This window comes from Shewanella sp. A32, assembly GCF_029167175.1.
Lineage (GTDB): Bacteria > Pseudomonadota > Gammaproteobacteria > Enterobacterales > Shewanellaceae > Shewanella > Shewanella yunxiaonensis.
Map to the genome: position 1 here is coordinate 1 of NZ_JARFTS010000021.1, position 57,671 is coordinate 57,671.

Annotated in this window: 56 protein-coding genes (1 of these 56 running past the window's edge); 17 read left to right on the forward strand and 39 right to left on the reverse strand. The window is 47.0% G+C overall.

Annotated features, from left to right (window positions below; all coding sequences use genetic code 11):
* Positions 1-88: 88 nt before the first annotated feature.
* The 5 genes from cyoE to cyoA are packed head-to-tail and all read right to left on the reverse strand — an operon-like array spanning position 89 to position 4,899.
* Positions 89-973: a heme o synthase gene (gene cyoE, locus PY479_RS13635; RefSeq protein ID WP_275484108.1), complete on the reverse strand. Its 885-nt coding sequence runs from the start codon at positions 971-973 to the stop codon at positions 89-91.
* An 11-nt stretch (positions 974-984) separates the two neighbouring features.
* A complete protein-coding gene (cyoD, locus tag PY479_RS13640) occupies positions 985-1,311 on the reverse strand; it encodes a cytochrome o ubiquinol oxidase subunit IV (RefSeq protein ID WP_228730383.1) in 327 nt (108 codons plus the stop codon).
* An 8-nt stretch (positions 1,312-1,319) separates the two neighbouring features.
* Positions 1,320-1,931 (reverse strand): cytochrome o ubiquinol oxidase subunit III, encoded by a 612-nt coding sequence (gene cyoC / locus PY479_RS13645; protein WP_212594916.1) that lies wholly within the window; start codon positions 1,929-1,931, stop codon positions 1,320-1,322.
* Positions 1,928-3,913, reverse strand: coding sequence for a cytochrome o ubiquinol oxidase subunit I (gene cyoB / locus PY479_RS13650; RefSeq protein ID WP_212594917.1), 1,986 nt, complete (start codon positions 3,911-3,913; stop codon positions 1,928-1,930). Before cyoB ends, cyoC begins: the two co-directional genes overlap by 4 nt.
* 8 nt (positions 3,914-3,921) lie before the next feature.
* The gene (cyoA, locus tag PY479_RS13655; protein ID WP_275484109.1) at positions 3,922-4,899 is read right to left on the reverse strand and encodes a ubiquinol oxidase subunit II; all 978 of its coding nucleotides are present in this window, start codon (positions 4,897-4,899) and stop codon (positions 3,922-3,924) included.
* 58 nt (positions 4,900-4,957) lie between these two features.
* Here cyoA and PY479_RS13660 point away from each other — a divergent pair, with 58 nt between their 5' ends.
* Together PY479_RS13660 and PY479_RS13665 are read left to right on the forward strand one after the other, a co-directional pair.
* Positions 4,958-5,209 (forward strand): hypothetical protein, encoded by a 252-nt coding sequence (locus tag PY479_RS13660; protein ID WP_212594919.1) that lies wholly within the window; start codon positions 4,958-4,960, stop codon positions 5,207-5,209.
* An 845-nt stretch (positions 5,210-6,054) separates the two neighbouring features.
* Positions 6,055-6,390 carry a hypothetical protein gene (locus PY479_RS13665; protein WP_212594920.1) on the forward strand — a complete coding sequence of 112 codons (336 nt, stop codon included), beginning with the start codon at positions 6,055-6,057 and terminating at the stop codon, positions 6,388-6,390.
* A 38-nt stretch (positions 6,391-6,428) separates the two neighbouring features.
* Here PY479_RS13665 and cysM read toward each other — a convergent pair whose 3' ends face one another.
* Positions 6,429-7,310 carry a cysteine synthase CysM gene (gene cysM / locus PY479_RS13670; RefSeq protein ID WP_324033615.1) on the reverse strand — a complete coding sequence of 294 codons (882 nt, stop codon included), beginning with the start codon at positions 7,308-7,310 and terminating at the stop codon, positions 6,429-6,431.
* Between the two features lie 211 nt (positions 7,311-7,521).
* Between cysM and cysP the strand changes: the two genes are divergently transcribed.
* The 4 genes from cysP (at position 7,522) to PY479_RS13690 (ending at position 11,519) form a co-directional block, all read left to right on the forward strand.
* The gene (gene cysP, locus PY479_RS13675; RefSeq protein ID WP_212594922.1) at positions 7,522-8,529 is read left to right on the forward strand and encodes a thiosulfate ABC transporter substrate-binding protein CysP; all 1,008 of its coding nucleotides are present in this window, start codon (positions 7,522-7,524) and stop codon (positions 8,527-8,529) included.
* Between the two features lie 141 nt (positions 8,530-8,670).
* A complete protein-coding gene (cysT, locus tag PY479_RS13680) occupies positions 8,671-9,516 on the forward strand; it encodes a sulfate ABC transporter permease subunit CysT (protein WP_275484110.1) in 846 nt (281 codons plus the stop codon).
* 9 nt (positions 9,517-9,525) lie between these two features.
* Positions 9,526-10,392, forward strand: a complete 867-nt coding sequence (gene cysW / locus PY479_RS13685) for a sulfate ABC transporter permease subunit CysW (RefSeq protein ID WP_275484112.1) — start codon at positions 9,526-9,528, stop codon at positions 10,390-10,392.
* Positions 10,389-11,519: a TOBE-like domain-containing protein gene (locus tag PY479_RS13690; RefSeq protein WP_275484113.1), complete on the forward strand. Its 1,131-nt coding sequence runs from the start codon at positions 10,389-10,391 to the stop codon at positions 11,517-11,519. Before cysW ends, PY479_RS13690 begins: the two co-directional genes overlap by 4 nt.
* 4 nt (positions 11,520-11,523) lie before the next feature.
* Here the strand turns inward: PY479_RS13690 and glmS are convergent, their stop codons facing one another.
* The 17 genes from glmS to mioC form a co-directional block, all read right to left on the reverse strand.
* A complete protein-coding gene (glmS, locus tag PY479_RS13695) occupies positions 11,524-13,353 on the reverse strand; it encodes a glutamine--fructose-6-phosphate transaminase (isomerizing) (protein WP_275484114.1) in 1,830 nt (609 codons plus the stop codon).
* A 20-nt stretch (positions 13,354-13,373) separates the two neighbouring features.
* Positions 13,374-14,147: a DeoR family transcriptional regulator gene (locus PY479_RS13700; RefSeq protein WP_212594927.1), complete on the reverse strand. Its 774-nt coding sequence runs from the start codon at positions 14,145-14,147 to the stop codon at positions 13,374-13,376.
* 173 nt (positions 14,148-14,320) lie between these two features.
* Positions 14,321-15,685, reverse strand: coding sequence for a bifunctional UDP-N-acetylglucosamine diphosphorylase/glucosamine-1-phosphate N-acetyltransferase GlmU (gene glmU, locus PY479_RS13705; RefSeq protein WP_275484115.1), 1,365 nt, complete (start codon positions 15,683-15,685; stop codon positions 14,321-14,323).
* A 121-nt stretch (positions 15,686-15,806) separates the two neighbouring features.
* Positions 15,807-16,235 (reverse strand): F0F1 ATP synthase subunit epsilon, encoded by a 429-nt coding sequence (locus PY479_RS13710; protein ID WP_212594929.1) that lies wholly within the window; start codon positions 16,233-16,235, stop codon positions 15,807-15,809.
* Between the two features lie 36 nt (positions 16,236-16,271).
* Positions 16,272-17,648: a F0F1 ATP synthase subunit beta gene (gene atpD / locus PY479_RS13715; RefSeq protein ID WP_212594930.1), complete on the reverse strand. Its 1,377-nt coding sequence runs from the start codon at positions 17,646-17,648 to the stop codon at positions 16,272-16,274.
* Positions 17,649-17,683: 35 nt separating this feature from the next.
* Positions 17,684-18,544 carry a F0F1 ATP synthase subunit gamma gene (gene atpG, locus PY479_RS13720; protein ID WP_212594931.1) on the reverse strand — a complete coding sequence of 287 codons (861 nt, stop codon included), beginning with the start codon at positions 18,542-18,544 and terminating at the stop codon, positions 17,684-17,686.
* 51 nt (positions 18,545-18,595) lie between these two features.
* Positions 18,596-20,137 carry a F0F1 ATP synthase subunit alpha gene (gene atpA / locus PY479_RS13725; protein ID WP_212594932.1) on the reverse strand — a complete coding sequence of 514 codons (1,542 nt, stop codon included), beginning with the start codon at positions 20,135-20,137 and terminating at the stop codon, positions 18,596-18,598.
* A 14-nt stretch (positions 20,138-20,151) separates the two neighbouring features.
* The gene (gene atpH, locus PY479_RS13730) at positions 20,152-20,685 is read right to left on the reverse strand and encodes a F0F1 ATP synthase subunit delta (RefSeq protein WP_212594933.1); all 534 of its coding nucleotides are present in this window, start codon (positions 20,683-20,685) and stop codon (positions 20,152-20,154) included.
* 15 nt (positions 20,686-20,700) lie between these two features.
* A complete protein-coding gene (gene atpF, locus PY479_RS13735; RefSeq protein WP_212594934.1) occupies positions 20,701-21,171 on the reverse strand; it encodes a F0F1 ATP synthase subunit B in 471 nt (156 codons plus the stop codon).
* 37 nt (positions 21,172-21,208) lie between these two features.
* Positions 21,209-21,460 carry a F0F1 ATP synthase subunit C gene (gene atpE / locus PY479_RS13740; protein WP_025011729.1) on the reverse strand — a complete coding sequence of 84 codons (252 nt, stop codon included), beginning with the start codon at positions 21,458-21,460 and terminating at the stop codon, positions 21,209-21,211.
* Between the two features lie 65 nt (positions 21,461-21,525).
* Complete coding sequence (gene atpB / locus PY479_RS13745; protein ID WP_212594935.1) at positions 21,526-22,332, reverse strand: F0F1 ATP synthase subunit A; 807 nt, start codon at positions 22,330-22,332, stop codon at positions 21,526-21,528.
* Positions 22,333-22,344: 12 nt separating this feature from the next.
* On the reverse strand, positions 22,345-22,728 hold the full coding sequence (locus PY479_RS13750; RefSeq protein ID WP_212594936.1) for an ATP synthase subunit I: 384 nt from the start codon (positions 22,726-22,728) through the stop codon (positions 22,345-22,347).
* Positions 22,729-22,957: 229 nt separating this feature from the next.
* The gene (locus tag PY479_RS13755; RefSeq protein ID WP_275484116.1) at positions 22,958-23,848 is read right to left on the reverse strand and encodes a ParB/RepB/Spo0J family partition protein; all 891 of its coding nucleotides are present in this window, start codon (positions 23,846-23,848) and stop codon (positions 22,958-22,960) included.
* Between the two features lie 10 nt (positions 23,849-23,858).
* A complete protein-coding gene (locus PY479_RS13760) occupies positions 23,859-24,653 on the reverse strand; it encodes a ParA family protein (RefSeq protein WP_275484117.1) in 795 nt (264 codons plus the stop codon).
* A gap of 81 nt (positions 24,654-24,734) precedes the next feature.
* A complete protein-coding gene (gene rsmG, locus PY479_RS13765; RefSeq protein WP_212594939.1) occupies positions 24,735-25,358 on the reverse strand; it encodes a 16S rRNA (guanine(527)-N(7))-methyltransferase RsmG in 624 nt (207 codons plus the stop codon).
* A gap of 96 nt (positions 25,359-25,454) precedes the next feature.
* Positions 25,455-27,344 (reverse strand): tRNA uridine-5-carboxymethylaminomethyl(34) synthesis enzyme MnmG, encoded by a 1,890-nt coding sequence (gene mnmG, locus PY479_RS13770; protein ID WP_275484119.1) that lies wholly within the window; start codon positions 27,342-27,344, stop codon positions 25,455-25,457.
* Positions 27,345-27,782: 438 nt separating this feature from the next.
* Positions 27,783-28,223, reverse strand: coding sequence for an FMN-binding protein MioC (gene mioC, locus PY479_RS13775; RefSeq protein WP_212594941.1), 441 nt, complete (start codon positions 28,221-28,223; stop codon positions 27,783-27,785).
* A gap of 204 nt (positions 28,224-28,427) precedes the next feature.
* Between mioC and arsB the strand changes: the two genes are divergently transcribed.
* On the forward strand, positions 28,428-29,444 hold the full coding sequence (arsB, locus tag PY479_RS13780; protein WP_212594942.1) for an ACR3 family arsenite efflux transporter: 1,017 nt from the start codon (positions 28,428-28,430) through the stop codon (positions 29,442-29,444).
* Positions 29,445-29,590: 146 nt separating this feature from the next.
* Here arsB and mnmE read toward each other — a convergent pair whose 3' ends face one another.
* The 5 genes from mnmE to rpmH all read right to left on the reverse strand — a co-directional run bounded on the left by mnmE (position 29,591) and on the right by rpmH (position 33,404).
* Entirely contained in the window at positions 29,591-30,952 is a 1,362-nt protein-coding gene (gene mnmE, locus PY479_RS13785; protein WP_275484121.1) for a tRNA uridine-5-carboxymethylaminomethyl(34) synthesis GTPase MnmE, read from the reverse strand.
* A gap of 76 nt (positions 30,953-31,028) precedes the next feature.
* Complete coding sequence (gene yidC, locus PY479_RS13790; RefSeq protein WP_275484123.1) at positions 31,029-32,663, reverse strand: membrane protein insertase YidC; 1,635 nt, start codon at positions 32,661-32,663, stop codon at positions 31,029-31,031.
* 3 nt (positions 32,664-32,666) lie between these two features.
* Complete coding sequence (gene yidD / locus PY479_RS13795) at positions 32,667-32,921, reverse strand: membrane protein insertion efficiency factor YidD (RefSeq protein ID WP_212594945.1); 255 nt, start codon at positions 32,919-32,921, stop codon at positions 32,667-32,669.
* Positions 32,888-33,244, reverse strand: coding sequence for a ribonuclease P protein component (gene rnpA, locus PY479_RS13800; protein WP_275484124.1), 357 nt, complete (start codon positions 33,242-33,244; stop codon positions 32,888-32,890). The genes yidD and rnpA overlap by 34 nt, the downstream gene beginning before the upstream one ends.
* Before the next feature lie 22 nt (positions 33,245-33,266).
* Positions 33,267-33,404 carry a 50S ribosomal protein L34 gene (rpmH, locus tag PY479_RS13805; protein ID WP_133038348.1) on the reverse strand — a complete coding sequence of 46 codons (138 nt, stop codon included), beginning with the start codon at positions 33,402-33,404 and terminating at the stop codon, positions 33,267-33,269.
* A gap of 444 nt (positions 33,405-33,848) precedes the next feature.
* Between rpmH and dnaA the strand changes: the two genes are divergently transcribed.
* From dnaA to PY479_RS13830, 5 genes are all read left to right on the forward strand, one after another.
* Entirely contained in the window at positions 33,849-35,246 is a 1,398-nt protein-coding gene (gene dnaA, locus PY479_RS13810) for a chromosomal replication initiator protein DnaA (protein ID WP_212594947.1), read from the forward strand.
* A gap of 15 nt (positions 35,247-35,261) precedes the next feature.
* Positions 35,262-36,362 carry a DNA polymerase III subunit beta gene (dnaN, locus tag PY479_RS13815; protein ID WP_275484126.1) on the forward strand — a complete coding sequence of 367 codons (1,101 nt, stop codon included), beginning with the start codon at positions 35,262-35,264 and terminating at the stop codon, positions 36,360-36,362.
* 12 nt (positions 36,363-36,374) lie between these two features.
* Entirely contained in the window at positions 36,375-37,457 is a 1,083-nt protein-coding gene (gene recF / locus PY479_RS13820) for a DNA replication/repair protein RecF (RefSeq protein ID WP_275484127.1), read from the forward strand.
* 16 nt (positions 37,458-37,473) lie between these two features.
* Positions 37,474-39,891 (forward strand): DNA topoisomerase (ATP-hydrolyzing) subunit B, encoded by a 2,418-nt coding sequence (gyrB, locus tag PY479_RS13825; RefSeq protein ID WP_275484128.1) that lies wholly within the window; start codon positions 37,474-37,476, stop codon positions 39,889-39,891.
* 155 nt (positions 39,892-40,046) lie between these two features.
* Positions 40,047-41,090, forward strand: coding sequence for an HDOD domain-containing protein (locus PY479_RS13830; protein WP_212596460.1), 1,044 nt, complete (start codon positions 40,047-40,049; stop codon positions 41,088-41,090).
* A gap of 41 nt (positions 41,091-41,131) precedes the next feature.
* Here PY479_RS13830 and glyS read toward each other — a convergent pair whose 3' ends face one another.
* Together glyS and glyQ are read right to left on the reverse strand one after the other, a co-directional pair.
* A complete protein-coding gene (gene glyS, locus PY479_RS13835) occupies positions 41,132-43,201 on the reverse strand; it encodes a glycine--tRNA ligase subunit beta (RefSeq protein WP_275484129.1) in 2,070 nt (689 codons plus the stop codon).
* Positions 43,202-43,213: 12 nt separating this feature from the next.
* The gene (gene glyQ, locus PY479_RS13840) at positions 43,214-44,119 is read right to left on the reverse strand and encodes a glycine--tRNA ligase subunit alpha (protein ID WP_275484130.1); all 906 of its coding nucleotides are present in this window, start codon (positions 44,117-44,119) and stop codon (positions 43,214-43,216) included.
* Between the two features lie 109 nt (positions 44,120-44,228).
* Here glyQ and PY479_RS13845 point away from each other — a divergent pair, with 109 nt between their 5' ends.
* A complete protein-coding gene (locus tag PY479_RS13845) occupies positions 44,229-44,801 on the forward strand; it encodes a DNA-3-methyladenine glycosylase I (RefSeq protein WP_275484131.1) in 573 nt (190 codons plus the stop codon).
* A 63-nt stretch (positions 44,802-44,864) separates the two neighbouring features.
* Here the strand turns inward: PY479_RS13845 and PY479_RS13850 are convergent, their stop codons facing one another.
* From PY479_RS13850 to fadB, 4 genes are all read right to left on the reverse strand, one after another.
* On the reverse strand, positions 44,865-45,311 hold the full coding sequence (locus tag PY479_RS13850; protein ID WP_343377253.1) for an MOSC domain-containing protein: 447 nt from the start codon (positions 45,309-45,311) through the stop codon (positions 44,865-44,867).
* Positions 45,312-45,322: 11 nt separating this feature from the next.
* The gene (tusA, locus tag PY479_RS13855; protein WP_212594955.1) at positions 45,323-45,568 is read right to left on the reverse strand and encodes a sulfurtransferase TusA; all 246 of its coding nucleotides are present in this window, start codon (positions 45,566-45,568) and stop codon (positions 45,323-45,325) included.
* 164 nt (positions 45,569-45,732) lie between these two features.
* Positions 45,733-46,896: an acetyl-CoA C-acyltransferase FadA gene (fadA, locus tag PY479_RS13860; protein WP_275484133.1), complete on the reverse strand. Its 1,164-nt coding sequence runs from the start codon at positions 46,894-46,896 to the stop codon at positions 45,733-45,735.
* Between the two features lie 15 nt (positions 46,897-46,911).
* Positions 46,912-49,062 carry a fatty acid oxidation complex subunit alpha FadB gene (gene fadB, locus PY479_RS13865; protein WP_275484134.1) on the reverse strand — a complete coding sequence of 717 codons (2,151 nt, stop codon included), beginning with the start codon at positions 49,060-49,062 and terminating at the stop codon, positions 46,912-46,914.
* A 314-nt stretch (positions 49,063-49,376) separates the two neighbouring features.
* On the opposite strand from fadB, the gene PY479_RS13870 reads away from it, so the two are divergent.
* The 3 genes from PY479_RS13870 to hemG (PY479_RS13880) are packed head-to-tail and all read left to right on the forward strand — an operon-like array spanning position 49,377 to position 52,038.
* Positions 49,377-50,000 carry a YigZ family protein gene (locus PY479_RS13870; RefSeq protein ID WP_275484135.1) on the forward strand — a complete coding sequence of 208 codons (624 nt, stop codon included), beginning with the start codon at positions 49,377-49,379 and terminating at the stop codon, positions 49,998-50,000.
* A 53-nt stretch (positions 50,001-50,053) separates the two neighbouring features.
* Positions 50,054-51,511 carry a TrkH family potassium uptake protein gene (locus tag PY479_RS13875; RefSeq protein ID WP_212594959.1) on the forward strand — a complete coding sequence of 486 codons (1,458 nt, stop codon included), beginning with the start codon at positions 50,054-50,056 and terminating at the stop codon, positions 51,509-51,511.
* Positions 51,511-52,038 carry a menaquinone-dependent protoporphyrinogen IX dehydrogenase gene (gene hemG, locus PY479_RS13880; protein WP_212594960.1) on the forward strand — a complete coding sequence of 176 codons (528 nt, stop codon included), beginning with the start codon at positions 51,511-51,513 and terminating at the stop codon, positions 52,036-52,038. Before PY479_RS13875 ends, hemG (PY479_RS13880) begins: the two co-directional genes overlap by 1 nt.
* A gap of 10 nt (positions 52,039-52,048) precedes the next feature.
* Here the strand turns inward: hemG (PY479_RS13880) and PY479_RS13885 are convergent, their stop codons facing one another.
* Positions 52,049-52,366 carry a metalloregulator ArsR/SmtB family transcription factor gene (locus tag PY479_RS13885; RefSeq protein ID WP_212594961.1) on the reverse strand — a complete coding sequence of 106 codons (318 nt, stop codon included), beginning with the start codon at positions 52,364-52,366 and terminating at the stop codon, positions 52,049-52,051.
* A 207-nt stretch (positions 52,367-52,573) separates the two neighbouring features.
* On the opposite strand from PY479_RS13885, the gene hemG (PY479_RS13890) reads away from it, so the two are divergent.
* Positions 52,574-53,119 carry a menaquinone-dependent protoporphyrinogen IX dehydrogenase gene (gene hemG / locus PY479_RS13890; protein WP_212594962.1) on the forward strand — a complete coding sequence of 182 codons (546 nt, stop codon included), beginning with the start codon at positions 52,574-52,576 and terminating at the stop codon, positions 53,117-53,119.
* On the opposite strand, the gene PY479_RS13895 is transcribed toward hemG (PY479_RS13890), so the two are convergent.
* The 4 genes in view from PY479_RS13895 to fmt are tightly spaced (at most 27 nt apart) and all read right to left on the reverse strand, a layout consistent with a single transcriptional unit that may run on beyond the window.
* Complete coding sequence (locus PY479_RS13895) at positions 53,116-54,558, reverse strand: TrkH family potassium uptake protein (protein WP_275484136.1); 1,443 nt, start codon at positions 54,556-54,558, stop codon at positions 53,116-53,118. The two genes, hemG (PY479_RS13890) and PY479_RS13895, sit on opposite strands and share 4 nt — an antisense overlap.
* Positions 54,559-54,568: 10 nt before the next feature.
* Positions 54,569-55,978, reverse strand: coding sequence for a Trk system potassium transporter TrkA (trkA, locus tag PY479_RS13900; protein ID WP_212594964.1), 1,410 nt, complete (start codon positions 55,976-55,978; stop codon positions 54,569-54,571).
* Between the two features lie 27 nt (positions 55,979-56,005).
* Positions 56,006-57,301: a 16S rRNA (cytosine(967)-C(5))-methyltransferase RsmB gene (gene rsmB, locus PY479_RS13905; protein WP_275484137.1), complete on the reverse strand. Its 1,296-nt coding sequence runs from the start codon at positions 57,299-57,301 to the stop codon at positions 56,006-56,008.
* Positions 57,298-57,671: the 3' portion of a methionyl-tRNA formyltransferase gene (gene fmt, locus PY479_RS13910; protein ID WP_275484138.1), read on the reverse strand. 577 nt of this gene lie beyond the right edge of the window; only the last 374 of its 951 coding nucleotides appear in the window; its start codon lies beyond the right edge, outside the window; it ends in the stop codon at positions 57,298-57,300. Before fmt ends, rsmB begins: the two co-directional genes overlap by 4 nt.

Genomic DNA, 57,671 nt, shown 5'->3' on the forward strand with positions numbered 1-57,671 from the left:
CAATCAGGTGCACAATAGAAAAGGCCAGCTACGGGAGCTGGCCTAAAAACTGTCAACCTATATTAGGACGAGACAAAGTGTGCAGCATTTACAACTGGACGAACAGTTGCGGCGTCACCATTCTGAAATCCAGCGCCATAGTGATACTAAGCGCGGTGATAGTGAAGATGGAAAACGCAAACACCTGACGAGCCCAGCCATTCACATCAACATCACTACGGTAGCCACGCAGGGCCATCGCTAACCACCATAAACTGGTTGAACAAGCGACCACCATAAAGGCTGTACCGGTATAACCTGTTAACGGCAGCAGCGCGGTCACAATACTAAATACCGCGATATACAGCACTATGTGCAACTTGGCTTTAGCAATTCCTTGAGCCACTGGCAATACTGGAATATTGGCAGCTTTGTAGTCATCGTATCGGAATATGGCGATGGCGTATGAGTGGGGCATTTGCCACAAACAAAACATCAGCAACAGAATAGCCGCTCCGGCATCAAACTGTCCTGACACGGCACAATATCCCACCACTGGCGGAACTGCGCCAGAAAGACTCCCAACCACAGTTCCATAAACCGATTTACGCTTCATATATAGGCTATAAATGCCCACATAAACGATGTAACCAATCGCCGCAAACAGGGTTGCCATGGCATTGGTGTAGATTGCTAATACCGCAAACCCCAAACATCCCAACAGCACACCAAACCAGAAAGCTTTCGATGCCGACAGTTCACCAGTAACTGTCACACGGTTCCGTGTTCGTTTCATCTTGGCGTCAATGTCTCGGTCGATGCAGTTATTAATTGCACAACCAGACGCGACGACTAAGGATAATCCGACAATCGCAGCCAACATTAATGACCAGTCAACATGTCCTCTGGAAGCTAGGAAAAATCCACCAGCAACAGAGATTAAGTTGCCGATAATAATGCCCGGCTTGGTGACGTTGAGATAGGGTTTCATCATGACACTATTACTCACATATACATCATCAGCGCATTAGCACTGTAGATAATCCAAATGGATAATCCGACTACCAGCCCGATAATCACTGCAGAGAAGATAAACGCCACAGCATTTTCTTTACCATGCGGAGTGAAATCCAGATGCAGGAAGTATTTCAGATGCACAATGATCTGTATGACAGCCATGAGCACAACCAGCACAACGGTTGCGGGCTTACTCAACTGGTGAGACATTACCGCCGCAAACGGGATAGCCGTCAGGATGACAGATAATACAAATCCAATCAGATAAGATTTGACGCTGCCGTGGCCGTCATCATGAGCCGCTTGATTCGCCATATCACTCATTAGATTACCCCCATCAGGTACACAACAGTAAATACGCAGATCCAGATAACATCCAGGAAGTGCCAGAACATACTCAGGCATCCCAGACGGGTCAGCGTACGGTCACCCAAACCACGTTTGATCACTTCCATCATCATAATGGCCATCCAGATCAAACCAGCAGTTACGTGCAGACCGTGCATACCTACTAATGCAAAAAATGCGGACAGGAAAGCACTGCGATCAGGACCATTTCCTGCAACAATCAGATGATGGAACTCATTGATTTCCATTCCGATGAACACCGCACCAAAGAGGAAGGTGATCACCAGCCAACCGAGTGTGCCTGATACATTCTTCTTATGAGCTGCCAACATCGCAAAACCATAAGTGATACTACTGAGCAACAGTGCTGCGGTTTCCACAGCAACATAATCCAGCTCAAAAATATCGTGACCAGATACCCCGCCAGCAGTATTCATAAACAACACTGCATAGGTAGCAAATACAGACGCAAACAGCAGACAGTCTGTCATCAGGTAAAGCCAGAAGCCAAAGAGCGTGACCTTACCTGTATCGTGATGATGCTCGTCGTGTGCGCCAGCATCCATTGTGTGACTCAGGGTGCTCATGCCGCAACCTCCGCAACATTTTTCAGATGGGCTTCTTCAATACGTTTTACTTCATCAGGCTGTACGTAGTAGTCCACATCGGTGTTATAAGCTCGGGCAATAAAGATGCCGATAGTTCCGACAAAACCTACGATAGCTAACCACCAGATATGCCATATCAAAGCAAACCCCATAACAGTTAGCGCAGCACCCATTAAAACGCCTGCTGAAGTATTTTTCGGCATGTGAATTGGTGCATACTCAGCCTGCTTAGCATAAGCAGTACCGTTTTCCTTCGCTTCCATAAAGGCATCAATGCTGTGCACTTCAGGTGTTTTGGCAAAGTTATAAAACTGTGGTGGTGATGCAGTTGACCACTCCAGTGTACGGGCACCCCATGGGTCACCAGTAGTGTCCAGATTCTGGTTACGATCACGGATGGATACATACAACTGAACGAACTGGAAGATGATACCAAACAGGATAATTACCGCGCCGACACAAGCGATATACAACCAGATATTCCAGTCTGGGTTATCAGTGTGGTTCAGACGACGGGTCATACCCAAGAAGCCCAAAACGTACAGCGGCATAAAGGCAACATAGAAACCAATCTGCCAGCACCAGAAAGCGGCTTTACCATATTTAGCATTCAGCTTGAAGCCGGTAGCTTTCGGGAACCAGTAAGAGAAACCTGCCAGATAACCAAATACCGCGCCACCAAGAATGGTGTTATGGAAGTGAGCGATCAGGAACAAACTATTGTGAAGAACAAAGTCTGCACCGGGTACCGCCAGCAACACCCCTGTCATACCACCAATGGTGAAGGTGGTCATTGCGCCCAAGGTCCACAACATAGGCACAGTGATTCGCACCCGGCCGCGGAACATGGTGAAAATCCAGTTAAACAGCTTCACGCCTGTTGGCACCGCGATAATCATCGTCATAACACCGAAGAAGGCGTTAACGTTAGCGCCAGATCCCATGGTGAAGAAGTGGTGCAACCACACAATAAAACCAAGGATCGAGATAGCGCCGTTGGCCATGATCATGGAGGTATAACCAAATAGCTTTTTAGAGCTAAATGTCGCCACAATTTCAGAGAAAATACCAAACGCTGGCAACACCAGAATATAAACTTCTGGATGACCCCAAGCCCAGAACAGGTTGATATACATCATCGCATTACCACCCGCTTCATTAGTGAAGAAGTGGAAATCCAGATAACGATCCAAGGTCAACAGACCAAGGGTTGCAGTCAGAATGGGGAATGAAGCGACGATCAGAATATTTGCCCAAGTACAGGCCCAGGTAAATACAGGCATCTGCATCAACTTCATGCCTGGCGCGCGCATCTTGAATACTGTCACCAAGAAGTTAACCCCGGTGAGCAGGGTACCCAGACCCGATATCTGCAAGGCCCAAATATAGTAGTCAACACCGACCCCAGGACTGAATGTCAATTCAGACAATGGCGGATATGCTACCCAACCGGTACGGGCGAATTCACCAACCCCTAATGAGATATTGATCAACACCGCACCAGATGCGGTCAACCAGAAGCTCAGATTATTCAGGAAAGGGAAAGCCACATCACGCGCACCAATCTGCAATGGCACCACAATGTTCATCAAACCGATCATAAATGGCATCGCCATAAAGATGATCATGATGACACCGTGAGCACTGAAGATCTGGTCATAGTGTTCGGGTGGAAGGTAGCCTGGGGCACCATTAGTCGCCAGTGCCAACTGAGTACGCATCATAATCGCGTCAGCGAAACCACGGACTAACATGATCATCGCTACAACGATGTACATGATACCCAGACGCTTGTGATCGACAGAGGTGATCCAGTTTTTCCAGAGCATACCCCATGCATTGTACTTGGTTAAAATGGCCAACAGGGCCAAACCGCCTACAGCAACAGCTGCAAGGGTAACCATAATAATGGGTTCGTGGTAAGGAACCGCATCAAGAGAGAGTTTACCTAATAAAGACATGTTGACTCCTACGCCTCCCCATTAGCTTTGGCGTGTTCAACGGCGGGTGACGAATCGTGATGCAGCATCTGCATACCAGACTCACCAGCATCAGAACTCTTATGTTCCTGATGTTCGCCATGTTCGTGACCGCCTTTACCCCAGTCGTTATAGTGCTGCATATACTTCATGACTATCTGATGGAACATGCCATCAGTTATCGCACCATAATACTGCACAGGGTTGTTTTCGCTGGGTTTAGCCAATTCGTCGTAACTCTGCGCATCAAGCACAGCGCTATTAGCTTTAACGGAAGCTACCCACTTCTCAAAGTCAGCATCCGTTGGTGTTGCCGTAGCCTTGAACTTCATTCCGGTAAAACCTGCACCGCTATAGTTGGCAGACATACCATCAAAAGTACCTGCTTCATTCGCAATCAGATGCAATTTAGTTTCCATACCAGCCATGGAATAGATTTGACTACCCAACTGGGGAATAAAGAATGAGTTCATCGTCGAGTCAGACGTGATCTTGAACTGCACCGGCACATCTTTTGGAAATACCAACTCATTGACTGTAGCAATTCCCTGTTCTGGGTAAATGAACAGCCACTTCCAGTTGAGAGATACCACTTCAACCGTTAGATGATCACGTTCGTGATCCAACGGCCGGTACGGATCCAGCTCATGAGTGGTTTTCCAGGTAATAGTACCTAGAATAACAACAATGATAATCGGAACTATCCAAACGACAGTTTCGATCTTGTTTGAATGCGCCCATTTAGGCATATAGAGCTCGTCACGACCTTCACGATACTTCCACGCAAAGTACAGGGTCATAAAGATTACCGGAATAACCACTATCAGCATCAACACTGTAGCGACGATAATCAGATTTTTCTCCTGCAACCCTACATGTCCTTTCGGGTCGAGCACGCCCCCCTCACAGCCGGCCAGGAATAAGGCCATAGCTGCCAAAGCGACTTTACTTAGGCTACGAATAAACACAAAGAACCTTCCTCTAACGACAGAGGTTGATAACATCCACTGCCAGGAGGGCAGTAGCGTGAACAACGCTATTAATACCGAACAAACTTTCAGCGGCGATATAATAGACGCCAGAACCAATCTGTATAAATCAAACCTTTGGATAGTGGCGAAAAAAACAAACTTTAGTATCGGAAAAAATTTTTTATTATTTTCCAGCCAAGCTACCGTTTATTTAACAGAAAACCCAATGAAAACAGGCGCACGCGCCATAATCCATCAAAGTAATCTGACAACGAAGAGTAGTCTGACTCTTGATTTACGCCACTGATACACACAAACAAAGTGTGACTTTTGTCTGCTCAGTTCGATAAACGTGAAGATTATCACAAAAATATTCTGAACACACAATGGTTAAGTGGTTAAACCGCACATTGTTTATTTACCCCACCAAAGCAAGAACAATCATACCCATAGCATGCTATAAATTAATATAAGTTTTTGAAAATTATAAATAATATTAACAAACACTTATTTATTAACTCGCTTATATTGCCGTGATGAAATTTTTCAATGATGACTATGCAAAGTAAATAACGCCAAATACTCACCCTCGTTTATTAGTTCCTAATGCAGCGACCTATTAGCCACTATCCCCCTAAAACGCCCCGTTTACCGAATAACGAGATGGTTTAGGCGTTTTTGGCCGAAACTCCATGAACTGTATGGTCGCGTGCTAATTCAAAAAATGTTGATGTAGGCAACTATTGCAGGGATTGCATGACAAACTTTACGCCATACCCGTTGATAACAATAAGCACGGCATTAACGCGACGCCGCTATGGTGTATTTTGCTTCCAGTGGTATTTTGTCATTTATTGATTGCACTAGGCTTCTCTTATAAAACAACGACACCAAACCGCATCACGATAACGACTAACACAGTTAGGCCAATTCATGCCTTTTTGTATCAGGCACCAACAAAAAACGCACCACTACACCCCATGACAGAAGCAAGCAAGAACAACACAACAGGAAAGTATTCAACACAGAAGCAAGGTATCAGCCAATCGCCTTCGCACCCACGATTCAGCAAAAAATGATAAAAGTTCAGCAGCCACAACTGAGGCAACTGCCAGCAACATATCCTCCATCCAAGACATCACTTCCCACTATTTGCAACAGCAACAGTCCGGCAAGTTAAATCAGGGAGCGACCCAATATGCCAAGAAGCAGTCTGCACGCAAAAGTTTGAGTGTCATAACGCCTGAGCCAGAGAGATTAGTCTTACCGACAATTCCAATAGGAGAACGCAATGGTTCGCTCGACTCACCACTCGATCCCAACCGTATCGTTAAGCAAGGAGATCGTTGTTATCGAGTGGTAAAAATGCCAACACAGCTTAACCCGGAAGCAGAGCATCTAGGTTTTGGCTTTAAATGTGCGCTAACGGATGATGAAAAACGGCTGGATAAATCCTTAACCAACCGCATTAATCAACACCGTCAATAATCATTCAGAATAAGCGTCCCAACATCAGCGATAAAACGTCAGGAAAAAAGCCCAGAAGATAAGTAACGATCACCGCGATCACAGATGATAGCCACCACCGTTGATCCTGGATGCTGTTGGGCAAGCACTAGGGCGGCAAACACCGCACCACCGGAACTGACGCCCGCACAAATACCTTCCTCTTGCGCCAGTTTTCTGGCCATATCCTTCGCGTCCTGTTCGGTAATATCCATGATCAAATCTACACGGGCAGCATCAAAAATACCGGGTAAATATGCTTGTGGCCAACGGCGAATTCCGGGAATTGAACTGCCTGACGCAGGTTGCAACCCGACAACAGTGATAGCTGGATTACGCTCCTTCAGATAGCGCGACACCCCCATAATGGTGCCGGTAGTCCCCATACTGGAGACAAAATGCGTTACCTTGCCATTCGTCTGTTGCCAGATTTCCGGCCCCGTAGTTAGAAAATGAGCGTTAGCGTTATCTTGGTTATTAAACTGATCCAATACTTTGCCTTTACCTTCCGCCTGCATCGTTAACGCCAAATCCCGCGCTTCTTCCATATTACCCACCAGCAGCAATTCCGCGCCGTAAGCTTGCATCGAATCCTTACGTTCCTGAGTGGAATCCTTAGGCATAATCAAAATCATCTTATAGCCTTTAATGGCGGCCACCATCGCCAGCGCAATCCCCGTATTACCACTGGTCGCTTCAATCAGCGTATCCCCAGGGTGGATTTCCTGCCGCAGTTCAGCCTGCACGATCATATTCAGCGCTGCCCGATCCTTTACCGAACCAGCCGGATTATTGCCTTCTAGTTTTAGCAAAACCGTAGAGGAACCACAGTTTAGCCGCTGCAGACGTACCAGCGGTGTTTGCCCGATGCAGGTTTCAATGGTGGGAAAATCAGACACGATATAGGTCCTTTATTCTTGATTAAACGCAATTAAACGATGCCTTATTCTATGAGCCTTACTTCTGGTAAACACAGTGAATAGTGCTTGGCGCATACAATAAATTGCTCATAGTTATTCCAAAAAGCTCTAGATAGGCATCTTATTATAAAAATTAACATCTATTACTCTATCAGCCATCACACTGACACAGTGACCGAATGAGGGAGTAAAAATGCCAGTAAAAATGATAAAAGCCGTGTTGGGAACCCTGTTTCTGGGAACATCGCTCAATGTGGCGGCGGCAGATCAAACGCTGCTGAACTCTTCGTATGACATCGCCCGGGAACTGTTTAGCGCCTACAACCCAATGTTTATCAAACACTGGCAAGAGCAAACCGGTAAAACCGTGGAGATTAAACAGTCTCACGCCGGTTCTTCTGCACAAGCACGTTCCATTCTGCAAGGACTGCCGGCCGATGTGGTGACCTTTAATCAGGTCACGGATGTGCAAATTCTGGCAGATCGCGGCAAGCTGATCCCTGCGAACTGGCAACAACTGCTACCAAACTCAAGCTCGCCTTACTATTCCACCATTGCGTTTCTGGTGAGAAAGGGAAACCCCAAACAGATCCACGATTGGGGCGATTTAACCAAAGATGATGTGAAGCTGGTGTTTCCTAATCCCAAAACCTCAGGTAATGCACGCTATACCTACTTAGCCGCTTTGGGTTATGCGCAGAAAATTTATGGTAAGGAAGATCAGGCAGATCTGGATAAATTCCTGAAAAAATTCCTCGCTAATGTCGCGGTATTTGATACCGGCGGTCGCGGTGCCACAACCTCATTTGTTGAACGTGGTATCGGTGATGTGTTGATCACCTTTGAATCTGAAGTGAATAACATTCGTCAGCAATATGGCAGTGATGATTATCAGGTTGTGGTGCCAAAGACTTCAATTCTGGCTGAATTTCCTGTCGCGGTTGTTGAAAAGAATGCCAAACGCAACGGTACTGAAGCGTTAGCGACCGAATACCTCAATTACCTTTACAGTGAAGAAGCGCAGCGGCTGCTAGCAGGTTTTAACTACCGGGTGCATAACGCCAAGGTGAAGGCAGAATTTGCAGATAAATTTCCAGAAGTGGATTTGCTAACCGTTGAACAAATCATCGGTGGCTGGGATAACGCGATGAAAACCCAATTTGCAAACGGCGCAAAGCTCGATCAACTGTTGAAACGCTAACACCAGACATACAGGCTGTGCTGCAACTAAGACCTGGGCTAATTCCAGGTCTGTTTGCAAATAATAGGTATTCATCTGGCAATACAGCCATAGATCGCTAAATAGGGTTATCCCAGTTAACGTAATGCGGTGGCAAATTCTGTGATTTCAACTAACGGGCGCTTGCGCCATAAACGGGTTCTGCCTGGATTCAGCATCAGCTTGGGCGTGTCGTTGCTGTTTGTCAGTTTGATCCTGTTACTGCCGACTACGGGACTGATCATGCAAACCGGGACCATGAGCTGGTCTGCATATTGGGGCGTGATTACCGATCCGCGGGTAGTCGCCAGTTATCGGGTGACCTTATTGTCAGCACTGGCGGCATCATTGTTTAACTGCTTGTTTGGCCTATTGCTGGCATGGGTGCTAGTCCGGTATGAATTTCCCGGAAAGCGGCTACTGGATGCATTAGTCGACCTGCCGTTTGCGTTACCGACCGCGGTTGCCGGTATCACGCTTGCAACGCTATATGCAGAAAATGGGCAACTTGGCAGTTTGCTGACGCAATTGGGGATTAAAGTGGCTTACTCGCCTTTGGGTATTGTGGTTGCCATGGTCTTTACCAGTATTCCATTTGTGGTGCGCACGGTGCAGCCGGTGCTCGAAGAACTCTCTCACGATGAGGAGGAAGCGGGTATGACGCTTGGAGCCTCAGACTGTGCAGTATTTTGGCGCATTATTCTGCCATCGTTGTGGCCGGCATTGATGGTGGGTACCGCACTGTCATTTACGCGCAGCCTTGGTGAGTTTGGTGCGGTGATCTTTATCGCTGGCAATATGCCTTACATCAGTGAAATCACTTCGTTGATGATCTTTGTGAAGCTACAGGAGTTTGATTTTGCTGGCGCCAGCGCCATTGCCTCAGTGGTGCTCATGACTTCATTACTGCTACTGCTGCTAATAAACCTCTGGCAAGCACGTTATTTGCGACGTATTCGCGGACGTTAAGGAGCACGCATGAACGCATTTAAGCCTTCCAGAGTGGGTGATGCACCTATCATCAAGTGGAGTCTGATCGCGCTAGCGGTATTACTCAGCGGCTTATTATTGGTGGTACCGCTAGCCAGTATTTTTCAGCAGGCCTTCGCTGGTGGTTGGCGGTTGTACATTCAACACTTAAGCCAACCCGATACCCTGCACGCCATCGGCCTCACCTTGATGGTGGCAGCACTGACTGTACCAATAAACTTAGTTTTTGGTGTGCTACTGGCCTGGAGCGTCACCCGTTTCGAATTTCCGGGGCGCAAAATACTGATCACGCTGATTGATATTCCCTTTGCCGTGTCGCCCGTGGTGGCAGGCTTACTCTACCTGTTGCTGTATGGCAACAGTGGCTGGCTGGGGGCCTGGTTGTTTGAACATGATCTGCAGGTGATGTTTGCCTGGCCAGGGATCGTGTTAGTAACCATTTTTGTCACTTGTCCGTTTGTGGCACGCGAACTGATCCCATTGATGCAACAACAGGGTGCCGCGGAAGAGGAAGCGGCGGTAATCCTCGGAGCCTCCTGGTGGCAACTGTTTCGCCGCGTGACCTTACCCAACATCAAATGGGCACTGATTTACGGGGTAATTCTGACCAATGCCAGAGCGGTAGGTGAGTTTGGTGCTGTCGCAGTGGTATCCGGCAACATTCGTGGCGAAACCAATACCCTACCTTTGCACGTACAATTACTTTATGAGGATTACCAAGCCCAAGCCGCGTTCGCCAGCGCTTCACTACTGGCACTAATCGCCCTCTTTACTTTGGTGCTGAAAGCCGCTGTTGAATGGCAGCAACAACGCAGTTTATCCGCCAATAATGATAATGAGCAGAGCCAATTATGAGTATTCGTCTTACCAATATTTCCAAGCAATTTGGCCAGTTTCAGGCGCTTTCACCGCTCAATCTCGATATTGACGATGGCGAGATGATCGGTCTGCTGGGACCATCAGGTTCGGGTAAAACCACGCTACTACGGATTATTGCCGGGCTTGAAGGTGCAGATAGCGGCCAACTGTATTTTGGTGACCGAGAAGTGACAAGGGTGCATGTGCGCGAACGTAGGGTCGGCTTTGTGTTTCAGAACTACGCGCTGTTTCGCCATATGACAGTCGCCGAAAACGTCGCTTTTGGCCTGCAAGTCATGCCGCGCAAACAGCGGCCAGCAGCGGCTGAGATCCACAAAAGAGTCTCACAACTGTTAGAAACCGTGCAGCTCGGTCATCTGGCACAGCGCTATCCCGAGCAACTCTCTGGTGGACAGAAACAGCGTATTGCGCTGGCGCGGGCACTGGCGACGCAGCCAGAGGTGTTGTTGTTGGATGAACCCTTTGGCGCGTTGGATGCCAAAGTGCGAAAAGAACTGCGTCGCTGGTTACGTAGTCTGCATGATGAACTGAAATTCACCAGTGTGTTTGTCACTCATGATCAGGACGAAGCATTGGAGCTGTCAGATCGGGTGGTGGTGATGAGCAACGGCCACATAGAACAGGTTAACACCCCGGCTGAGCTATATGCCCAACCTAATAGCCGTTTTGTGTTTGATTTTCTGGGTAACGTCAACGTGTTTACTGCCGAATGGCAACAACAGTGCTGGCGCAATGGTGAGGCATTTATCGTGCCGCCAGAACAACCGCAATTGCAGCAAAACGGCGCATTGTATGTCCGCAGTCATGAACTTGCCTTGTCTGATAAACCTAACAGCCAGGTGAATTTACCGTTTGAGATTGTCTCCATTACGCCCATTGGTGCGGAAGTTAGAGTGGAATTAGCACCGAGCGGCTGGCATAGCGAACAGTTGTGGGAGGCAAAATTTACCCACCACCAGCTGCAAGAAAAGGGATTACAAAAGGGCGACCGAGTATTTGTAACCCCACAAACAGGCTACTTTTTTGCTGCACAAGGTGACGGTTCAGCCACACGTCTCAATTGGCCGTTCCTGCCACCCGGCAGCCTGGTATTTGATATCTAACCCCTTATTCAACTGTCACTGACTTGGCCAGATTTCGCGGCTGGTCTACGTCAGTGCCTTTTATCAGGGCGACATGATAGGACAGTAATTGCAACGGCAGAGTGTAGATAAGCGGCGCAATAAACTCATCGCAATGGGGCACAGGAATAACCTTCATGGAGTCGTCGGACCGGAAGTTAGCATCCACATCCGCGAATACATACATCAAACCACCACGAGCCCGTACCTCTTCCACATTAGATTTAAGCTTTTCCAACAATTCATTATTCGGTGCTACTACAATTACCGGCATATCGGCATCGATCAATGCTAACGGTCCGTGTTTCAATTCACCAGACGCGTAAGCTTCTGCATGAATATAAGAGATCTCTTTCAGCTTTAGTGCACCTTCCATGGCGATAGGGTATTGATCGCCACGACCTAAAAACAACGCATGACTCTTGTCAGCAAAGTCTTCTGCCAAACCCGCGATGGTTTCATCCAGCCCTAAAGTCTGCTCAACTTTTGCGGGTAAGGATTGCAAGCTGTGCACCATAGCAGCTTCAGTCTCGGCACTCATACCGTTATAGCGACCGATAACCGCAGTCAACATCAGCAATCCAGCTAACTGCACAGTAAAAGCTTTAGTCGATGCCACACCGATTTCCGCACCCGCTTTCATCATGTACGCCATATCTGACTCGCGCACCAGAGATGAACCCGGTACATTACAAATGGTCAGAGAGGCTTTGTACCCCATCTGTTTTGCCAAGCGCAACGCCGCCAGCGTATCAGCGGTTTCTCCAGACTGAGAAATAGTCACAAATAAGCTGTCAGGATATGTGAAGGATTTGCGGTAGCGAAACTCTGAAGCAATTTCCACATTACAGGAAACACCTGCCCATTGTTCCAGCCAGTACCGTGCGGTCATTGCCGCATGATAACTGGTACCACAAGCGATGATCTGTACATGGCGAATACCACTCAATAACGCTTCTGCATTATCACCAAAAGCGGATGCCAACACCTGGCCATAGGCTATACGGCCTTCCATGGTGCGGGTCAACGCCAACGGTTGTTCATGGATCTCTTTCAGCATGTAATGGCGAAACGCACCTTTATCACCCGCATCATGCGTGATTTCAGATTCTTTAATCTCGCGTGCAACCGCTTCGCCTTTACTGTTGAAAATACTCACTTTCCGACGGGTAATTTCAGCAACATCACCTTCTTCCAGATAGGAAAAAGAACGGGTTACGGGTAACAACGCCAGTTGGTCTGATGCCACAAAGTTTTCACCCAAGCCATAACCCACCACCAGCGGACTGCCGCTACGAGCCACCACTAAGCGCTCGCTGTCACGGCGGTCAATAACAACAGTGCCATAAGCACCTTCCAGCTGTTTCACTGTGGCCTGGACCGCTGCCAGCAAGGATTCGTGGGTTTTCAGTTCGTGATGCACCAGATGGCAGATCACTTCGGTATCGGTATCAGACTCAAAGCGGTAACCGAGTTCGGTAAGCTTGTGGCGCAGTTCGGCATGATTCTCAATAATGCCGTTATGCACTACGGCGATATCGCCGCTGGATTGGTGCGGATGCGCGTTACGTTCGTTAGGTTCGCCGTGAGTCGCCCAGCGGGTATGAGCAATACCGGTACCGCCGACCAGAGGCTGCTGCACCAGCGCATCAGCCAACTCCTGCACCTTACCCACTCGGCGCACACGTTGTAGTTGCTGCTCATGGATCACCGCCATACCTGCTGAGTCATAGCCGCGATATTCCAGCCGTTTCAAGCCTTCCAGCAGAATTTCCATCACATCCCTTTGCGCCACGGCGCCAACTATTCCACACATGTTATTTCCTGCGTTACTTCTTAGTTTGAATTTTGATAGGGCACCAGTAATACATCGATGCCGTGCCCACGAATAATATCTGCCGCCGGGGGAGATAAACGATCGTCACTAACGACCGTGGATATCTGCGACCAGGGCAATTCCAGATTGGGAATGCGCCGCTGCAACTTGTCTGATTCCAGCATCACCACTACCTGCTGCGACACTTCAGCCATCACCTTGCTAAGATTAGTGAGCTCGTTAAAGGTTGTTGTGCCCCGGCTGAGATCGATGCCATCTGCGCCAATAAACAGTTGATCGAAGTTATAGGAACGCAAAACCTGCTCAGCCATTTGCCCCTGAAATGACTCCGAATGAGGATCCCAAGTGCCACCAGTCATCAATAATGTTGGTTCGTTTTCCAGTTCATGGACGGCATTGGCGAGTTGCAATGAGTTAGTCATCACCACCAATCCACGTTTGCTATTCAACTCTGGAATAAGCCCGAGAGTAGTAGAGCCGCAATCAATGATGATACGGTTATGATCGCGAATGAGTTCTGCCGCTTTGCGAGCGATAGCTAACTGATTGGCTGACGGACCCCGCTGTGGCACAGTTAACTCTTGCGGTAGTGGCACCGCGCCACCATAGCGGCGTAGTAATAGTCCATCAGTTTCCAGAGCCGCTAAATCTTTGCGGATAGTCACTTCAGAGGTATCAAACGCCTGTGCCAGTTGTTCAACACTGACTTCTCCGGTTTGATTCAACTGTTCAACAATGGCTCGGCGCCGCTGTTGGGTGTTCCGTTTTAGCATTTATCGATAATTCATGTTTCGATTTGAAAGAAATTATATTCAAACGAAATATAACCACAAGTAAATTTTTAACGTCTTTCAGGCTTATTAAGCTGTAATACAGTATGATTAACACTAGAAATGAAAAAAGCACCCGTGAATGAGTGCTTTCGAAACGAAACTTAAAGCAAAGGCTATTTAGCTTTTTTAACGGGTCGCTGCCAACCACTGATATGTTTCTGTTTTACACGAGTAATGACCAGCTCATCTTCGCCCACATCTTTGGTAATAGTAGAACCGGCACCCAATGTGGCGCCACGGGCAATGGATACCGGAGCTACCAGCTGGGTGTCACTACCAACGAACACATCGTCTTCAATCACGGTAAGATGTTTGTTGGCACCATCATAGTTACAGGTGATAGTGCCTGCGCCAATATTGACGCCTTTACCTATCTGCGCATCGCCCAGATATGTCAGGTGCCCAGCTTTAGAACCTTCTCCCAGCACCGCTTTTTTCATCTCTACGAAATTACCCACATGGGCATCCGCTTTCAATTCAGCGCCAGGACGCAAACGGGCAAATGGCCCGGCGTTGGCATTTACCCCGATTTTGGCACCTTCCACCACGGTATAAGGTTTCACCTCGCCACCATCGGCTATTTCACAATCACTCAGAATGGCACCGGCACCGATGGTGACGTTATTACCCAGAACCACCTTGCCTTCAAAGATGACATTGATATCGATCATGACATCCTGACCGACGGTCACCTCTCCGCGAATATCGATACGTGCAGGATCTCGAAGATTGGCGCCATTTAGCATTAACTGCTCGGCCATACGCGCTTGGTAAGCGCGCTCCAACATTGCCAACTGTACCCGATTATTCGCACCTTCGGTTTCAATGGCATCTGTCGGGTGTGCTGTAGTAATCATGACATTATCCTTATGTGCCATCGCCACCACATCGGTCAGGTAAAATTCCCCTTGCGCATTGTTATTGTTCAATTGGCTCAGCCAGTGCTTCAGCTGTTTGCCAGGCAACGCCATAATACCGCTATTGACTTCGGTAATTGCCAGTTGCGCTACGGTTGCATCTTTCTGCTCTACAATGCCAACAACTTTGCCGTTTTCCCGTAAAATTCGACCATAACCGCTGGGGTTTGCCAGATTAACGGTGAGCATTGCCACACCATCCGGCTGACGACTTTGTAACAACGCCACTAATGTTTGCTGGCGGATCAGCGGCACATCACCATAAAGTACCAACACAGTATCTTCATCTTTGATGTATGGGATAGCCTGTGCCACCGCGTGACCAGTACCCAACTGCTGTGACTGTTCAACCCAATTCAACTGCGGATCGCTCACAGCTGCTTTTAGCTTAGCTCCACCATAACCGTACACCAGATTGATCTGTGCAGCATCAAGCGCTTTTGCCACATCAATGACGTGCTGCACCATAGTTTTGTGGGCAACTTTATGCAGAACTTTGGGTAAATCAGAACGCATCCGGGTTCCCTTTCCGGCAGCGAGGATCACAACATTGAGCGACATAACCACTTCCTTTAACAAATGACGCCACATTCTAACCAAATTGCTCGTCTGATGCAGTGTCTATCCCAAATTGCAGGCGATAAAAAAGGCGCCATAAGGCGCCTTTTTCAGCAGAGTTACATTATCTGGCAATGTTCTTCTTGATGGTCTCAACGACACGCAACTGGGCAATGGCTTTTGCCAGCTCAATTGCTGCTGCCGCGTAATCAAAGTCAGCACCGGCCTTGGCCATTTCGGCTTCGGCACGACGCTTGGCTTCTACAGCGGCCTGTTCGTCAATCTCATCGGCACGCATTACGACATCAGCCAATATGGATACAGAAGAAGGCTGTACTTCGAGGATACCCCCGGACAGATAAAACACCTCTTCTGAACCATTTTGTTTGACGATGCGCGCCATGCCAGGTTTGATATTGGTCAGCAGCGGCGTATGCCCTGGCATAACACCCAGTTCACCTTCTGAACCTGTTACCTGCAAACTGGCAACCAGTCCGGAATAGATTCTGCTTTCTGCGCTGACGATATCAAGTTGTACTGTCATGGCTGCCATCCCGTTCTCCTATCAAAACCAGAGGATTTTCTCTGATTACTTCTTGTTGGCTTTTTCTACCGCTTCTTCGATAGAACCAACCATGTAGAACGCCTGTTCTGGCAGATGGTCAAATTCACCATCCAGAATGCCTTTGAAGCCACGGATAGTGTCTTTCAAAGAGACGTACTTACCTGGAGAACCGGTAAACACTTCTGCTACGTGGAATGGCTGTGACAGGAAACGTTCGATTTTACGAGCGCGAGCTACTGTCATCTTGTCTTCATCAGACAATTCATCCATACCCAGAATCGCAATAATGTCTTTCAGCTCTTTATAACGCTGCAGCACGTGCTGAACGCCAGTTGCCACGTTGTAGTGCTCCTGGCCAACAACCTGAGGATCCAACTGACGAGAGGTGGAGTCCAGAGGGTCAACCGCTGGGTAAATACCCAGAGAAGCAATCTGACGAGACAATACTACGGTCGCATCCAAGTGGGCGAAGGTAGTTGCAGGGCTTGGGTCAGTCAAGTCGTCCGCTGGTACGTAAACGGCCTGTACTGAAGTGATAGAACCCACTTTAGTAGAGGTAATACGTTCCTGCAGTACACCCATTTCTTCCGCCAGTGTTGGCTGATAACCTACAGCTGAAGGCATACGACCCAACAGTGCAGATACTTCAGTCCCCGCCAGGGTGTAACGGTAAATGTTGTCGATGAACAACAGTACGTCACGGCCTTCATCACGGAATTTTTCCGCCATTGTCAGACCAGTCAACGCTACACGCAGACGGTTGCCTGGTGGTTCGTTCATCTGACCATACACCATGGCTACTTTGTCCAATACGCCAGATTCTTTCATTTCGTAGTAGAAGTCGTTACCTTCACGGGTACGCTCACCTACACCGGCGAAAACAGACAGACCTGAGTGGGCTTTGGCGATGTTGTTAATCAGTTCCATCATGTTAACTGTCTTACCAACACCCGCACCACCGAACAGACCTACTTTACCACCCTTGGCAAACGGACAAACAAGGTCAATAACCTTGATACCGGTTTCCAGCAATTCAGTGGTATTTGATTGTTCTTCATATGAAGGAGCTGCACGGTGAATAATATAACGTTCATCTTCACCGATAGGACCCACTTCGTCTACTGGCTCACCCAATACGTTCATGATACGGCCAAGTGTTGCATGACCTACCGGAACAGAAATCGGGGCACCTGTATTTTCCACCTCAAGACCACGACGCAAACCGTCAGAAGAACCCATGGCGATGGTACGAACGACACCACCACCAAGCTGCTGCTGAACTTCCAGCACTAGGCCTTTACTCACGATTTTCAGAGCGTCATATACCTGAGGTACGGCATCATGTGGAAACTCTACGTCCACAACCGCGCCAATTACTTGGACAACAGTACCTGTGCTCATGATTAATCCTCTAAAACTTGTCTTGGTTACCCAGCCTAAACCGCAGCTGCACCGGATACAATTTCCGACAGTTCCTGCGTAATCGCAGCCTGACGGGCTTTGTTGTACACCAGTTGCAAATCGTCAATCAGGTTTCCTGCGTTGTCAGTTGCCGCTTTCATCGCCACCATACGGGCAGCCTGTTCGGAAGCAATATTTTCAACAACACCCTGATAAACCTGGGATTCCACATAGCGAACCAATAATTTTTCCAACAGTTCTTTTGGATCAGGTTCGTAAATGTAGTCCCAGTGATGTTTCACATCATCATCTTCGGATTTAGGCAAAGGCAGCAGCTGCTCGATCACGGGAGTCTGTGTCATAGTGTTCACAAATTTGTTGAACACCACATACAGACGATCCAGTTTGCCTTCGTTGTAAGCCTGCAGCATCACGCGCACAGTACCAATCAGATCTGCAAGTTTAGGTGCATCACCTAAACCTGAAGCTGAGGCCTGAGCCTTGCCACCAAAGCTTTTGAAAAACTGTACACTGCGTGCGCCGATTGGACAGAATTCCACTTCAGCACCTTGTTGTTTCCAGCTTTTCACGTCTGCCACAACCTTTTTAAATAGGTTGACGTTCAGACCACCACAAAGACCACGGTCGGTTGCCACAACTATGTATCCAACCCGCTTGGCTTCTCGCACCTCTAAATAGGGGTGTTTATATTCGAGAGAACCCTGCGCCACGTGACCGATCACCTTACGCATACTTTCCGCATAAGGACGACTGGCAGCCATGCGATCCTGCGCTCTGCGCATTTTGCTGGCAGCCACCATCTCCATGGCGGAAGTGATCTTCTGTGTGTTTTTCACACTGGAGATCTTTGACTTAATCTCTTTTGCGCCGGCCATCTCTACTCTCCAATCTGGACCAGAGGTGCCTTAAAGCACCTCAATGTGTATTTACCAGGTTTGGGTTGCCACGAACTTTTCGAGACCAGCTTTCAGTTCACCTTCGATATCGGCGTTATAGTCGCCGGTTTCGTTGATGAGCTTCATCAGCTCGGCATGCTCGCTGTTCATGAAGGAGAGCAGGGCAGCTTCAAAATCACCGATTTTCTTCAGCTCAATGCCTTTCAGGAAGCCTTTTTCTGCAGCGAAAATAGACACAGCCTGATCAGCAACGCTCATCGGTGCATATTGCTTCTGCTTCATCAGCTCAGTTACACGTTCACCGTGTTCCAATTGGGCACGGGTTGCGTCATCCAAATCGGATGCGAACTGAGAGAAGGCAGCCAGCTCTCGGTACTGCGCCAGAGCGGTACGAATACCACCGGACAGTTTCTTGATGATCTTGGTCTGAGCCGCACCACCCACACGAGAAACCGAAATACCAGGGTTAACCGCTGGACGTAAGCCAGAGTTAAACAGGTCGGTTTCCAGGAAGATCTGACCGTCAGTAATAGAAATTACGTTAGTCGGTACGAACGCAGATACGTCACCAGCCTGGGTTTCAATAATTGGCAAGGCGGTCAATGAGCCTGTTTTGCCTTTTACTTCACCGTTAGTGAATTTCTCAACATATTCTTCGTTTACGCGAGAAGCACGTTCCAGCAAACGAGAATGCAGATAGAAAACGTCACCTGGGTAAGCTTCACGTCCTGGTGGACGTTTGAGCAACAGTGAAATCTGACGATATGCGACAGCCTGTTTTGTCAGGTCGTCATATACAATCAGCGCATCTTCACCGCGATCACGGAAGTATTCACCCATTGAACAACCAGAATAAGGTGCCAGATACTGCAGTGCAGCAGCTTCTGAAGCGGTAGCCACAACGACGATAGTGTTAGCTAATGCACCGTGTTCTTCCAGCTTGCGTACGATGTTGGCAATGGTAGAAGCTTTCTGACCAATTGCGACATAGATACACTTAATGCCAGAGTTTTTCTGGTTGATGATGGCATCAATTGCCAATGCAGTTTTACCGATCTGACGGTCACCAATGATCAGCTCACGCTGACCACGACCGATTGGGATCATGGAGTCAACTGCTTTGTAACCTGTCTGTACAGGTTGTGATACTGACTTACGATCGATTACGCCGGGAGCAATCACTTCAACAGGCGCAAATCCATCGTTATCGATAGGACCTTTACCGTCGATTGGCTCACCCAGGGTATTTACTACACGACCCAGCAGACCACGACCTACTGGTACCTGCAAAATGCGACCAGTAGTTTTAACTTTTACGCCTTCTGCCAAATCGGCATAAGGACCCATTACTACGGCACCGACAGAATCACGTTCAAGGTTCAACGCGATTGCAAAACGGCTGCCAGGCAGTTCGATCATTTCACCCTGCATTACATCGGCCAGGCCGTGAATGCGGATAATACCGTCACTTACCGAAACGATAGTTCCTTCGTTACGGGCTTCGCTGACAACGTCGAACTGCTCGATCCGCTGCTTAATCAGATCGCTGATTTCAGTGGAATTCAGTTGCATGCTCAAACTCCCAATTACGATTGCAGCTTATCAGACAAACGGTCGAGTTTGCCGCGAACAGACCCGTCAATCACGAGGTCTCCCGCTCTGATAATGACCCCAGCAATAAGCTTGGCGTCGGTACTGCAATTCAGCTTAACTTTGCGTGCGAGACGTTTCTCTAAAGAAGCACTGATCTGTGCGATCTGTGAATCAGTCAAAGGCGTGGCAGATATCACACTAGCTTCCACTTCTTTTGACCATTCCAGACGCAGCTCGGCAAATTGCTGAGCAACAGCTGGCAGCACTTCTAAGCGATCGTTTTCGGCCATTACCTTGATCAGATTTTGACCATTGGTATCCATCTGATCGCCACATACTTTGATAAACAAGTCTGCTAGACGATCACTGGCCATCACTCCGGCCAGCAGGGGCTTCATGGTCTCGTTTTCACTGACCAAAGCGGCAAAGTCGAGCATTTCCGCCCACTTTTCCACTGCCTGATGTTCAACCGCAAAATCAAAAGCTGCCTTTGCATAAGGACGAGCAATGGTGGTTAACTCAGCCATAACTCCACTCCCTTATCAAATTTCAGCGACAAGTTTATCAACTATGTCGCTCTGGGCGGCTTCATCAATCGAACGCTCGAGGATTTTCTCTGCGCCAATAATGGCAAGAGTCGCTAGCTGCTTGCGCAGATCCTCTTTCACGCGATTACGTTCAGCTTCAATTTCTGCTTGACCCTGAGCGATAATTTTTGAACGCTCAGCGTCTGCTTCGGCTTTGGCTTCGTCAATGATCTGAGCCTTGCGTTTGTTAGCAGACTCGATAATTTCGTTGGCAGTAGCCTTGGCTTCTTTGAGTTGATCAGAGGCTTTCACCTGAGCCAACTCCAGGTCTTTAGCTGCACGGTCAGCGTCAGCAAGACCATCAGCAATCCTTTTCTGGCGCTCTTCGATGGCACTCATCAAAGGCGGCCAAACAAACTTCATGCAGAACCACACGAAGATAAAAAAGGCGACCGTCTGACCGATTAGGGTAGCGTTGATATTCACAACAGCCTCCTATTTAGATTAAAGACAGAAGCGTTTTTTACAGCATTGCACCCAGAGGGTTAGTGAACAGCATATACAGCGCAATACCTACACCGATCATGGTTACGGCGTCCAACAGACCCGCTACGATGAACATTTTAACCTGCAGCATCGGGGCCATTTCTGGCTGACGAGCAGCGCCTTCAAGGAATTTACCGCCGAGCAAACCAAAGCCAATAGCGGTACCCAAAGCACCCAGACCAATGAGCAAAGCAACAGCAATTGCAGTAAAGCCCAGAATCGTTTCCATCTGTATCTCCAGTTTCTAAATCTATGTTAGTTAATGATTTAGTTTAAAATTTTCTTCCGCAATCCTTAATGATCTTCATGCGCCATGCTTAAATAAACAATTGTCAGCATCATGAAGATAAACGCCTGCAGTGTGATAACCAGAATGTGGAAAATCAACCAGCCCAGGTGCAAAGTCACACCCAAAGCGGCAATCGCCACATTGGCACCATACATCAGCGCGATAAGGATGAAGATCAACTCACCAGCGTAAAGGTTACCGAAAAGACGCAAAGCCAATGAAATCGGCTTGGCAATCAAGGTAACAGACTCAAGCACGAAGTTGACCGGTATCATTGCCTTTACATTAAAGGGCTGTAATGTCAGTTCTTTCACAAACCCTGATATGCCCTTGATCTTAATGCTGTAATAAATAATCAGCACAAATACCCCCAGTGCCAGACTGAAAGTCACATTAAGATCTGCGGTCGGAACCACCCTCAAATGCTGGTTGTGATCGCCGGCAATTAAAGCTGCCAACTGAGGCAACCAATCAACCGGGATCATATCCATGAAGTTCATCATGAATACCCAAACGAAAATGGTCAGAGCGAGCGGCGCAATCAGCTTGTTGCGACCGTGGAAGGTTTCCTTCACGCTGGTATCCACGAACTCGACGAGCATCTCGATAAAGCACTGAAGCTTACCGGGAACGCCGGTTGTGGCTTTTTTGCCAACGCTGCGGAACAACCACAGGAACAGAACACCAAGCCCTACAGAAAAGAGCAATGAATCAATATGCCATGTCCAGAAACCACCGTCATGTCCTGAAGTCCAGAACGTCAGGTGATGCTGAATATATTCCTGCGATGACACTTCACCAGTTGCAGACATGATTCATCCCACTTAACTTTGCTTGAAGTATAAAGGAGCTGTCCAATGCACTATTAACCCCAACACATAACAAACAAAAAGCGGCATAAATGCAGCTTTAAGATATATAAATGCTATAGAAAACAATACAATAGTTAACAGCAACTTTACCGCTTCCCCCCAGTAAAAGCTCTTTAACACTTTTGCTGTAGCGCTAGCTCCCATATGAGAGAACGCCAGGGTCGCGAACACGAAATTGGGGATCACAGCAATTACGGCACCAGCTAACGCTGACAAACCACTGTTGACCCCCTGCATAACGAAAAAGACCGTCGATGCCAATCCGGTAACCGCGGCTTGCAGCATAATCAGTTTGTAAGCTGATCGGCGGCCACGACGAGCCAAATTGTCAATCAATCGATCTTCTCCGTAATTTTCTTTTTGTTTCGGTGACCGTGTATGAAAATTCCGAGCCACCCGCGCAAAAAGCTTGCGAAAGTATACCTTTTCGAAGTTTTCGCGCAACGTTGAGGATATCAAAAAAAAAGCGCCTAAACGTGATTTAGCGCTAAGTTATAAAAGCATTTACTGATTTTATGTAATTTAATTACAAATTCTTTTTTTTATTGCTATTTTTTCGCTAGAATCAACTGAATTTGGCGATAATTCCATCAAGTTCAGATAAACTCTGATAATTAATTACAATTTTACCTGTCCCCTTTACAGTGTGCGTAATATTAACTTTTGTTCCTAATCTTTGAACTAGCTCGCTTTCCAAGCGGGTTAAATCTGCATTTTTAATATTATTTTCAGGTTTGTTCGGAGGATTCTGCACTTTGTTAATAAGTCGTTCGGTTTCACGAACGGTAAGTTCTTTCGCCGCTACGACTCTGGCGACGCTAGTTTGTTGATCGCCTTCAAGTGCTAACAACGCTCTGGCGTGACCCATATCAATATCGCCACGCTCCAACATCACTTTCACCGCCGGATTTAACGCATTAAGACGCAATAGGTTAGAAACGGTCGCACGCGACTTCCCGACGGCATCAGCTACCTGCTGGTGTGTCAGTTCAAATTCTTCAATCAGACGATTAAGTGCAATGGCTTCTTCCATCGCGTTCAAGTCTTCACGTTGGATGTTTTCAATCAACGCAATCGCCACGGCGGCTTCATCGGCAACTTGTTTAACAATACAAGGCACTTTATCCAACTGAGCCAGTTGCGCGGCTCGCCAGCGACGTTCGCCCGCGATAATTTCATACTGACCAGCAGTGACTTGGCGCACGACTATCGGCTGAATGACCCCCTGCGCCCGGATAGATTCTGCCAGTTCTTCCAAAGCTTCCGGAGACATATCCTTACGAGGCTGATATTTGCCTGGCTTCAGCAAATCCAGATCCAGATTGAGCAGCGTTTCACCACTTCCGACATCCGCCATTTCCGCTGTTTCAGCAGTTTCCCGCTTTTGATTGGCAGCGTGACTGGTGCTGAGTAATGCATCCAACCCCTTACCTAAACCGCGTTTTTTCAATGTCATGGTGATCCCTTTAAACCTTTTCCGCTTGTTTCTTTTTTTGTTGCTCAGAACGGCGAATAATTTCACCCGCTAATGCTAAATAAGCCTTGGCACCAGCACTGCCTTTATCGTAATACATTGCTGGCGCACCAAAACTAGGCGCTTCTGCTAAACGCACGTTCCTCGGAATCACCGTGCGATAAACCTTATCACCAAAATGCTGTTTCAATTGATCAGAGACATCATTGGCCAGGCGATTTCGTGGGTCGTACATAGTACGCAAAATTCCCTCAATGCCAAGTCCTGGATTCACCATTGCCGCCAATTTGGACACAGTATCCATGAGCGCAGTCAGCCCCTCCAATGCATAGTACTCACATTGCATCGGTACCAGTACCGAATCCGCCGCAGACATCGCATTAACGGTAAGTAAATTGAGCGAGGGAGGGCAATCGATAAAAATAAATTCGTAACGATCTCTTACCGCCGTCAGCGCGTTGCGTAAGCGAACTTCTCTAGCAAAAAACTCGATCAATTTGATTTCTGCGGCGGTCACATCACCGTTTGCGGCGATCAGATCGTATTTACCAATGGTATTTTTTACCACAACTTCATCAAATGGCTTTTCATCCACCAGCAATTCGTATGTGGTATTTTCGACTTCATATTTGTCAACACCACTGCCCATTGTGGCATTGCCCTGCGGATCCAGGTCAATCAGCAATACTCGGCGTTTGGTTGCCGCTAATGACGCAGCCAGATTCACGCTCGTTGTTGTTTTCCCTACGCCACCTTTCTGGTTAGCTACGGCAATGATTTTCGCCACAATGTCACCTTGTCCATCAAGTCTGTATTTGAAACCCGTGCTGTACCAAGTTGCTTTATACGCCAGCGAATTGCAAGACACTCAGTCCCGAGAAGTGATAATCAGCAGATGTCGCTGTTCATCCAGATGCGGAACGGTCAGTTGGATCTGCTGCTGTACCGTATATCGACTTGGAATTTCCGCAAGTTCTGCGGCATCCAATTGACCTTTTAACGCATAAAAAGCCCCATTTTTTTGGGGCAGGTGTGCACACCAGTTAAGCATATCGCTGACGGACGCAAATGCCCGGCTAAGTACACCATCAAACAATTCTTGCGGCTGATAATCCTCGACGCGGCTTTCGACCGAAAAGATATTACCCAGTTTTAATTCTATCTGAACCTGGCGCTGAAAACGGATACGTTTTCCCAAACTGTCCAGCAACACAAATTGCTTATCAGGATGCATAATGGCCAAAGGTATCCCTGGTAATCCGGGCCCGGTCCCGACATCGATAAATCGCTTACCTTGCAGATACGGTGACACCGCCAAACTGTCCATAATATGTCGGATCAGCATCTGCTGGGGATCTCGCACCGATGTCAGATTGTAGGCTTTATTCCATTTGTCCAAAAGCGCGACAAAAGCCAATAACTGCTGTTGTTGTGCTTCAGTGGCAGCAATGCCAGCTTCGGCGAGATAGTGTTTTAGCTGCGTAGCAAGCACAAAATAACTCCTGATAGTTATGCGGTGGCTATTATGAAGCCCATAAAAGACTAAGGGAAGCCCGAAGCTTCCCTTAGCTACAGCGAAGTCCCGATATCAGGCACTACGGCGCAGCAAACCACGCTTTTTAAGATGCACTAACAAAATGGAAATTGCCGCCGGAGTCACCCCCGAAATTCTCGAGGCTTGACCGATAGTTTCCGGTTTATGGCTATTAAGTTTGGCGACCACCTCATTGGACAAACCTGGCACCTCTTTGTAATCCAGATCCAAAGGTAAACCAGTGTTTTCATTACGTAATGCCTTATTGATTTCATCCTGCTGACGCTGGATATAACCGGCATATTTCACCTGGATCTGGATCTGTTCAGCGACATGCGGATCGGCGACGGCGGGGCCGAAACCTTCCACTGCCATCAGTTTTTCATAATCCATTTCTGGGCGCCGCAACAACTCTTCAAACGAAGCTTCACGTGAAATCGGCGTATTTAGATGAGGATTGAGTGCAGCCACCAACGGTGAATTCGCATGGATCCAGTTACTCCGAAGACGCTGCATTTCAGTTTCGATGGCTTCTACTTTCTCAGAGAACAGTGCCCAACGATGATCATCGACCAAGCCCAGTTCGCGGCCTTTTTCAGTCAACCGTAGATCGGCGTTGTCTTCTCTGAGCAACAAGCGATATTCAGCACGACTGGTAAACATACGATACGGTTCTTTGGTGCCAAGCGTCGATAAATCGTCAACCAATACACCGATATACGCCTGATCGCGTCTTGGGCACCAACTGTCTTTGCCTTGCACTTGTAATGCGGCGTTAGTGCCAGCCAGCAAGCCTTGAGCGGCAGCTTCTTCATAGCCGGTAGTACCATTGATCTGACCCGCGAAAAACAAGCCATCAATCGCCTTGGTTTCCAGCGAGTTTTTCAGATTTCGTGGATCGAAATAGTCATATTCAATGGCATAACCAGGACGCAAGATCTCCGCATGTTCCATGCCCTTGATAGAACGGACCAAATTGATCTGAACGTCAAACGGCAAACTGGTAGATATTCCATTTGGATAGAGCTCATGAGTGTTCAGCCCTTCTGGCTCCATGAATACCTGGTGTGAGTTTTTATCGGCAAACCGATGAATTTTATCTTCGATTGATGGACAGTAACGTGGACCGATCCCTTCAATCACCCCAGAATACATGGGACTGCGATCTAAACCACCACGGATAATCTTGTGTGTACGTTCGTTGGTATGCGTGATGTAGCAGGAAACTTGTTGCGGATGATGTGCCACATTACCGATAAACGACATCACAGGGAGTGGCGAATCACCTTTTTGTTCAGTCATTTGTGAAAAATCGACGGTACGAGCATCAATACGCGGTGGCGTACCGGTTTTTAACCGTCCGACAGGCAGTTGCAGTTCTCGTAAGCGTTGTGCCAACGCAATAGCAGGTTGATCACCGGCACGACCGCCACTGTAATTTTGCAGACCAATATGGATTTTCCCGGCAAGAAAAGTTCCGGTAGTTAGCACAACGGCTGCGGCTTCAAAGGCCAAGCCCATCTGAGTCACTACACCGGTAACTCGGCCGTTTTCAACCACTAAATCATCTACGGCTTGCTGGAATAAACGTAAATTGGGTTGATTTTGTAAAATGCGTTGAACTGCTTGACGATATAGTGCTCTGTCTGCTTGTGCTCTTGTCGCTCTGACGGCTGGTCCTTTACTGGAGTTGAGGATCCGAAACTGGATACCCGCATGATCGGTAGCGGTCGCCATAGCGCCACCTAAGGCATCAATCTCTTTAACTAAATGGCCTTTTCCGATGCCGCCGATCGCTGGATTACAGGACATCTGTCCCAAAGTGTCGAGGTTATGGGTCAGCAATAGAGTCTTACACCCCATTCTGGCTGCCGCTAATGCTGCTTCGGTTCCGGCATGACCGCCACCTACAACAACTACATCAAACCGTTCATGAAAACGCATTGTTAAACCTTCTTAGACACCTAGTTAATCAAGAGCAATGAGCCGCGTATTTTAGCATTTCAAAAGGATCAGGTGAATGATCTCTTTAGATTGTTAGATCGTAAACCGATCGCACTATTAGATCTTAAGATCTTTATATAGATCTGTTTATTGTTTTTACTATTAGGATCGACGATCGCAGTGGATAACGGTTATTTTTCTTTAAAATCAAAAAAATACACTTAAATTATCCTGTGATCTATTAACGATCATGTTGCGTAAAGACTGGGGATAGATCGCCTAGTTATCCACATCATGGATCTATAGGGAAGCAGGACGATCATTAATACAATGATTGATCAGATCTATATGACAATTTATCCACATATTTATCATTTTAAATTTATATATGTGGATAAATTTGTTCTTATTTGTGTATATAAAGGTATGAAATCATGCTTACAGATCACCAATCCAGCTCCGTAGCCATGCCACAGCGGCATCTTCCGGTACTGGATCTCTTTGTACATCAATCTGGATCTTATCCACAAAAGCGGTCGCGCCTTTTTGTTCGAGTAAATCAGCTAATTTCTGCGGACCTTCACAAAAGGTGTCATAGCTGGAGTCTCCAATGGCACATAGCACATACTCTAGCTGGCTAAAGTGACTCTCTTCATCAATCAATTGTTGATAGAGCGGTTGCAGGTTATCCGGCAGATCGCCTGCTCCATGGGTTGAAGACACGATTAGCCAGAGTTTGTCAGGATCTAATTGAGCGAGATCTGCAGCTAAATGAATTGTGGTTGTGTGGCCCTGTTGTTGCAGTTCCGCCGCTAATTCATCAGCAACATACTCTGCACCGCCAAGTGTGGTACCTACCAGAATTTCAATGCTTGCCATTTCTTGTCCTTGTTAACGTCTCCGAAAAATATAGCGGCATGGTAATCCATGATGATACACGGCTGAAAGTCCGGGTTTGATTGTCGTCGTTTTTTCTTCGGATACGATTTAAAAAATGCGTATGTTCGCGTATTTGGGCTGCAATAGTGTCAGTATAATGCTGATAATGGTGGGGATTGATGATCGCTATGAGCGAGTTTTCTTATGGGATTTTTTGAAAGATATCTGTCGGTTTGGGTAGCGTTGGCTATTGTGGCAGGGGTAGGCATAGGTAATCTGTTCCCAGATTTATTCAGCGGCATTGCTGCTTTTGAATATGCACATGTAAATCTGGTCATTGCGGTGCTTATCTGGTTGATGATTTATCCGATGATGGTCCAGATTGATTTTTCGGCAGTTAAAGATGTTGGTAAGAAGCCCAAAGGGTTACTGCTAACCCTGGTGATTAACTGGTTGATCAAACCCTTTACTATGGCATTACTCGGATGGTTATTTTTTAAAGGTGTATTTGCGTCTTGGGTCTCACCACAATCGGCTACCGAATATATTGGTGGGATGATCCTATTGGGCGTAGCACCTTGCACTGCGATGGTGTTTGTGTGGAGCCAGTTAACCAAAGGCGATCCTAACTACACACTGGTTCAAGTATCAGTAAATGACATTATTATGGTGTTTGCTTTCGCACCAATTGCCGCATTTTTGCTGGGGATCAGCGAGATCCAAGTGCCCTGGCAGACATTGCTGCTATCGGTTGTACTCTATGTGGTGTTGCCTCTCTTGGCGGGAATTGTTGCTCGTTATCGATTACAGCGCAATGCAGACGCTGATGCGTTAGCGCATTTTGTGGCTAAGCTTAAACCTTGGTCTGTAGTGGGATTGCTGGCGACAGTAGTGTTGCTGTTTGGTTTTCAAGCTCAAACGATTATTGCGCAGCCCTTGGTAATTTTGATGATTGCCATACCATTACTCATCCAAAGTTATGGCATTTTTGCGATTGCTTATTTAGCCGCAAAACAACTGCGCTTACCTCATAATGTGGCTGCGCCTGCCTGTATGATTGGCACTTCCAATTTTTTCGAATTGGCGGTAGCGGTAGCGATTTCCTTGTTTGGTCTGCATTCTGGTGCCGCACTGGCAACCGTCGTTGGCGTTTTGGTTGAAGTGCCAGTGATGCTATCGTTAGTCGCATTTGCTAATAGAACGCGGCACTGGTTCTCTTGAATGGGGATGTGTAAATGCTGACAGCCAGCGCAAATTGATGAGACGAAACTGCTGGTTTGTTCATCCGTTCATATGAGTCAGTAAATTTTAATTTAATATATCTAATATATTGTATTTAAACTTTAATATTTTTGGTAAGTAAACACTTACTTACCAATACAAAATGAGCTGAATATTTTTCCGAGCAGATCATCAGAGGTAAATTCGCCGGTGATCTCGGATAATGCTTGTTGCGTCATACGCAACTCTTCCGCGAGTAGTTCTCCAGCCTGAAATATTTCCAGTTGTTCTTTACCCTGCTGTAAATGCTGGCTTGCTTTATCCAGTGCCTCAAGGTGACGGCGACGGGCAATGAAGCTGCCCTCGAGGTTACTTTGATAACCCATCAATTGCTTCAGGTGTTGTGTTAATTCTGCCATTCCCAGACCAGTTTTAGCAGAAATCCGGTAGACGCTATAACCTTGCTCTTCAGTTGGTGCGAGAGACTCTCCCGTTAAATCCGCCTTATTGCGGACAACGGTAATACCGAGTTTTGCGGGTAATCGGTCGATAAAGTCAGGCCATATTTCTTTGGGATCTACCGCGTCGGTATCGGTGCCATCAACCATGAATAACACTCTGTCTGCGGTATCGATTTCTGCCCAGGCACGCTCGATACCTATTTTTTCAACAGTATCATCGGTGTCTCTGAGTCCCGCGGTATCAATCACATGTAACGGCATACCATCAAGATGAATGTGTTCGCGTAGTACATCGCGAGTGGTACCGGCTATTTCGGTAACAATCGCCGATTCTTTTCCTGCCAGCGCATTAAGTAAGCTGGATTTGCCAGCATTAGGGCGCCCGGCAATGACTACTTTCATCCCTTCACGGATGAGCGCACCTTGCTGAGCACTGTGTTGAACTTGCGCCAGCTTATCTATGATGCGGTAAAGGGCATTGGCAATTTTGCCGTCTGACAGGAAATCTACCTCTTCGTCAGGAAAGTCGATTGCGGCTTCAACGTACAAGCGCAGATTTGTGACTTGTTCTACCAATTGATGGACTTCTTTGGAGAACTCACCCTGTAATGACGCCATTGCGCTTTTGGCTGCCTGTTCGCTGGTAGCTTCAATTAAGTCAGCAATCGCCTCAGCCTGAGCTAGGTCTAGTTTGTCGTTGAGGAAGGCCTGCTCACTGAATTCGCCTGGTCTTGCCATACGTACGTCGGCTACAGTCAAGATGCTTTTTATCAGCATATCCATGACGATTTGCCCGCCGTGACCCTGCAATTCCAGTACATCTTCACCGGTAAAAGAGTGGGGGCCTTTAAAGAATAGTGCTATTCCCTGATCCAGTGTTTGTCCCTGATTATCTTTAAACGGACAGTAATCCGCATAGCGAACTTTTGGCAGATGACCAAGCACTTTTAAGGCGACATCTGCCGCCTTATCTCCGGATACTCTGACAATGCCTACGCCACCTTTACCGGGAGCGGTAGCTTGCGCCACAATGGTATCTGCTGCCACACTGTTTTCCTTTTTATCAAAAGCGTCATAATCAAAAGGCGGCTAATAGCCGCCTTTTGGTGAAGGGATTAAAAGGTTATTTTAATCCTTTTTTCTCCAATCCGGCGTAGATGATCTTCTGTTGGATAATAGCCACAATGTTACCCATCAACCAGTAAAGCACCAAACCAGATGGGAACCACAGGAAGAATACGGTAAATACTACAGGCATATACTGCATCATCTTGGCCTGCATCGGATCCATAGTTGGCGACATTGGCTGCAGTTTCTGCATGATAAACATCGACAAACCATTAAGAATTGGCAGCACGTAGTATGGGTCTTGTACTGACAAGTCATGGATCCACAGCATAAATGGTGCGTGACGGAGTTCCACACTTTCCAGCAGAACCCAATACAAAGCCAGGAAAATAGGCATCTGCAGCATAATTGGCAGACAGCCACCCATAGGGTTGACCTTCTCCTTTTTATACATCTCCATCATGGCTTGACCCATCTTTTGGCGATCATCACCAAAACGGTCTTTTAGCTCTTGGATTTTAGGCTGCAGATTACGCATCTTAGCCATAGAGGTGTATTGCGCACGAGTAAGCGGGAACAAAATGCCGCGTACAGTAAAGGTGATCAGAATAATTGCCAGACCCCAGTTACCCACAAACGAATGGAAGAACATCATCAGTTTGTAAATTGGAACGGCCAACCACCATAACACTCCATAGTCTACAACCAGGTTTAAGGTGTCTGACACTTCTGATAGCGCGGCTTGATCTTTTGGACCAACATAGAAATCCGCGCCAATCGTTGCCGTTGCTCCTGGTGCTACAGTATCAGCTTGGCCACGGAAACCAATGTTAGCCATAGTGCCGTTGCTGATGCTGGAATAGATAAGATTACTTTGATCTGCTGGTGGTACCCAAGCGGAAACAAAGTAGTGTTGCAGCATGGCTACCCAGCCACCCTGAGTTTCTTTATGCAGATCTTTTTCTTTAATTTCGTCAAATTTATACTTTTCATAACGAGTGTCTGCTGTTGAGTATGCAGCACCACGATATGTTGGCATCATCATATGACTATCAGAGGGCTTGATGGTCTGCTTAATCTGACCATACATCTGCACCTGCAATGGCGCCGCAGTGGTGTTATCAATTTGATAATCTACCCGAATATCAAACTTGCCTTTATGGAAGGTAAATATTTTGGTGTATTTCACGCCGTTTGCCGCGGTGTAAGTCATCGGCACCTTCAGCGTGTTTTCACCATCTTTCATCTGGAATTCGGTGCCGGTAACGGCATAAGTTGGGCGTCCAGCGCTGCTATCAACGCCACCACTACCGATCAGACCGCTCTGTGCTATGTAGGTAAATCCAGGCTGTTGTTCCAATAACACAAAAGGATCATCTTTCCCTTGTTCCAGTTTATGTGCAACCAATGCGGCATGAACAATGTCACCACCCACTGGATTAATCAGTACATCTAACTGATCGGTTTTAACTCGCACTAAATCTTTAGAGGCAACAACCGTGTGTTCTTCCGGTACTCCAGCCTTACCATCGGCATTGGGCACGTCGTTTTGAAGGGTGTCCTGAGTTGAGGATGTCACTGCTGTTTCAGTAACGGCTGGTTTTGGCGCTTTATCTGTCTGCCATTGTTGCCAGATCATAAAACTGACAGCTAACAGCGCGATAAGCAGAATATTGCGTTGAGATTCCATAGCCTATTTATTACACCTGTTCTTTTTAGGAGGTACGGGGTCGTTGCCGCCCGGATGCAAAGGGTGACATTTTAATATGCGTTTTATCGCAAACCAACTCCCTTTGACAGTTCCGTGCACTTGCACAGCTTCTATCGCGTAATGGGAGCAGGAAGGGTTAAATCGGCAGCGTTGTCCTAGCATAGGGCTGATAAATATCTGATAGCCCCGGATAGCTTTAATGATCAACCATTGAAACGGCGACTGAGCTTGCGCCATAACTTTTCCACCAATTTTCTGAGTTGCTCGTTATCCAACTCTAAAACACCACCACGGACCAATACCACAATGTCCACCGGTGGCAAATTATACTGATTAAGTCTGAAACTTTCGCGAACAATACGTTTAACACGATTGCGCTGGTTAGCCCTTTTTACATGACGCTTGGCAACAGTCAAGCCTAATCTGGGGTGTTCCAGAGTATTCGGCATCGCCAACAGGGTTATTTCAGCAGAGGAGGCTTTTTGCGGGTCGGTAAATACATAATTGAATTCTGCGGGAGTTAACAAGCGTAACTCCCGCGGAAAGGTGTAACTAGTCACCTAATTGTCTACTCGCGCGTAATTAAGCAGACAGGCGAGCGCGACCTTTAGCACGGCGACGAGCCAGTACCTTGCGGCCGTTTGCTGTAGCCATACGTGCGCGGAAGCCGTGAGTACGCTTGCGCTTCAGGTTGCTAGGTTGAAAAGTACGTTTACTCATGATGGCAATCCGTCTTTGTTGGTTAATTTTCCTCAACCGGCATACAAATGCGGCGAGGGTATAAAAAAGAGGCCGAATTGTAATCACAATTACTCAAGGCGTCAATAAGCATAATGTCCTGGGTGGTGAATACATACGTCCGTTTGGTGAGCAGTTGATGTGGTTAACTACAATATGTGGATAACTGTGTGCATTTACTACTACATGTAGTAGCAAAAGAGACAATCAACTGATCGCCGGAGCGCGATTATAGATCAACTCAGATCCCTTAATAAAGTAGCAAATATCATGGATTATCACCCACAAGATCCTGTAGGATCTCTCAGGATCAGATGAATACAAAGATCGCGATCGCTTTGGGGATAATTGTGCGTTCATCATAGCGATTATCCAGATCTCACTATAGAATAACCTCCCTCGGGGAGCTGGTTTGGGGATAAGTTTGTGACTGTTTCACTATGGCAGCAATGTATCGGCAGATTGCAGGATGAGCTTTCAGCTCAACAGTTCAGTATGTGGATCCGACCATTGCAGGCTGAAATGGATGGTGAGACGTTGGTGTTATACGCGCCTAATCGCTTTGTCTTGGACTGGGTTCGCGATAAATACCTCAATATCATCAATCAGTTTTTCGGTGAACAATTAGGCAGCGAAGCACCTAAATTGCGTTTTGACATTGGTAGTCGACCCGTAGTCAAAGCGGAAGTACCCACGGTGAACAGTGGAGTAAATGGTAAAAGTAATGCCAGGCCACTGACTAAACCCAGTGTTGCCGCTGCATTTAATAATGATGATGATGAACCTGTAAGTAATCATCCCTACCGCAGTAATATTAATCCAACCTATCAATTTGATAATTTCGTTGAAGGTAAATCCAACCAACTGGGTAAAGCTGCGGCACAGCAAGTTTCTGAAAATCCTGGTGGTGCCTATAACCCCCTGTTTCTTTATGGAGGCACTGGTTTAGGTAAAACTCACCTTTTGCATGCAGTCGGCAATGGGATTTTAAAAAATAATCCCAACGCCAAGGTTGTGTACATGCACTCCGAGCGGTTTGTGCAAGATATGGTGAAGGCGCTGCAGAATAACGCGATTGAAGACTTTAAACGTTATTATCGTAGTGTTGATGCGTTATTCATTGACGATATTCAGTTTTTTGCCAATAAAGACCGATCGCAAGAAGAGTTTTTCCATACCTTTAACGCGTTATTGGAAGGTAATCACCAGATCATTTTGACCTCTGATCGTTACCCTAAAGAGATCGATGGGGTTGAAGATCGCCTTAAGTCGCGTTTTGGATGGGGATTAACGGTAGCGATTGAACCGCCAGAGTTGGAAACTCGGGTTGCTATTTTGATGCGTAAGGCGCTGGAAAATGGCATTAGCTTACCAGACGAAGTGGCATTTTTTATTGCCAAACGTCTACGTTCAAACGTGCGTGAACTGGAAGGGGCACTGAACCGAGTTATTGCGAATGCGAACTTTACCGGGCGTCCGATAACTATCGATTTTGTGCGCGAAGCATTACGTGACCTATTGGCTCTGCAGGAAAAATTAGTCACTATAGACAATATTCAGAAAACAGTAGCTGAATACTACAAGATCAAGATGGCGGACATGTTGTCCAAGCGACGTTCTCGTAGTGTTGCCCGTCCAAGACAAATGGCGATGGCGCTCTCTAAAGAGTTGACCAACCAGAGTTTGCCAGAAATTGGTGATGCTTTTGGTGGCCGTGATCATACGACTGTACTGCATGCTTGTCGTAAAATCGCTCAGCTTCGAGAAGAGAGTCACGACATTAAAGAAGATTACGCCAACTTGATTCGAACCTTATCTTCTTAATCAGGGAACAGAATAATGAAATTTTCTATTGATAGGGATGACCTATTAAAGCCGTTACAACTGGTCAGTGGTGCGGTTGAAAGAAGGCATAATTTGCCTATTCTGGCAAACCTCCTTGTGGAAGTAAGTAATCACTCACTAAAGTTTACCGGCACTGATTTAGAAGTTGAACTCGTTGGCAGTGCAGTGCTTAGCGGCGACGTTCAGGAAGGGCGCACTACTGTGCCAGCGAAAAAGTTGCTGGATATTGTGAAGTCTTTGCCGGAACAGACGGAAGTTAAAATTGAACAGCAGGAAAACAAATGGTTACTTCGTTGTGGCCGTAGTCGTTTTTCTCTGGCAACTTTGCCCGCTGAAGAATACCCCAATGTTGAAAGCTTTCAGCCCAATATATCGTTCACAATCAAGCAAGGCACACTGAAGTCTATTATTGAAGCCACACAGTTTTCGATGGCTAACCAGGATGTTCGTTACTATTTAAACGGACTGTTATTTGAGACCGAAGGTAATGTTTTACGAGCGGTTGCGACTGACGGCCATCGATTGGCGTTGAGTCACCGTATGCTTGAGGCCTCTTTGCCTGAAAATCAGGTAATTGTACCTCGTAAAGGGGTGATGGAATTAGCGCGGCTACTTGATGCAGAGGATCAAGATATCGAGATAGCTATCGGGGATAACGCTATTCGTGCCACAACTGCTGCTGCAGTACTCACCAGTAAGTTGGTGGATGGTCGTTTCCCTGATTATCGTCGCGTATTACCTAAGGGGGGCGACAAGATTGTATTGGCGAGTCGTAATGCTTTGCGTCAGGCGTTACTGCGTGCGTCCATTCTGTCTAATGAGAAGTTCCGTGGGGTGCGGGTTCAGTTGGAGAATGCCTTACTGAAAATCACCGCTAATAACCCCGAGCAAGAAGAAGCAGAAGAAATTATCGATGTTGAATATTCAGGAGAGTCTCTTGAAATCGGCTTTAACGTTTCTTACCTGCTGGACGTCCTTAACAGTCTTAAATCTGACGATGTGCGTATTACCCTCAGTGACGGAAATTCCAGTGCGCTGATTGAAAACCATCAGGAAGAAGACTCAATGTATGTTGTAATGCCAATGCGGCTCTAAGCCGGGCGTTGAATGAGCCTTAGCCTTTTCAATATTCAACACTTTCGCAATCTTGTTTCAGCCCAATTGCAACCAGGCAATGGGCTGAATCTTATTTATGGGCAAAATGGTAGCGGCAAGACCAGTATTTTAGAGGCAATTTATTTCCTTGGGATGGGCCGCTCCTTTAGAAGTCATTTAGCGCAGCGTGTAATAGGCAATGAGCAAGAACAGTTAACCCTGTTTGCGCGACTACGATCAGCAGATGCCGAACATAAGGTTGGGGTTCGCCGCTATCGGAATGGTGACACAGAAGTACGTATTGATGGCGAGAAAATAAGACGTTTATCCGTACTTGCTGAGACGTTACCAATACAACTCATCACCCCAGAAAGCTTTTCCTTGCTGTTTGAAGGTCCCAAGGCGCGTCGGCAGTTTATCGATTGGGGAGCCTTTCATGCTGACCCTAATTTTTATCCTCAATGGATGAATGTCCGGCGAGTTTTGAAACAACGAAACCAGTTATTGCGGGATGGTGCCAGCTATCAGCAGATTGCCTATTGGGACCGTGAATTTGTGCGTTATTCAGAAGCGGTTACCGACATACGAAACCATTATGTGGACTCGTTAAATAACCTGTTAAAGGGTATAATCGGAGAGTTTTTACCACAGGCAGACATCAGGGTTTCATTCACGCGTGGCTGGGACAGTAAAACCACATTGGTCGAGCTGTTAGAAGCTCAATACAGCCGCGATGTGGCGATGGGATTTACGGTGAGCGGACCCCATAAAGCGGATTTGCGCTTAAGGGTGGCTAATTTGCCAGCGCAGGACGCATTATCCCGTGGTCAGCTTAAGTTATTGGTGTGTGCGTTGCGGATTGCACAGGGAAAGTTGCTTAAACAACAGCTGGATAAAGATAGTATCTATCTGGTCGACGATTTGCCGTCAGAACTGGATGCCAAACATAGAAAGTTATTGCTACAGCAATTGGCTGAGACTGGTGCGCAGGTATTTGTTACCGCCATCGATCCAGCAGCAATAGCTGATTCATTAAGCACTCCACCGGAACGGATTTTCCGGGTAGAACAGGGGAGTGTGACGGTCATTGAATAACCGATGAGAGATTAGTATGTCAGAGAATAGTTATGATTCTTCGAGTATCAAGGTTCTGAAAGGCCTTGATGCGGTTCGTAAAAGACCCGGAATGTATATTGGTGATACCGATGATGGCACGGGTTTGCATCATATGGTATTCGAAGTGGTTGATAACTCCATCGACGAGGCTCTGGCGGGTTACTGTAAGGACATCGTGATTACCATTCACATGGATGGTTCGGTATCAGTCAAAGATGATGGTCGTGGTATTCCCGTGGCTATCCACCCAGAAGAAGGGGTTTCTGCCGCACAGGTGATTATGACTGTGCTGCACGCCGGCGGTAAATTTGATGATAACTCTTACAAAGTGTCAGGCGGTTTGCACGGCGTTGGGGTTTCTGTCGTTAACGCACTGTCAGAAAAATTAAAGCTGACAATTCGCCGTGATGGCAAAACTTACGAACAGTACTACAGCCACGGAAACCCAGTTGATCCGATTAAAGAGATTGGTACCTCTGAGCACACTGGCACTGAAATTCGTTTCTGGCCAAGTAAACTGACCTTTACCGACGTTGAGTTTCATTACGAAATTCTGGCAAAGCGTGTACGGGAATTATCATTTCTTAACTCAGGTGTTGGCATCCGCCTAATTGACGAACGCGACCATAAAGACGACTTCTTCCATTACGAAGGGGGGATTCGCGCCTTTGTTGAATACCTGAACCGCAATAAGACCCCGGTTAACAAAGATATTTTCCATTTTTCTCAAGAACGAGATGACGGCATCACGGTTGAAGTTGCGATGCAATGGAATGACGGTTTTCAGGAAAATATTCTGTGTTTTACCAATAACATTCCACAACGGGATGGGGGTACACACTTAGCGGGCTTCCGTGCCGCGTTAACCCGTAACCTTAATAACTATATGGAAGCCGAAGGTTACAATAAGAAAAATAAAACCAATGCTACCGGTGACGATGCGCGCGAAGGTCTGACCGCGGTTATCTCGGTTAAAGTACCAGATCCTAAATTCAGCTCCCAGACCAAAGATAAACTGGTGTCTAGTGAGGTTAAGACAGCGGTAGAGCAGACCATGGCTGAAAAGCTCAACGATTACCTGCTGGAAAATCCTAACGAAGCACGTTTGGTTGTCAGTAAGATTATTGATGCTGCCCGTGCCCGTGAAGCCGCTCGTAAAGCTCGTGAAATGACCCGCCGTAAGGGCGTGCTGGACCTGGGAGGCTTGCCTGGTAAATTGGCGGATTGTCAGGAAAAAGACCCTGGTTTGTCAGAAATCTACATTGTGGAAGGGGACTCGGCTGGTGGCAGTGCCAAACAGGGCCGAAATCGTAAAAATCAGGCTATTTTGCCGTTGAAAGGTAAGATCCTCAACGTAGAAAAAGCGCGTTTTGACAAGATGTTATCTTCTCAAGAAGTGGCCTCACTGATCACCGCCCTTGGATGTGGTATTGGTCGTGATGAATATAACCCGGATAAGACTCGTTACCACTACATTATCATCATGACCGATGCTGACGTGGATGGCTCACATATCCGTACGCTGTTGCTGACATTCTTTTTCCGGCAGATGCCTGAGTTGCTGGAACGTGGTTATGTGTATATCGCCCAACCACCACTGTTTAAGGTTAAGAAAGGTAAGCAAGAACAGTATCTTAAGGATGAATCTGCGTTAACTGAGTATCTGACTTCGCAAGCGCTGGACGGTGGTTGTATCTATCCATCTAAAGATGCGCCAGCGATGTCTGGGGCAGCATTAGAGCGCCTGGTTCTGCAATATCGCGAAGTCGAGCATACCATTGAAAAACTGGAAAAACGTTTTCCGGCAAATGTGACAGATCGCATGATCTATCATCCTCGAGTCACTGCGGACATGCTTGCTGATGAGACACAGATGGTTGCTTGGTGTAAGGCCTTACTGGAAGATCTGCAAAATCGCGAAACACATGGTGTGCTTTATAAGCTTGAGCCCATATTAGAGCCTGAACGTAAGGTCTATCTGCCGCAATTAACAGTTCGCAAGCATGGTATCGATAGTCACTACCTGTTTAGTTTTGACTTTTTCCATGGCGCTGATTACAAGCGTATTGCTGATCTGGGTGAGCAGCTCGACGGTTTGATTGAAACCTCGGGTTATGTACAGCGTGGTGAGCGTAAGAAAGATGTTAGTACCTTTGCTGAAGCGCTTGAATGGCTGGTGGCAGAGTCTAAACGGGGCATTTATATTCAACGCTATAAAGGGTTGGGGGAAATGAATCCAGAACAGCTGTGGGAAACCACGATGGACCCTGAGACTCGTCGGATGCTGCAGGTGACTATTGAGGATGCATTAGCTGCGGATCAACTGTTTAACACACTGATGGGGGATGCGGTTGAGCCTCGTCGTGAGTTCATTGAGTCCAATGCGTTGCACGTATCTAACTTGGACGTATAGCGATTTAATAATCGGTAGAAAGGGAAGACTTCGGTCTTCCTTTTTTATGCCTATTAAATACCACTTAGCTCAAATCTTGATCGTATAGTATTGGGATGCGATTGTGGCGGACGCTATAATCAGCAAATATCAACGAAGGTGGTGAGATAGCAGTGTTGGGGATATTTAAAAAGCTGTTTAATATCAGAGACGATATCAACATTGAGCGACCACAAAGTTTTTCGGGGGCACCAACGCCTATTGCGCAAGAGCTGCACAAGGTTAGTCAGCATGTCGCTATGGTGAGTGCAGACGAGCGTCTGGAGGCATCTGTCGATGCTACAGCGCTGTTTTATAGCTTGTTATTTTCTGTCGGCAAAGATAGTGGTGGAGTGGCAAATGCTTTAGAGCGGCGAGTATTGGCTGCGGTGGAACAGGCGTTAATGTCCCCACAGCAGGTTGCAGCTAACGTCTTAAAACTCCCAGGCAGAATTATGGAACTGGATCGTAAGCTTAGTGATCCAGAATTTTGTAGCCAGGATATTGTTAAGATCATCCAACAAGATCCAGTGTTAAGTGCTGACGTCATTCAAGCGTGTAATGCACCTGTATTCCGACGCTCCGAACGTAGTATTACCAATTTGCCTCAGGCGCTGGTCGTACTGGGGAGTGAGCGGCTACGACGTATTGTCACAACTTGTATGATGAAGGAGATGATAGCGATTAAACCTATCTATTTCCGACGTTTTGGTGCTCAGTTATGGCGGCATTCACTGCAAGTCGCTTTTCTGGCTGGTGAACTTGATAAGCAACACTCCGACACAGCTTTTATGGTGGGCTTACTACATGATGTCGGCAAGATTGCCATATTCAAGTTGTTGCTCGACGTTTTTAATCAGACAGATCCATCTGAACAGCCTAAATCCTGGCTATTTCGTCAGGTCATGACCGCCAGATCATTGGAGTTAAGCAGTTTATTAGTCAGTTGTTGGCAACTTCCCGCAACGTTTGCTGAGACATTATCTCCATTAGCAAGTTCGTTAGCTCCTGCCGCTGGTTTGTCTCGAGTTGTTTGGCAGGCAAATGTGATCAGTGAGTGTTCGATGTTGTACGAAGAAGGACGTTTGGCAGAACCGTTACTGGATAATCTATTGAGTGAAATAGCTTTATCACCGCAACAGTTTCTTTTTTATCACAATAAAATCAAAGAGATAAAATAAAGGCGCCCGTTGGCGCCTTTATTTCAACCAGTCACACAGTGTTATTGCAATAGTGAAATGTCTGCTACTCGCAGGAACTGGTCACGTAATTGATTTAGCAGAGCCAAACGGTTATCACGTAGTGCCGCGTCATCAGCCATGACCATAACCTGATCAAAAAATTGATCAACGTCCTCGCGCAACTCAGCCAACTTGGTGAGTGCCTGTTGATAGTTTCCTGAGTCAAATAATGGTGTTAATTCTGGTATCAGATCGTTTAATGCTGTTGCCAGCGTCACTTCTGCCGGCTCTGTCAATAGCTCTTTAGCTATCGTATTTGGCAACTCACCTTCAACCTTGGACAAGATGTTTGATACACGCTTGTTGGCTGCTGCGAGTGCTGCGGCCTGCTCCATTTCTCGGAAGTGGGCAACGGCTAGAATACGGTCATCAAAATCAGCTGGTTTTGTTGGGTAACGAGCTAACACCGATAGGATTACATCAGTACTGATACCTTTGTCCTGGTACCAAGCGCGGAAACGTCCCATCAGGAACTCAAGCACTTCAGCAGCAGTATTGCCGTTAGTTAAGTTGCCGCCATGAGCTTTGACCGCGCCAGCAATTATATCGACTAAGTCCAGTGGCAGTTTGTTTTCAACAATAATACGCAAAACTCCAATGGCGGCGCGGCGCAGTGCAAATGGATCTGCTGCACCCTTTGGCGCTTGTCCGATGCCAAAAATCCCTGTCAGGGTGTCCAACTTTTCCGCCAGTGCAACAGCACAACTTACGGGAGTTGTTGGCACGGAATCGCCGGAGAAACGGGGTTTGTATTGTTCATCCAATGCCAGTGCTACTGCTTCAGTTTCACCATCCAGACGCGCATAGTGCATACCCATGGTGCCTTGAGTATCGGTAAACTCCATCACCATGTTGGTCATGAGGTCAGTCTTAGATAACAAGCCTGCTCTTTTCGCATCAATAACATTTGCATTGATGCTCGCTGCGATACTACCTGCCACTTCTGAGATGCGCTTAACGCGGTCTTTAAGAGTGCCTAATTGTTTCTGGAATACCACAGTGTCTAGGCTGTCAATTCGAGAGGCGAGGGTGTGCTTCTTGTCGGTATTGAAGAAGAACTCTGCATCTGCAAGACGTGGTCGCACGACCTTTTCATTACCCGCAATGATTTGTGATGGATCTTTTGATTCAATGTTGGCGACAAAAATGAAGTGTGGCATCAGTTTGCCTGCAGCATCAAAAACCGGGAAGTACTTCTGGTCGCCCTTCATGGTATAAACCAGTGCTTCCGCTGGGACTGCCAGGAATTTTTCTTCGAAAGCTGCCGTCAGTACGACAGGCCATTCCACTAAAGAGGTCACTTCTTCCAGGAGACTGTCGCTGATATCCGCTTTACCACCGATTTTTATTGCAGCGGCTTCGGCATCTGCTTTTATGATGGCTTTGCGCTTATCGTAGTCCGCTATCACTTTGCCACGTTCATATAAGGTGCTGAGATAGTTGTCGGCATGATCTAATTCAAAGCTGGCTTCGCCCATGAAACGATGGCCGCGAATGGTGCGTGCAGAATTGATACCCAGTACAGTGCCTGGAACCACCTTATCGGCCAGTAACATAGTGACGGTGTGAACCGGACGAATAAACTGGGTCTTGTTATTGCCCCAGCGCATAGGTTTAGGAATAGGGAGTTTATCCAGCGCTTGTTGGGCCATTGTTGGAATCAACTGTTCGGTACTGACACCATTAACTTTGGCGTGATAGACCAACCATTCGCCTTTGTCGGTGGCTAGTCGTTCTGCCTGAGCAACGGTAATGCCATTGCCACGCGCCCAGCCCTGTGCCGCTTTGGTTGGGTTACCCTCAGTGTCAAACGCAGCGGCAACAGAGGGTCCACGCTTTTCAATAACTTTATCTTCTTGCGCCAGTGCTAGCTGCTCAATATAAAGCGCTAATCTTCTGGGCGCGGCATACCAGCATGCCTTAGAAAAAGGTATTTCTGCTTTATTTAATTCGTCTGTGAAATTGCCAAGGAAAGATTCCGCCAGACTGCGCAAGGCTTTGGGTGGGAGCTCTTCCGTACCGATTTCGATGAGTAAGTTTTCAAAATTCATTAACGTCTAACCTCACTTACACATTGGGAAACCCAGAGCCTCCCGGGCCTGGTAATAAGCTTCAGCTACCGCTTTCGCCATGGTTCGTACGCGCAGGATGTAGCGCTGCCGTTCAGTAACTGATATCGCATGGCGTGCATCTAGCAGGTTGAATGCGTGTGATGCTTTCATGACTTGTTCGTAGGCGGGCAATGGTAAAGGCTTTTCTAAAGCTAATAGATTTTGACAGCTCTTTTCGCATTGATTGAACATACCAAAAAGGAAATCTACGTCGGCGTATTCGAAGTTGTAAGCTGACTGTTCAACTTCATTTTGATGGAATACATCGCCATAGGTGATTTTACCTAGCGGACCATCGGTCCAGACCAAATCGTAGACACTATTTACGCCCTGGATATACATAGCTAAACGCTCCAGACCGTAAGTTATTTCTCCCGTTACCGGGCTACACTCCAGTCCACCAACTTGTTGGAAGTAAGTGAATTGGGTTACTTCCATACCATTCAACCAGACTTCCCAGCCCAGACCCCAAGCACCCAGTGTTGGTGATTCCCAGTTATCTTCAACAAAGCGGATATCATGGACTGTAGGGTCTATCCCCAGTGCTTTTAATGAGCCTAGATATAGTTCCTGGATATTATCCGGAGATGGCTTCAGAACCACCTGAAACTGATAATAGTGTTGTAAGCGGTTTGGGTTCTCACCATAACGGCCATCTGTTGGTCGGCGAGAGGGTTGTACGTAAGCGCTGCTCATAGGCTCAGGCCCTAATGAGCGCAGGAATGTTTGTGGGTGAAATGTCCCAGCCCCAACTTCCATATCCAGAGGTTGCACGATTGCACAGCCTTGCTGTGCCCAATAATCCTGCAGGGTCAAAATGAAGCCCTGGAATGTTTTCACATCATATTTGGTCGTCATGTCTACTGCTGTCAGCCGTCTATAGAAAATGGTTCCAATTATACCTTGTAGACCATGGCTTATGTAGGTTATTTTTTATCGAGTATCAGTTTTTAAAGGAATTCTTTAGATGGAAAAGCATCGGTGTGGCTGGGTTTCGGCTGATCCTTTATATCAGCAGTATCATGACGAAGTGTGGGGCAGGCCGGTTTATGATAGCCAACAACTGTTTGCTAAATTGTGCTTGGATGGACAGCAGGCTGGATTGTCCTGGATTACCATTTTACGTAAACAAGCTAACTACGAAGTGCTATTTTCGAATTTTGACCCCAAAATTGTCGCCTTGTATGACGAGAGTAAGGTCACGGAATTGTTGCAAAATCCCGGAATTATCCGTAATCGAGCGAAGGTTAATTCAATTATTCAAAATGCTCGGGCCTATTTAAAATTTATCGAGCAGGGTAATGACTTTTCAAGATTTTTATGGGAATTCGTCGGTGGTAAGCCTTTGATTAATTGCCACACCAGTTTGTCTGACGTTCCTGCCCAAACTCCGGTGTCAGAAGCGATGTCTAAGGCGCTTAAAAAGCTTGGATTTAATTTTTGTGGTCCGACTATCTGTTATGCTTTTATGCAGGCTGTAGGAATGGTAAATGATCATCTAGTAGATTGTTTCTGTTATTCGGAAACTAATTACTCTTAATCTAAAGTAGGGTTTTACTGGTGGATGTTCCACGTGGAACATCCACCAGTAAAATTACAAGTGCTATTCTGGCTGGTCTGAAATAATAACTGCAGTCCCTTTTGTCACGTTACCTTCTCTAATCACTCTACAGGTAACTCCACCTCTCCAATCGGTAACTAATGCCGCTTCAAGTCCAGGGTATTCTTGCTCCATATTTTTGCATGGATTGGTTTCGCCAGTTATCTCAAGAATGACGTTGCCAATTTTAAGGAATTGTCCGACAGAATCAGCACCAAAACGGACACCGTCAATAAGTAAATTAGCTCTTCTCGCTAGCCAAGAAATAGAAGTCCCTAACTCATTACAGGTATCAAGCCATTGCTGCCGAGATAGTACAGTCACTTGTCGAGGACCAGGCTTACCAAAAATATCATGTTCCACACCTGACTGTGTTGAAATGAAAGCCTTGTCAATTTCCAACATGGGCCTTTTTCGCCCATCCTTAAAAGCGATAGCCTGTAATTCCATGGACATCTCTGTTATAGACCCTTTCGAATGAGGTAACGATAGGGGGTTACGGTTGTATCGCTTGCAACCAGGGTATGATCCATAAACTGGCAAAAGCTTGGAATATCCCGAGTGGTCGCCGGGTCATCGGCAATGATCAATAATGTTTCTCCATCAGCCATATGACGGACCTTTTTTCGCAGCATCATGACAGGCTCAGGACACCGTAACCCCAATGCATCAAGTTGATGTTGAGCACTACCAAAATCTTCGTTCATTTTTTACCTCTTGAGAACGTATGGCTGGAAAATCTATTCGATATGTTACTGCAAGCAGCAGCAAAGAACCAAGGGCAGTGCAAATATTTGGATATGTTCCACGTGGAACAAAAAAGCCAGCGTTAAAAGCTGGCTAGAGGAGAGGAGTACCGAAGATGGAAAATTTAAACACGCTCGAAGATTGTGGCAATTCCTTGTCCTAGTCCTATACACATAGTCGCCAGGCCAATAGATACGTTTTTAGATTCCATTAAGTTAATCAGTGTGGTCGATATTCTGGCACCGGAACATCCCAATGGATGACCTAAAGCGATAGCTCCGCCATTAAGATTTACCTTCTCATCGATTTGTTCCAATAAACCCAGATCCTTAACACAAGGGAGCGATTGTGCTGCAAACGCTTCGTTTAGCTCTACCAACTCAATATCTGCCATGTTCATCCCTGCACGTGCCAGCGCTTTCTTAGTCGCAGGAACTGGGCCATACCCCATAATGGCGGGATCACAACCAGCCGTCGCCATTGAGCGAATTCTCGCGCGAATAGGTAAGCCTAAATCCTTCGCTTTTTGCTCTTCCATCACGAGCATTGCTGCTGCACCGTCTGAGAGCGCAGAAGAGGTTCCCGCTGTTACTGTACCATTTGCTGGATCAAATACCGGCTTTAAGGCGGCAAGAGATTCAAGTGTTGTTTCAGGACGAATAACTTCGTCATAATCAACAGATATTAAAGCCCCGTTGCTATCATGGCCGTTAATCACCTGGATTTCATTGGCAAATCGCCCCTCAACTGTTGCAGCATAAGCCCGCTGATGTGATCTTAGGGCAAAGGTATCTTGCATTTCGCGACTAATCCCATGCAGCTTGCCCAGTAACTCGGCCGTCAACCCCATCATTCCCGAAGCCTTGGCAACGTTAATGGAAAGGCCTGGATGAAAATCAACACCGTGGGTCATCGGCACATGACCCATATGTTCAACTCCACCGATGATAAAGGTATCGCCCATACCCACCATGATAGATTTTGCTGCTTGATGGATTGCTTCCATTGATGAGCCACAAAGACGATTAACCGTCACCGCGCCCACCTCTTTAGGTAGTCCTGCCAGTAATGTGGCATTGCGGCCGATATTAAATCCTTGTTCTAAAGTTTGTTGTACACAACCCCAAATAACATCTTCAATATCTGTTGGCAGTAACTGAGGATTTCTACGCAACAAAGATTTCATAAGCTCGGCAGATAAGGTTTCTGCACGAACATTTCGAAAAACACCACCTTTGGAACGTCCCATGGGGGTACGAATACAATCAACGATAACTGCATTTTTCATGGCAGATTCCTTAAATTAGTTCTGATAATAGTGGCCGTTTTCCGCGGCTAGTTGTCGCATGGTGTCAGTGACCTGATACAAAGCTCCGAGATAGGCATATTTATCTGCCCAAGCGACATAATTGGCAATTCCCATCGTTTCTATATAGCGGAATACACCACCTCTAAACGGTGGAAAGCCCAGGCCATATACCAGTCCCATATCTGCTTCAGCCGGAGAGGCTACAATGCCTTCTTCGAGACAGCGTACCGTTTCGTTAATCATGGGGATCATCGTCCTGGCAATAATATCGTCAGCAGTAAACTCCTTGAGTGGGCCAAATGCTGCGGATAACAACGCATATGTGGTGGCATCTACGTCCTTTTTGGGCTTTCCCTTTTTATCTGGGGTATAACGATAGAAGCCTTGGCCATTTTTTTGTCCTAGGCGATTTTGCGCGAACATCAATTGCAAAGCATCGTGTTCACTGGGGGTCATTCGCTCGGGAAATCCCTGTGCCATAACAGCTTGGGCGTGATGGCCAGTATCCATCCCAACAACATCAAGTAAATACGCCGGCCCCATTGGCCAACCAAATTGCTTTTCCATGACTTTATCAATCGTCGCAAAGTCTGCTCCATCCGCGATCAATCCATTAAATCCAGCGAAGTATGGAAACAGCACACGATTGACGAAAAAGCCAGGACAGTCGTTCACGACGATAGGGGTTTTCCCCATCTTGCTTGCGTAGGCAACTACCGTGGCGATAGTAGAATCTGAAGTGTCCCTACCACGAATAATCTCAACCAGCGGCATTTTGTGAACCGGGTTGAAGAAATGCATACCGCAGAAGCGCTCAGGCTTCTTAAGGCTGTTGGCGAGCAAATTGATGGATATTGTTGAGGTGTTGGACGCGATAACTGCATTATCAGTCACCACTTGCTCTACTTCTGCTAACACCATACTTTTTACTTTGGGATTTTCAACTACAGCCTCTACCACAATATCTACTGGTTTAACGGCGGAATAATCCAATGCAGGCGTAATCGCATTTAGTACCTGTGCCATTTTTTGTGGCGAAGAGCGACCTCGTTCAACTTGTGCTGTCAGCAGTTTGGCAGCTTCAGATAGTCCTAATGCCAGTGCGCTTTCATTAATATCTTTCATTACTATCGGGGTGCCTTTGCTGGCACTCTGATAAGCAATACCCCCGCCCATGATACCGGCACCTAACACCGCTGCATATGAGACTGGATGCGCTGATTTTATCGACTTTTTGGCTTTGCTCTTTACTAACTGATCATTGAGAAATATACCAACTAATGCTTTGGCAACGTCCGTTTTTGCCAGTTTTGCAAATGCGTGATGCTCTACCTGTAGCGCCTGTTGCCGTGGCATTTTAGCTGCTTGCTCAATTACGTTTACTGCAGCCATTGGTGCCGGGTAATGCTTACCTGCAACAGCGAACACCATCCCTTTAGCGGTGCTGAAACACATCATAGCTTCCATTTTATCTAGCTGAAGCGGTTGTTGCTTTTGTCGACGTTTTAATTGCCACTCCAATTTTCCGGCAATGGCATCGTCAAGCATTTGTAAGGCAGCCGCTTGTAGATTTTCAGGCGTAGTAACGGCATCAAAGAACCCCACTTTTAATGCATCATCGGGTCGTTGATCTTTGCCAGTGGTAATCCATTCAAGCGCGTTGTCAGCACCAATAAGTCGAGGCAGTCGCACTGTGCCGCCAAAACCAGGAATGATCCCTAACTTGGTCTCGGGTAATCCGACTTTTGCGGTGCTGTCGCCAACACGGAAATCGGTAGATAAAATGGCTTCACAACCGCCACCCAGAGCATAGCCATTAACAGCAGACACTGTGGGATATGGCAAATCTTCCAACTTATTGAAAATACTATTCGCTAGCTGTAGCCAGGATAAAAGCACTTCATCTGCTTCGGCAAACAATGTCAGAAATTCGGTTATATCAGCGCCTACGATAAAACTATCTTTTGCTGAGGTGAGGACTAATCCCCGAACATCAGGTGTGGCTATTAATGCGTTTAATGCGGCATCGAGTGATGTTAGGGTTTCTTGGTCAAACTTGTTTACTGAACCATCTGAATTAAAGCGAATATTCGCAATTTGGGTGTCAAGAAGTTCAACCTGGATACTGTTACTTTGATAGATCATTCTGCATTCCTTATGCACAGGGCTGCGAGTTTGCCATCTTGGGATTGTGGCCATTTGTTGATCAGTGTGCGGTGAAATATCACAAATTACAACAGTCAATTTAAACGGTTGTTTGATTTTGGGTTGATAAAGCGCGGTTGTAATCTAAGTGAGATTTATAATGTATTGTTATTTATACAGTTAAATGGCATTTTGCGATCATTGATAGAGTATCATCCTTAAGTCGTAGATGATGATATTGAGGGGCTCTGTTGCAGTCGAATGAGTGACACGGGCAAAATAAGTAAGCAAGTTAATATCCATCAGAGCGTATTGTGTTGAATAGCTATCCCATACCCGCAGCGGACGTTACGTTTGAGGAAGAAATAAAACACAGTCGTTTTATTACCGTGCTTTTTCCCTGTGCGTCACCAGAAGATTTCAAACAAAAAGTTGAACAGCTAAAAGCGGCTTATCCTGCTGCCAATCACTACTGTCAGGCGGTCATCTGGAATGAGCCGCAAAATGCTGCTGCGATGGGATGTAGTGATGATGGCGAACCCTCCGGTAGTGCTGGTCGACCGATGCTTAATGTTTTGCAAGGTGCGGGTATTGGTGAGATCGGCGCGGTTGTGATTCGTTATTTCGGTGGCGTAAAACTTGGTGTTGGCGGACTGGTACGTGCATATAGTTCCGGTGTTAAGAATGCGTTAGTACGTCTGTCAAAGGTGACCAAGATTAAAAGAGTTCGGGCAGTGCTTGATTGTCAGTACCCTCACCTAGCTGACGTTGAGCACTATCTAACGTTGTTTGAAGTCTGTATCACTGAGCGGGTGTTTACTCAGCATGTCACTTTGCAGTTAGAAATTCCCGTATCAAGCCAAGAAGAATTGCAGGCGGTGCTACAGCAAATAAGCCAAGGGCAACTGCAGCTCAGCTTTTCCAATGAACCGTTGTAAAAACTGTGTAACAATAACTGAGTTACCGACTACGCGACTTGGCAAAGGGCTACATGCACTACCGCACGATTACCCGTATCACCGGATTACTGGTGGGCTTATTTTCCATAACCATGGTTCCGCCAGCGTTGGTGGCGCTATTTTATGAAGATGGCGGTGGTGCTGCTTTCTTCCAGTCCTTTGCAATCAGCTTAGTTCTGGGGTTCATATTGTGGTATCCCAATCGCCAATACAAAGCAGATTTAAGAACCAGAGAAGGCTTTCTAATCGTCGTCTTGTTTTGGACTGTTTTAGGCGGGATTGGAACCTTACCTTTTTTGTTGGTTCAGCATCCAGATCTATCGATTGCAGATAGTATCTTTGAGTCTTTTTCGGCGCTGACAACTACAGGAGCCACAGTTATTGTTGGCCTTGATGAATTGCCCAAAGCGGTTTTATTCTATCGACACCAACTACAATGGCTGGGCGGCATGGGAATCATCGTGCTGGCAGTGGCCATTTTACCGGTGTTGGGGATCGGAGGTATGCAGTTATACCGTGCAGAAATACCTGGGCCGGTTAAAGACAGTAAGATGACCCCAAGGATTGCAGAAACAGCTAAAACGTTGTGGTATATCTATCTGTTATTGACCGTCGCCTGTGCCTTAGCGTTCTGGTATGCCGGTATGCCCATTTTTGATGCTGTTTGTCATTCCTTCTCGACCATTGCTATTGGCGGATTCTCTACGCATGACGCCAGTATTGGCTATTATCAAAGTCCGTTAATTAATACCATCTGTATGGTGTTTTTGCTGATTGCTGCGGTTAATTTCAGTCTGCATTTTGCAGCATTTTCCCGGCGAGGGATTAATTTCCGAATCTATTTTCAGGATGCTGAATTTAAGGCGTTAATTGTTATTCAATTGGCGTTGGGTGCCATTTGTTTTGTCACATTATTGCATAGCGGAATTTACGACTCTCCGGAACAGACGTTGGATTACGCACTATTTCAGGCCGTTTCGATTTCGACGACCGCCGGCTTTAGTACGGAAAGCTTTCATTCCTGGCCATTGTTTTTACCGATTTTACTGATTTTTTCCAGCTTTATTGGCGGCTGTGGTGGTTCTACCGCAGGTGGCATCAAGGTGATTCGCGCCGTATTGCTGTTCTTACAGGGGGCGCGGGAACTTAAACGGTTAATTCATCCCAAGGCGATGTTTGCCATCCGTTTGGGCAACCGTTCGTTACCAGACCGAGTCGTTGATGCTGTGTGGGGATTTTTTTCTGCTTACACTTTAGTATTTATTATCTCTATGCTGATCTTAATGGCGTTAGGCATGGACGCCATTACCTCATTTAGTGCCACTGCAGCGTGCCTGAACAATTTGGGACCGGGTCTTGGTGATGTAGCGTCAAATTACGCTACAGTATCCGATGGTGCCAAATATGTACTGGTGGTGGCTATGTTATTTGGGCGCCTGGAAATTTTTACACTACTGGTTCTTTTTACTCCTACCTTTTGGAAAGATTGATGCACAATACCCTGATTATCTATTCGACCGTCGACGGTCACACCCATCGTATTTGTGAGGTAATTGCTGAGGAATTACGGCATAACGGCGAACAAGTCAGTTTGGTTGAATTATCAAAGGTATCGGAAACACAGTTAACACAATGCGATAAAGTATTGATTGGTGCCAGTATTCGCTATGGCAAGCACCGGCCAGCGCTCTATCAGTTTATTAATCGCCATAAAGCGTTGTTGGATGCCAGGATTAACGGCTTCTTTACGGTGAATGTGGTTGCGCGTAAACCAGAGAAAAACACACCAGAAACCAATCCTTACATGCAGAAGTTTTTGCAATTATCACTTTGGCAGCCACAACAGTTAGGGGTATTTGCTGGGAAAATTGTTTATGCCGATTACAGTTGGTTAGACCGCACCATGATCCGCTTTATTATGTGGATGACGAAAGGCCCTACCGACACCTCCCAAGCCTATGAATTTACAGACTGGGAGAACGTGCGGCGGTTTGCGAGGGAGTTTGCGGCTCGCTAACGATGTGTGCTTAACATTGTGCAGAGCAGAACTTGCGATGCAGAATGGAGATGACTTCGGTCACTTGTTGGTTTTTGAGGCTGTAATAAACGATTTGGGAACTCTTGCGAGTATCAACTAAGTCTTCTGAACGAAGTACGGCTAAGTGCTGAGACAACGCCGACTGACTCAACGGAACCGCCTCGTTAATTTCGGTGACGCTTAACTCTTTGTCGAGCAACAGGCAAAGGATCATCAAGCGGTAAGGGTTGGCAACCGCTTTGAGCCATTTTGCTGCAATTTCAGCGTTCGACAACATGGCGTCAATATTAATATCTTCAGGTGACATGCTATAAAGTACCTCTACTTCTTGATTAGATGATTCTAATTGAATGTTACGTGGTCGACAACTCATCAGTCTTTAAGCTGGATCTCACTTTTATCATCAAAATGCAGTAACTGCTTGTCCTATTTGGTCATTATCACTGTATTTTACTTTCATATTGTTCATTATCATCTTTTATTGTCGTTTTTTATAAGTAGAGCAGGTATTGCTATGAAATCCATTCTGGTTCTCTATTATTCCCGAGGTGGTCACACCGCTAGAATTTCCCGGTGTATCGTGCGTCGCATTCAACAGCAGGGATACAGATGTGAAATGATGGGTTTGCTTGAAGCGGAAAAGGAGGGTATTGATTGGCAAGAGTGGGATGCCGTCGTCCTCGGCGCTTGTGTACTTTACGGCACTTACGATAAAAGTGTCTTTGCGTTTTGTAGTAAATACCAGCAACAGCTGGATCAAAAAGCGATTAGCTTCTTTTCGGTGAATGTCGTTGCCCGCAAACCGGAAAAACGCATACCTGAAAATAACCGCTATCTGCAAAAATTCATTGAGTTATCGGCTTGGAAACCCAACGATGTGAAAATTATCGCCGGGAAAGTTGATTATCCATCGTGGCGTTGGCTTGATAAGCAGATGATCCGTCTGATCATGAAAATTACCGACGGGCCAACTGACACGAAGGCTGTGATCGATTACACCGATTATCAAGAGGTCGATGGCTATGCTGATCACCTGGCGACGTTAGTTCCGGCGAATTAATAACGCCAAAAACTGGGGTGAAACAGTACTGCGACGGTGAGAATTTCCAAGCGTCCCAGTAGCATGCCAATGGATAATGCCCATTTAGCCACATCTGGCAAGGTTTCAAAGTTACCCGCGGGGCCAATGACGGGGCCAAGCCCAGGCCCCACGTTGGTGACGGCGGTAATGGCACCAGAAAGACTGGTCATTGGGTCCAGCCCACACATTACCAATATCAGTGTTACCAACACAATTACCAGCATAAACAGCATCATAAACGTGACCAGAGAGCGTACAATTTCTTCGTTAATGGGGCGATTATTGTAGCGTTCACGGAAGATACCGTTAGGGTGGAATTGCTGCTTGAGCTGCTCACGCATGATGGCGACGGCAATCTGAAAGCGGAAAATTTTAATCCCCCCCGCAGTGGAACCGGAACAGCCGCCCACCAGCATCAGAAACAGGAAGCTAATCACCGCAACCGCACCCCACTGGCTATAATCAGTCAAACCGTATCCGGTGGTGGTCACTACTGACACAACGTTGAATGCCGCTAGTCTTAAGGCATCGATAAAACCTAAGTGTTTGGTATCGCTCAGCCATAACGCCAGTCCTAAGGAGACGACTAACAAAAACAGCAGGTAGCCTTTAATTTGTGCGTCGTTCCACACCCGCAAACTACGAACTTGGATGGTCTGTGCAAAGGTCAGTAAAGGCAATCCACCCGCTGCCATAAAGACAATACCGACCCAGTGGCAACGTTCCGGAAATGCCGCCATGGAATTATCTGATGTGGAATAGCCGCCGGTCGACAAAGTCGTCATCGCATGATTGATGGCTTGAAACCAGTTCATCCCCGCCCAGTGATACGCCATGCCACAAGCGACGGTGAGACCGACATAAACCAGAAACAGATATTTGGCGAGGCTTTGGGTGCGAGGAATCGTTTTATCTGACCAGTCTGAAGACTCAGTGCGGAACAGTCTCATACCACCCACGTTAAGGAATGGCAGAATGGCCACCGCCATCACGATAAAACCAATCCCGCCTAACCACTGTAATAGCGAACGCCAGATCAGGATACTGTGGTCCATATTATCCAGGCCGGATAACACCGTTGAGCCGGTTGTGGTAACGCCAGACATTGTTTCAAAAAAAGCGTCGGTGTAACCAATGCCGTGATACAGCGTAAAGGGCATCGCCGCAAATAAACTCACAATTACCCAGGTGAGGCTGGTTAACAGGAACATATCGCGGATATTCAGATGCAATTTGCCGCTTTGGCCGCGGTGTACACAGATACTGGCAAACACCCCGGTAAAAATTGCAGACACCAGAAAAGCCATCACGGTTTCTTCGCCATAAACCAGCGCAAAAGCCAACGGGATAAACATAAATCCAGTCAACATCGACAGGAATAATCCCAAAATAAACAGCAGTGGCTTGAAGTTCAGCATGTGGGGTGACCTAGAAGAAGAAGGCGCTGGGCTGGAACAGCTTTTCAACGTCACTGACAAACTTCTTGTTCACCAGAAACAAGATGACGTGATCGCCCTGAGCGATGACCGTGCGGTCATGTGCCATTAGCACCTCTTCGTCGCGCACAATGGCACCAATGGTCGTTCCCGGCGGTAACTTGATCTCACCAACCTGCTTGCCGACGACTTTACTGGTGCTGGCATCACCGTGGGCGATCGCCTCAATCGCTTCCGCCGCACCGCGTCGCAAAGAATAAACGTTACAAATATCACCCTGACGGATATGGGTTAATAACGAGGATATGGTTGCTTGTTGTGGCGAGATGGCGATGTCGATATTTGCTTCCTGCACAATATCCACATAGGCTTCGCGTTGGATCAAAACCATTACTTTTTTGGCACCCATACGCTTGGCCAATAGCGCCGACATTATGTTCGCTTCGTCATCGTTAGTTACCGCAATGAACACATCGGTCTGATCAATGTGTTCTTCCATCAGCAACTCTTGATCGGAAGCGTCACCACAGAAAACCGTCGTGTTCTGCAGTTTTTCTGATAACAGTTCGGCACGTTCCTGTTTCTGTTCGATGAGCTTAATGGCGTGATTCTTTTCCAGCTTTTTGGCCAATCCCAGACCAATGTTACCGCCACCTGCAATCATAATGTTGCGGTAGGAGCTGTCGAGCTTTTGCATTTCACTCATGACGGCGCGGATATGGCGACTATCAGCAACAAAAAAAACTTCATCATCGGCTTCGATAATCGTGGTTCCGCGCGGCATGATGGCTCGGCCCTGGCGGAAAATTGCGGCAACCCGGGTATCAATATTGGGCATATGTTCGCGCAGCGCCGCAAGGGCGTTTCCCACCAGCGGGCCGCCGTAATAGGCTTTGACAGCCACCAGACTCACGCGTCCGTCAGCAAAGTCGAGAACCTGTAAAGCTCCCGGATACTCTACCAATCGGTGAATGTAAGTAATTACTAACTGCTCTGGCGCGATCAGTTCATCAATCACAAAACCACCGCGCAATTTACTTTCAGTGTTCTTGGTTTCACTGTCGATAAACAGTTTGTCGCGCATGGCAAGGTATTGCTCAGAACGAATGCGTGCAATTTTGGTGGGGGTACCAAAAAGGGTATACGCAATCTGACAGGCGGTCATATTGCATTCATCACTGTTCGTCACAGCGACCAGCATATCGGCATCTTCTGCACCAGCCTCCAGCAGTACTCCTGGATTAGCGGCGTGACCAGCCACCACCCGCAGATCATATTTATCCTGCAAAGCCCTGAGTCGGTTCCTATCACTATCGACAATAGTGATATCGTTATTCTCACCTACCAGGTTTTCTGCCAGTGTGCCGCCGACCTGGCCCGCGCCGAGGATAATGATCTTCATGGCTTATTCTTTTCCCGGGGTTGTGCCTTAAGCTGTACTGCGTTTAAGCAGCTTTGCGTAGTAAAACCCGTCCATATTGTCCTGTCCCGGCAGTATTTGCCAGTCTGACGAGCAATTTTCTTGTGAAGCTGTGATAACTTGCAGCTCTGCATCAGCGGTTCGCGCTAAAAAAGCGACAATCTGCTGGTGGTTTTCCTCCGGCAGAATCGAGCAGGTGGCATAGAGTAACACACCACCGGGCTTGAGCCACTGCCAGCAGTGATCAAGGATTTGCGCTTGTACTTTAGTGAGTTCTGCAATATCAGCTTCTTTGCGCAACCATTTGATATCGGGATGCCGCCGAATGACGCCAGTCGCTGAACAGGGGGCATCGAGTAAGATGCGATCAAACTTATCACCGTGCCACCATTCATGGATGGCGGCAGCATTGCCTTGAATAACCCTAGCATCGAGCTGCAACCGCGCAAGATTTTGGTTAACCCGCATCAAGCGCTTACTGTCATTATCGACAGCGACCAAGTTGATACCCGGGGTGCGCTCCAGAATATGACAAGTTTTACCCCCTGGAGCCGCACAGGCATCCAATACCAATTCCCCGGCTTGTGCATCAAGGAGTTGCGCCGCCCATTGCGCTGCACCGTCTTGTACTGAGACCGCACCACTTTCAAATCCCGGCAGTTGCGTCACATCACATGGATGTTCTAACAGCATTGCATCATCGCTGGGGCCTGGTGACGCAGTGATTGATTGTTCACTTAACTGTAAGAGGTAGTCACTGCGGCGCTGCTGCTGACAATTATTTCGCAGCCACATCGGCGGACGCTGCTGACTATTCTCTACAACTTGTTGCCACTGGTTTGGATAGGCGGCCTGCAGCTTTTTGAGTATCCATGCAGGGAAATTATATTTCAGTGTCGGACTTTCTCCTGACAACGGCTGTTGTTGGCGTTGGATGTTCCGTAATACGCCGTTAACCACTTTCACCAGATTTTCCTGTCCCAGTTGTCGACATGCTTCAGCCGTTTCAGAAATGGCGGCATGAGGGGGAATGCGGGTGAAATACAGTTGATAACATCCCACCAGGAGTAACTGCTGAATAATGCGTTGCTTGCCTTTAAATGGCTTGGACAGACACGCCGAGACACACTGATCAAGTTGCGGTAATACCCGCATAACACCATAACAAAGCTCAGCAATCAGCGCTTTATCTTTAGGACTGCGGACATTTTGCTGTACATCGGGCAGTGCCAACGACAGTGATTGCCCTTGTTCAAGAACAGCAAAGACTGCTTTAGCTGCTAATGCTCTGAGGTTGAGTCTCATGCGTTCACCAGTGATGTGCCGGGACTGAACCATTCCGCGCGCGCATTAAGAATGTCGGCGGCAGTGGTCGCCTTTTTCCCAGGAAGCTGCAATGTTTGCAGTATCAACAGTCCATCACCGGTTGCGACCGTAATCCCGTGTTTATCTGCGGCTACGATAGTCCCGGGTTCTGCACGAGCGTTTGATGGGGCAATACTGGCTTGCCAAACTTTAACGTTTTGTTGCTGACACTCAAAGTAACTGACGGGCCAGGGATTAAAGGCGCGGATCTCCTGCCACAGCTGTTTGGCCGGTTTCTGCCAGTCGATGGCCGCTTCTTCTTTGCTCAACTTGTCGGCATAACAAGCCAGACTGTCATCCTGAGCTTCTG

Excerpts from the sequence above, each read along its gene's own strand:
- cyoE (WP_275484108.1), bottom strand. The coding sequence starts at position 973 with ATGATGAAACCCTATCTCAACGTCACCAAGCCGGGCATTATTATCGGC.
- cyoD (WP_228730383.1), bottom strand. The coding sequence starts at position 1,311 with ATGGCGAATCAAGCGGCTCATGATGACGGCCACGGCAGCGTCAAATCT.
- cyoC (WP_212594916.1), bottom strand. The coding sequence starts at position 1,931 with ATGAGCACCCTGAGTCACACAATGGATGCTGGCGCACACGACGAGCAT.
- cyoB (WP_212594917.1), bottom strand. The coding sequence starts at position 3,913 with ATGTCTTTATTAGGTAAACTCTCTCTTGATGCGGTTCCTTACCACGAA.
- cysP (WP_212594922.1), top strand. The coding sequence starts at position 7,522 with ATGCCAGTAAAAATGATAAAAGCCGTGTTGGGAACCCTGTTTCTGGGA.
- cysW (WP_275484112.1), top strand. The coding sequence starts at position 9,526 with ATGAACGCATTTAAGCCTTCCAGAGTGGGTGATGCACCTATCATCAAG.
- PY479_RS13690 (WP_275484113.1), top strand. The coding sequence starts at position 10,389 with ATGAGTATTCGTCTTACCAATATTTCCAAGCAATTTGGCCAGTTTCAG.
- glmS (WP_275484114.1), bottom strand. The coding sequence starts at position 13,353 with ATGTGTGGAATAGTTGGCGCCGTGGCGCAAAGGGATGTGATGGAAATT.
- PY479_RS13700 (WP_212594927.1), bottom strand. The coding sequence starts at position 14,147 with ATGCTAAAACGGAACACCCAACAGCGGCGCCGAGCCATTGTTGAACAG.
- glmU (WP_275484115.1), bottom strand. The coding sequence starts at position 15,685 with ATGTCGCTCAATGTTGTGATCCTCGCTGCCGGAAAGGGAACCCGGATG.
- PY479_RS13710 (WP_212594929.1), bottom strand. The coding sequence starts at position 16,235 with ATGGCAGCCATGACAGTACAACTTGATATCGTCAGCGCAGAAAGCAGA.
- atpD (WP_212594930.1), bottom strand. The coding sequence starts at position 17,648 with ATGAGCACAGGTACTGTTGTCCAAGTAATTGGCGCGGTTGTGGACGTA.
- atpG (WP_212594931.1), bottom strand. The coding sequence starts at position 18,544 with ATGGCCGGCGCAAAAGAGATTAAGTCAAAGATCTCCAGTGTGAAAAAC.
- atpA (WP_212594932.1), bottom strand. The coding sequence starts at position 20,137 with ATGCAACTGAATTCCACTGAAATCAGCGATCTGATTAAGCAGCGGATC.
- atpH (WP_212594933.1), bottom strand. The coding sequence starts at position 20,685 with ATGGCTGAGTTAACCACCATTGCTCGTCCTTATGCAAAGGCAGCTTTT.
- atpE (WP_025011729.1), bottom strand. The coding sequence starts at position 21,460 with ATGGAAACGATTCTGGGCTTTACTGCAATTGCTGTTGCTTTGCTCATT.
- atpB (WP_212594935.1), bottom strand. The coding sequence starts at position 22,332 with ATGTCTGCAACTGGTGAAGTGTCATCGCAGGAATATATTCAGCATCAC.
- PY479_RS13755 (WP_275484116.1), bottom strand. The coding sequence starts at position 23,848 with ATGACATTGAAAAAACGCGGTTTAGGTAAGGGGTTGGATGCATTACTC.
- mnmG (WP_275484119.1), bottom strand. The coding sequence starts at position 27,344 with ATGCGTTTTCATGAACGGTTTGATGTAGTTGTTGTAGGTGGCGGTCAT.
- mioC (WP_212594941.1), bottom strand. The coding sequence starts at position 28,223 with ATGGCAAGCATTGAAATTCTGGTAGGTACCACACTTGGCGGTGCAGAG.
- arsB (WP_212594942.1), top strand. The coding sequence starts at position 28,428 with ATGGGATTTTTTGAAAGATATCTGTCGGTTTGGGTAGCGTTGGCTATT.
- yidC (WP_275484123.1), bottom strand. The coding sequence starts at position 32,663 with ATGGAATCTCAACGCAATATTCTGCTTATCGCGCTGTTAGCTGTCAGT.
- yidD (WP_212594945.1), bottom strand. The coding sequence starts at position 32,921 with ATGGCGCAAGCTCAGTCGCCGTTTCAATGGTTGATCATTAAAGCTATC.
- rpmH (WP_133038348.1), bottom strand. The coding sequence starts at position 33,404 with ATGAGTAAACGTACTTTTCAACCTAGCAACCTGAAGCGCAAGCGTACT.
- dnaN (WP_275484126.1), top strand. The coding sequence starts at position 35,262 with ATGAAATTTTCTATTGATAGGGATGACCTATTAAAGCCGTTACAACTG.
- recF (WP_275484127.1), top strand. The coding sequence starts at position 36,375 with ATGAGCCTTAGCCTTTTCAATATTCAACACTTTCGCAATCTTGTTTCA.
- gyrB (WP_275484128.1), top strand. The coding sequence starts at position 37,474 with ATGTCAGAGAATAGTTATGATTCTTCGAGTATCAAGGTTCTGAAAGGC.
- glyS (WP_275484129.1), bottom strand. The coding sequence starts at position 43,201 with ATGAATTTTGAAAACTTACTCATCGAAATCGGTACGGAAGAGCTCCCA.
- glyQ (WP_275484130.1), bottom strand. The coding sequence starts at position 44,119 with ATGACGACCAAATATGATGTGAAAACATTCCAGGGCTTCATTTTGACC.
- PY479_RS13845 (WP_275484131.1), top strand. The coding sequence starts at position 44,229 with ATGGAAAAGCATCGGTGTGGCTGGGTTTCGGCTGATCCTTTATATCAG.
- PY479_RS13850 (WP_343377253.1), bottom strand. The coding sequence starts at position 45,311 with ATGGAATTACAGGCTATCGCTTTTAAGGATGGGCGAAAAAGGCCCATG.
- tusA (WP_212594955.1), bottom strand. The coding sequence starts at position 45,568 with ATGAACGAAGATTTTGGTAGTGCTCAACATCAACTTGATGCATTGGGG.
- fadA (WP_275484133.1), bottom strand. The coding sequence starts at position 46,896 with ATGAAAAATGCAGTTATCGTTGATTGTATTCGTACCCCCATGGGACGT.
- fadB (WP_275484134.1), bottom strand. The coding sequence starts at position 49,062 with ATGATCTATCAAAGTAACAGTATCCAGGTTGAACTTCTTGACACCCAA.
- PY479_RS13875 (WP_212594959.1), top strand. The coding sequence starts at position 50,054 with ATGCACTACCGCACGATTACCCGTATCACCGGATTACTGGTGGGCTTA.
- hemG (WP_212594960.1), top strand. The coding sequence starts at position 51,511 with ATGCACAATACCCTGATTATCTATTCGACCGTCGACGGTCACACCCAT.
- PY479_RS13885 (WP_212594961.1), bottom strand. The coding sequence starts at position 52,366 with ATGTCACCTGAAGATATTAATATTGACGCCATGTTGTCGAACGCTGAA.
- hemG (WP_212594962.1), top strand. The coding sequence starts at position 52,574 with ATGAAATCCATTCTGGTTCTCTATTATTCCCGAGGTGGTCACACCGCT.
- PY479_RS13895 (WP_275484136.1), bottom strand. The coding sequence starts at position 54,558 with ATGCTGAACTTCAAGCCACTGCTGTTTATTTTGGGATTATTCCTGTCG.
- trkA (WP_212594964.1), bottom strand. The coding sequence starts at position 55,978 with ATGAAGATCATTATCCTCGGCGCGGGCCAGGTCGGCGGCACACTGGCA.
- rsmB (WP_275484137.1), bottom strand. The coding sequence starts at position 57,301 with ATGAGACTCAACCTCAGAGCATTAGCAGCTAAAGCAGTCTTTGCTGTT.